General features: G+C 71.3%; 45 protein-coding genes (1 of these 45 only partly in view). 24 read left to right on the forward strand and 21 right to left on the reverse strand.

Annotated features, from left to right (window positions below; all coding sequences use genetic code 11):
• The 15 genes from ACIP4X_RS31970 to ACIP4X_RS32040 all read left to right on the forward strand — a co-directional run.
• On the forward strand, window positions 1-265 hold the 3' portion of the coding sequence (locus ACIP4X_RS31970; protein ID WP_358735074.1) for a carbohydrate ABC transporter permease. 659 nt of this gene lie to the left of the window's left edge; the window shows 265 of its 924 coding nt (coding positions 660-924); its start codon lies beyond the left edge, outside the window; it ends in the stop codon at window positions 263-265.
• A gap of 836 nt (window positions 266-1101) precedes the next feature.
• Complete coding sequence (locus tag ACIP4X_RS31975) at window positions 1102-2301, forward strand: ROK family transcriptional regulator (protein ID WP_358735128.1); 1200 nt, start codon at window positions 1102-1104, stop codon at window positions 2299-2301.
• Window positions 2302-2422: 121 nt separating this feature from the next.
• Window positions 2423-3544 carry a substrate-binding domain-containing protein gene (locus ACIP4X_RS31980; RefSeq protein ID WP_358735076.1) on the forward strand — a complete coding sequence of 374 codons (1122 nt, stop codon included), beginning with the start codon at window positions 2423-2425 and terminating at the stop codon, window positions 3542-3544.
• A gap of 195 nt (window positions 3545-3739) precedes the next feature.
• On the forward strand, window positions 3740-4531 hold the full coding sequence (locus tag ACIP4X_RS31985) for an ATP-binding cassette domain-containing protein (protein ID WP_358735078.1): 792 nt from the start codon (window positions 3740-3742) through the stop codon (window positions 4529-4531).
• Complete coding sequence (locus tag ACIP4X_RS31990) at window positions 4528-5808, forward strand: ABC transporter permease subunit (RefSeq protein ID WP_358735080.1); 1281 nt, start codon at window positions 4528-4530, stop codon at window positions 5806-5808. Before ACIP4X_RS31985 ends, ACIP4X_RS31990 begins: the two co-directional genes overlap by 4 nt.
• A 191-nt stretch (window positions 5809-5999) precedes the next feature.
• On the forward strand, window positions 6000-7937 hold the full coding sequence (dxs, locus tag ACIP4X_RS31995) for a 1-deoxy-D-xylulose-5-phosphate synthase (protein WP_358735082.1): 1938 nt from the start codon (window positions 6000-6002) through the stop codon (window positions 7935-7937).
• A gap of 173 nt (window positions 7938-8110) precedes the next feature.
• Entirely contained in the window at window positions 8111-9607 is a 1497-nt protein-coding gene (locus ACIP4X_RS32000) for an amino acid permease (protein ID WP_358735084.1), read from the forward strand.
• A gap of 183 nt (window positions 9608-9790) precedes the next feature.
• A complete protein-coding gene (locus tag ACIP4X_RS32005; protein WP_391457178.1) occupies window positions 9791-10708 on the forward strand; it encodes a PfkB family carbohydrate kinase in 918 nt (305 codons plus the stop codon).
• Window positions 10705-11742: an ABC transporter permease gene (locus ACIP4X_RS32010; RefSeq protein ID WP_358735087.1), complete on the forward strand. Its 1038-nt coding sequence runs from the start codon at window positions 10705-10707 to the stop codon at window positions 11740-11742. Before ACIP4X_RS32005 ends, ACIP4X_RS32010 begins: the two co-directional genes overlap by 4 nt.
• Window positions 11743-11802: 60 nt before the next feature.
• Window positions 11803-12828 (forward strand): substrate-binding domain-containing protein, encoded by a 1026-nt coding sequence (locus tag ACIP4X_RS32015; protein ID WP_358735089.1) that lies wholly within the window; start codon window positions 11803-11805, stop codon window positions 12826-12828.
• A complete protein-coding gene (locus tag ACIP4X_RS32020) occupies window positions 12828-14396 on the forward strand; it encodes a sugar ABC transporter ATP-binding protein (RefSeq protein WP_358735091.1) in 1569 nt (522 codons plus the stop codon). The genes ACIP4X_RS32015 and ACIP4X_RS32020 overlap by 1 nt, the downstream gene beginning before the upstream one ends.
• Window positions 14397-14441: 45 nt before the next feature.
• Complete coding sequence (gene rbsD, locus ACIP4X_RS32025) at window positions 14442-14897, forward strand: D-ribose pyranase (protein ID WP_358735092.1); 456 nt, start codon at window positions 14442-14444, stop codon at window positions 14895-14897.
• A 90-nt stretch (window positions 14898-14987) separates the two neighbouring features.
• Window positions 14988-15701, forward strand: coding sequence for a deoxyribose-phosphate aldolase (gene deoC / locus ACIP4X_RS32030; protein WP_358735094.1), 714 nt, complete (start codon window positions 14988-14990; stop codon window positions 15699-15701).
• Between the two features lie 110 nt (window positions 15702-15811).
• A complete protein-coding gene (locus tag ACIP4X_RS32035; protein WP_358735096.1) occupies window positions 15812-16570 on the forward strand; it encodes a GntR family transcriptional regulator in 759 nt (252 codons plus the stop codon).
• A gap of 125 nt (window positions 16571-16695) precedes the next feature.
• Window positions 16696-17424, forward strand: a complete 729-nt coding sequence (locus tag ACIP4X_RS32040; RefSeq protein ID WP_401351661.1) for a sulfite exporter TauE/SafE family protein — start codon at window positions 16696-16698, stop codon at window positions 17422-17424.
• Window positions 17425-17454: 30 nt separating this feature from the next.
• On the opposite strand, the gene ACIP4X_RS32045 is transcribed toward ACIP4X_RS32040, so the two are convergent.
• Both ACIP4X_RS32045 and ACIP4X_RS32050 read right to left on the reverse strand, forming a co-directional pair.
• On the reverse strand, window positions 17455-17856 hold the full coding sequence (locus tag ACIP4X_RS32045; protein ID WP_401351664.1) for an NTP pyrophosphohydrolase: 402 nt from the start codon (window positions 17854-17856) through the stop codon (window positions 17455-17457).
• Window positions 17857-18060: 204 nt separating this feature from the next.
• Window positions 18061-19137 carry an LCP family protein gene (locus ACIP4X_RS32050; RefSeq protein ID WP_401351667.1) on the reverse strand — a complete coding sequence of 359 codons (1077 nt, stop codon included), beginning with the start codon at window positions 19135-19137 and terminating at the stop codon, window positions 18061-18063.
• Between the two features lie 416 nt (window positions 19138-19553).
• On the opposite strand from ACIP4X_RS32050, the gene ACIP4X_RS32055 reads away from it, so the two are divergent.
• Window positions 19554-23342, forward strand: a complete 3789-nt coding sequence (locus ACIP4X_RS32055; protein WP_401351670.1) for a CDP-glycerol glycerophosphotransferase family protein — start codon at window positions 19554-19556, stop codon at window positions 23340-23342.
• Window positions 23343-23499: 157 nt separating this feature from the next.
• Here ACIP4X_RS32055 and ACIP4X_RS32060 read toward each other — a convergent pair whose 3' ends face one another.
• Window positions 23500-24411 (reverse strand): endonuclease/exonuclease/phosphatase family protein, encoded by a 912-nt coding sequence (locus tag ACIP4X_RS32060; protein ID WP_358735105.1) that lies wholly within the window; start codon window positions 24409-24411, stop codon window positions 23500-23502.
• Window positions 24412-24463: 52 nt separating this feature from the next.
• Between ACIP4X_RS32060 and ACIP4X_RS32065 the strand changes: the two genes are divergently transcribed.
• Both ACIP4X_RS32065 and ACIP4X_RS32070 read left to right on the forward strand, forming a co-directional pair.
• Window positions 24464-25657: a hypothetical protein gene (locus ACIP4X_RS32065; protein WP_358735107.1), complete on the forward strand. Its 1194-nt coding sequence runs from the start codon at window positions 24464-24466 to the stop codon at window positions 25655-25657.
• A gap of 43 nt (window positions 25658-25700) precedes the next feature.
• Window positions 25701-27227: a hypothetical protein gene (locus ACIP4X_RS32070; protein WP_358735109.1), complete on the forward strand. Its 1527-nt coding sequence runs from the start codon at window positions 25701-25703 to the stop codon at window positions 27225-27227.
• Window positions 27228-27323: 96 nt separating this feature from the next.
• Here the strand turns inward: ACIP4X_RS32070 and ACIP4X_RS32075 are convergent, their stop codons facing one another.
• From ACIP4X_RS32075 to ACIP4X_RS32090, 4 genes are all read right to left on the reverse strand, one after another.
• Window positions 27324-29453 (reverse strand): 3-hydroxyacyl-CoA dehydrogenase NAD-binding domain-containing protein, encoded by a 2130-nt coding sequence (locus tag ACIP4X_RS32075; RefSeq protein ID WP_401351675.1) that lies wholly within the window; start codon window positions 29451-29453, stop codon window positions 27324-27326.
• Window positions 29450-30679: an acetyl-CoA C-acyltransferase gene (locus tag ACIP4X_RS32080; RefSeq protein ID WP_358735112.1), complete on the reverse strand. Its 1230-nt coding sequence runs from the start codon at window positions 30677-30679 to the stop codon at window positions 29450-29452. Before ACIP4X_RS32080 ends, ACIP4X_RS32075 begins: the two co-directional genes overlap by 4 nt.
• Before the next feature lie 117 nt (window positions 30680-30796).
• Window positions 30797-31825, reverse strand: a complete 1029-nt coding sequence (locus tag ACIP4X_RS32085; protein ID WP_401351678.1) for a LacI family DNA-binding transcriptional regulator — start codon at window positions 31823-31825, stop codon at window positions 30797-30799.
• Complete coding sequence (locus tag ACIP4X_RS32090; RefSeq protein ID WP_401351681.1) at window positions 31822-34242, reverse strand: glycoside hydrolase family 2 protein; 2421 nt, start codon at window positions 34240-34242, stop codon at window positions 31822-31824. The genes ACIP4X_RS32085 and ACIP4X_RS32090 overlap by 4 nt, the downstream gene beginning before the upstream one ends.
• A gap of 176 nt (window positions 34243-34418) precedes the next feature.
• On the opposite strand from ACIP4X_RS32090, the gene ACIP4X_RS32095 reads away from it, so the two are divergent.
• Genes ACIP4X_RS32095 through ACIP4X_RS32105 form a run of 3 tightly spaced genes read left to right on the forward strand, consistent with a single transcriptional unit; the run spans window position 34419 to window position 37497 of the window.
• Window positions 34419-35735: an ABC transporter substrate-binding protein gene (locus ACIP4X_RS32095; protein WP_401351684.1), complete on the forward strand. Its 1317-nt coding sequence runs from the start codon at window positions 34419-34421 to the stop codon at window positions 35733-35735.
• A complete protein-coding gene (locus ACIP4X_RS32100; protein WP_401351687.1) occupies window positions 35735-36670 on the forward strand; it encodes a carbohydrate ABC transporter permease in 936 nt (311 codons plus the stop codon). Before ACIP4X_RS32095 ends, ACIP4X_RS32100 begins: the two co-directional genes overlap by 1 nt.
• Window positions 36667-37497 carry a carbohydrate ABC transporter permease gene (locus tag ACIP4X_RS32105; RefSeq protein WP_358735122.1) on the forward strand — a complete coding sequence of 277 codons (831 nt, stop codon included), beginning with the start codon at window positions 36667-36669 and terminating at the stop codon, window positions 37495-37497. The genes ACIP4X_RS32100 and ACIP4X_RS32105 overlap by 4 nt, the downstream gene beginning before the upstream one ends.
• 47 nt (window positions 37498-37544) lie before the next feature.
• Here the strand turns inward: ACIP4X_RS32105 and ACIP4X_RS32110 are convergent, their stop codons facing one another.
• From ACIP4X_RS32110 to ACIP4X_RS32120, 3 genes are all read right to left on the reverse strand, one after another.
• Window positions 37545-38834, reverse strand: a complete 1290-nt coding sequence (locus ACIP4X_RS32110; protein WP_358735123.1) for a ribonuclease D — start codon at window positions 38832-38834, stop codon at window positions 37545-37547.
• A 272-nt stretch (window positions 38835-39106) separates the two neighbouring features.
• Window positions 39107-39769 carry a response regulator transcription factor gene (locus ACIP4X_RS32115; RefSeq protein WP_100572546.1) on the reverse strand — a complete coding sequence of 221 codons (663 nt, stop codon included), beginning with the start codon at window positions 39767-39769 and terminating at the stop codon, window positions 39107-39109.
• 359 nt (window positions 39770-40128) lie between these two features.
• Window positions 40129-40848, reverse strand: a complete 720-nt coding sequence (locus ACIP4X_RS32120) for a DUF3000 domain-containing protein (RefSeq protein ID WP_358737692.1) — start codon at window positions 40846-40848, stop codon at window positions 40129-40131.
• 123 nt (window positions 40849-40971) lie between these two features.
• Between ACIP4X_RS32120 and hemE the strand changes: the two genes are divergently transcribed.
• Window positions 40972-42042: a uroporphyrinogen decarboxylase gene (hemE, locus tag ACIP4X_RS32125; RefSeq protein ID WP_401351693.1), complete on the forward strand. Its 1071-nt coding sequence runs from the start codon at window positions 40972-40974 to the stop codon at window positions 42040-42042.
• Between the two features lie 78 nt (window positions 42043-42120).
• Here the strand turns inward: hemE and ACIP4X_RS32130 are convergent, their stop codons facing one another.
• Both ACIP4X_RS32130 and ACIP4X_RS32135 read right to left on the reverse strand, forming a co-directional pair.
• Window positions 42121-43473, reverse strand: a complete 1353-nt coding sequence (locus ACIP4X_RS32130) for a glutamine synthetase (protein ID WP_358737696.1) — start codon at window positions 43471-43473, stop codon at window positions 42121-42123.
• Between the two features lie 151 nt (window positions 43474-43624).
• The gene (locus tag ACIP4X_RS32135; RefSeq protein ID WP_358737698.1) at window positions 43625-44419 is read right to left on the reverse strand and encodes an FCD domain-containing protein; all 795 of its coding nucleotides are present in this window, start codon (window positions 44417-44419) and stop codon (window positions 43625-43627) included.
• Window positions 44420-44502: 83 nt separating this feature from the next.
• Here ACIP4X_RS32135 and ACIP4X_RS32140 point away from each other — a divergent pair, with 83 nt between their 5' ends.
• Window positions 44503-45384 (forward strand): carbon-nitrogen hydrolase family protein, encoded by an 882-nt coding sequence (locus ACIP4X_RS32140; protein WP_401351697.1) that lies wholly within the window; start codon window positions 44503-44505, stop codon window positions 45382-45384.
• A gap of 95 nt (window positions 45385-45479) precedes the next feature.
• Window positions 45480-46838 (forward strand): APC family permease, encoded by a 1359-nt coding sequence (locus ACIP4X_RS32145; protein WP_401351699.1) that lies wholly within the window; start codon window positions 45480-45482, stop codon window positions 46836-46838.
• A gap of 31 nt (window positions 46839-46869) precedes the next feature.
• Here the strand turns inward: ACIP4X_RS32145 and ACIP4X_RS32150 are convergent, their stop codons facing one another.
• From ACIP4X_RS32150 to ACIP4X_RS32190, 9 genes are all read right to left on the reverse strand, one after another.
• The gene (locus tag ACIP4X_RS32150; protein ID WP_401351702.1) at window positions 46870-47817 is read right to left on the reverse strand and encodes an endo alpha-1,4 polygalactosaminidase; all 948 of its coding nucleotides are present in this window, start codon (window positions 47815-47817) and stop codon (window positions 46870-46872) included.
• Complete coding sequence (locus ACIP4X_RS32155) at window positions 47814-48476, reverse strand: spherulation-specific family 4 protein (RefSeq protein ID WP_401351705.1); 663 nt, start codon at window positions 48474-48476, stop codon at window positions 47814-47816. The genes ACIP4X_RS32150 and ACIP4X_RS32155 overlap by 4 nt, the downstream gene beginning before the upstream one ends.
• Entirely contained in the window at window positions 48473-49396 is a 924-nt protein-coding gene (locus ACIP4X_RS32160) for an NAD-dependent epimerase/dehydratase family protein (RefSeq protein WP_401351708.1), read from the reverse strand. The genes ACIP4X_RS32155 and ACIP4X_RS32160 overlap by 4 nt, the downstream gene beginning before the upstream one ends.
• Window positions 49397-49403: 7 nt before the next feature.
• Window positions 49404-50117: a nucleotidyltransferase family protein gene (locus ACIP4X_RS32165; protein ID WP_358737709.1), complete on the reverse strand. Its 714-nt coding sequence runs from the start codon at window positions 50115-50117 to the stop codon at window positions 49404-49406.
• Between the two features lie 35 nt (window positions 50118-50152).
• Window positions 50153-51154 (reverse strand): GDP-mannose 4,6-dehydratase, encoded by a 1002-nt coding sequence (locus ACIP4X_RS32170; RefSeq protein WP_358737711.1) that lies wholly within the window; start codon window positions 51152-51154, stop codon window positions 50153-50155.
• Window positions 51155-51335: 181 nt separating this feature from the next.
• Window positions 51336-52748, reverse strand: a complete 1413-nt coding sequence (locus tag ACIP4X_RS32175; RefSeq protein WP_391457136.1) for a hypothetical protein — start codon at window positions 52746-52748, stop codon at window positions 51336-51338.
• Window positions 52745-54298: a GT4 family glycosyltransferase PelF gene (pelF, locus tag ACIP4X_RS32180; protein ID WP_391457134.1), complete on the reverse strand. Its 1554-nt coding sequence runs from the start codon at window positions 54296-54298 to the stop codon at window positions 52745-52747. Before pelF ends, ACIP4X_RS32175 begins: the two co-directional genes overlap by 4 nt.
• 82 nt (window positions 54299-54380) lie before the next feature.
• Window positions 54381-56519 (reverse strand): hypothetical protein, encoded by a 2139-nt coding sequence (locus ACIP4X_RS32185; protein ID WP_391457133.1) that lies wholly within the window; start codon window positions 56517-56519, stop codon window positions 54381-54383.
• A 430-nt stretch (window positions 56520-56949) separates the two neighbouring features.
• Entirely contained in the window at window positions 56950-57459 is a 510-nt protein-coding gene (locus tag ACIP4X_RS32190; RefSeq protein ID WP_391457131.1) for a hypothetical protein, read from the reverse strand.
• Window positions 57460-57671 lie beyond the last annotated feature (212 nt).

Genomic DNA, 57671 nt, shown 5'->3' on the forward strand with positions numbered 1-57671 from the left:
GGCCAAGCCCGGACTGATCAGCGTGGGGATCTTCAACTTCCTGGGGCAGTGGAACCAGTACATGCTGCCCACGGTGCTCAACACCGACCCGGACAAGCACGTGCTGACCCAGGGCCTGGTGCAACTCGCCGTGAGCCAGGGCTACAAGGGTGACTGGTCCGGTCTCTTCGCCGGACTGGTGATGGCGATGCTGCCGGTGCTCGCCGCGTACGTCATCTTCCAGCGCCAGGTGGTACAGGGCCTCACGGCGGGCGCCCTGAAGTAACACCCGGCACCGGGCCGCCGTCGCGCGGCCCGGCGCGCCTGCCGGTCCCGGCCGCCGCCCGCCACCCGCTGCGCGGAGCGCGCCCCGTCCTGCCGGGCCCCGCGACCGGCCTCGCGGGGCCGCCCGCCGTCCCACCCCTGGCGCGGCCTCCGCATGCGTACTTGCGGGGCCGGACTCGCTGGCACGGCGTCGCCGCGGCTCCCGCGCGCCGCTGGGAAACTCCCGGTCTCCGCGAGCGGATCTGCCGGGTCGGACCTGCGAGCCCGTCACTCCGCATCGCTGCCGCGTGCGCACGTTGTCGCGAAGCCGCAGTCTCCGCGAGTCACGCTCGGGGGCCCGGCTCGCGGGTTCGCCGTCTCGAGTCGCTGCCGCCTGCGGCGTCTTGTATCTCCCGCGGCCTCCGCGGGCCGCTTTCGGGGCCCTGCCCACCAGCCGGCCTGGCACCGGCCGGCCTCGTGCCGGCTCGCGGCTTTCCGTCCAGCACCGCTGCCGCTCGCGTCGGTGTCCCTACTCCCTGACGTCCATGAGCCGCATTCCGAGCCTGATCGCGAGGGCAGCTCGTGGCTGGCCGTGCCTGGCGCCGGTCGCCCGAGCCCGCCGCCTGCGGCGCCCCGCGTCCGGCGTCCGCCCCGTGAAGACCTCTCCGGGCCGCCCCCACGGAGGGCGTGCGGACGTCGGGCGTGCGCGGGCGCGTGACATGGGTGCGGCTGCTTGTCCAAGGGGGCGGATAACGTTCAACCTCTTGACGGGAGGGGACCCGAACAGCTCAGCTTAGAGTTCACTAGTTGGACATGGACGGGGCCTCGCCGATGCGGCCCCGCGCTCAGGAGGTCGTCGTGGAGACGCCAGGGTCGCAGTCGTCGCTGCACCGAGCCAACCTGGAGCGGGTCGTACGTGCCGTGCGCCTTGCCGGATCACTCACGCAGGCGGAGATCGCGCGGACCACTGGCCTGTCCGCGGCGACGGTCTCCAATATCGTGCGCGAGCTGAAGGACGGCGGAACGGTCCAGGTCACGCCCACTTCCGCGGGCGGGCGCCGGGCCCGCAGCGTCTCCCTGAGCGGGGACGCCGGCATCGTGATCGGCGTCGACTTCGGGCACACCCACCTGCGGGTCGCGATAGGCAACCTCGCCCACCAGGTGCTCGCCGAGGAGTCCGAGCCGCTGGACGTGGACGCCTCCTCGGCGCAGGGCTTCGACCGCGCGGAGGAACTGGTCAACCGCCTGATCGAGGCCACGGGCGTCGACCGTTCCAAGATCGCCGGCGTGGGTGTCGGCGTCCCCGGCCCGATCGACGTGGAGTCCGGCACTCTGGGCTCCACGGCCATCCTGCCGGGCTGGACGGGCGTCAGGCCCGCCGAGGAGCTGCGGGGGCGCCTCGGAGTGCCGGTGCACGTGGACAACGACGCCAACCTCGGCGCGCTGGGCGAGCTGGTCTGGGGCAGCGGCCGGGGCGTGCGCGACCTGGCGTACATCAAGATCGCCAGCGGCGTCGGCGCCGGCCTGGTGATCAGCGGCAGGATCTACCGCGGCCCCGGCGGCACGGCGGGCGAGATCGGGCACATCACGCTCGACGAGTCCGGCCCGGTCTGCCGCTGCGGCAACCGCGGCTGCCTGGAGACCTTCACGGCCGCCGGGTACGTGCTCCCGCTGCTGCGGCCCAGTCACGGCACCGACCTGACCATGGAGGGCGTCGTACGGCTGGCGAGGGAGGGCGACCCGGGCTGCCGCCGGGTGATCGCCGACGTCGGCCGCCACATCGGCAGCGGGGTCGCCAACCTCTGCAACCTGCTCAACCCCAGCCGGGTGGTGCTCGGCGGGGACCTCGCCGAGGCCGGTGAGCTGGTGCTCGGCCCGATCAGGGAGTCGGTCGGGCGGTACGCCATTCCCAGCGCCGCGCGCCAACTCTCCGTGCTCCCCGGCGCACTTGGCGGCCGCGCGGAAGTACTCGGCGCGCTGGCCCTCGCGTTGAGCGAGATGGGCGATTCAACCCTTTTGGACGGCACGCTCCACGCGGCCGCTCCTGCCTTCACTTAGAGAACGGATGGCACCGTTGCCATCTCGTTAAGGATTTACTTCTTGACGTCGCACGCGCGGCCGAGTTGACTTCCAGCCACCTCGGCCGCAACGACGCGGCCTCGTCAGGGAGGTTTGAGAAGTGAACACGCGTATGCGTCGCGCGGCCTTCGCCGTTGCTGCTGGTGCCATGGCCGTCTCGCTCGCCGCCTGTGGCAGCGCCAAGGAGTCCGGTGGCTCCTCGAAGTCGTCGGGCAGCAGCGAGAAGAAGGGCGACGCCATCACGGTCGGCCTGCTGCTGCCGGAGAACCAGACCGCTCGTTACGAGAAGTTCGACAAGCCGATCATCGAGAAGCAGATCGCGGAGCTGACGAACGGCAAGGGCAAGGTCGAGTACCTCAACGCCAAGCAGGACGCCACCCTCCAGGCGCAGCAGATCGATACGATGGTCACCAAGAAGGTCGACGTGCTGATCCTGGACGCGGTCGACTACAAGGCCGTCGCCTCGGGCGTGAAGAAGGCCAAGGAGGCCGGCATCCCGGTCGTCGCCTACGACCGCCTCGCCGAGGGCCCGATCGCCGCCTACACCTCGTTCGACAACGAGGAGGTCGGCAAGACGCAGGGCGAGGCCCTGCTGAAGGCCCTGGGCGACAAGGCCAAGTCCGGCAAGATCGTCATGATGAACGGCGCCGTGACCGACCCGAACGCCGCGCAGTTCAAGAAGGGCGCCCACGACGCCCTCGACGGCAAGGTGAACATCGGCAAGGAGTACGACACCAAGGAGTGGAAGGCGGAGAACGCCAACGCCAACATGGAGGGCGCCATCGCCGCCCTCGGCAAGGACAAGATCGTCGGCGTCTACTCCGCCAACGACGGCATGGCGGGCGGCATCATCACCGCGCTCAAGGGCGCGGGGCTCAAGACGCTTCCCCCGGTCACCGGCCAGGACGCCGAACTCGCTGGCGTGCAGCGCATCATCACCGGCGAGCAGTACATGAGCGTCTTCAAGTCGTACCCGCAGGAGGCCGAGACCGTCGCCAAGATGGCCGTCTCGATCGCCAAGACCGGCAAGGTCGACAGCTCGCTGAACACGAGCACCGTCGACAGCGGTACCGAGAAGGGCATCCCGGCGGTCATCGTCCCCGTCGTCTCGCTGACGAAGGACAACATCAAGGACACGGTCATCGACCAGGGTTACTACACGCTCGGCGAGATCTGCACGGCCAAGTACAAGGCCGCCTGCGACAAGCTCGGCCTGAAGTAACACCGCCGGGCCGCCCGTGCGGCGGCCCGACCGACCTGCACGGGACACCGCGTCCATCGAAAACGCGGACCTGTGTCAGCGCGTCCGGCGCCCTGCCGCCGACAGCCCCGCAGCACAACGGCGGGGCGCCGGACGGAACCCCCCTCACTCTTCTTGTTCAACCTCCCGCCGGGTCAGGCTCAGGCGGCGAAGGAGATGGTTCACGTGTCCGCTACGCCCGTGCTGGCGTTGCGCGGGGTCTCCAAGCGATTCGGTGCTGTCCAGGCGCTCACCGACGTAGAGCTTGAGGTCCACGCCGGAGAGGTCGTCGCCCTCGTCGGCGACAACGGCGCCGGAAAGTCCACCCTTGTCAAGACGATCGCCGGCGTGCACCCCATCGATGACGGTGTCATCGAGTGGGAGGGCAACCCCGTCACGGTCAACCGGCCGCACGACTCCCAGGACCTGGGCATCGCGACGGTCTACCAGGACCTCGCCCTGTGCGACAACATCGATGTCGTCGGCAACCTGTTCCTCGGCCGTGAGATCAAGCGCCGCGGTGTCCTGGACGAGGTCGAGATGGAGCGCCGCTCGCGCGATCTGCTCCAGACCCTGTCCATCCGCATCCCCAGCGTGCGCATCCCGATCGCCTCGCTCTCCGGCGGTCAGCGCCAGGTCGTGGCCATCGCCCGCTCCATGCTCGGCGAGCCCAAGCTGGTCATCCTCGACGAGCCGACGGCCGCCCTCGGCGTCGAGCAGACGGCCCAGGTTCTCGACCTCGTCGAGCGGCTGCGCGAGCGCGGCCTCGCGGTCATCCTCATCAGCCACAACATGGCCGATGTGAAGGCCGTCGCCGACAAGGTCGCCGTCCTCCGGCTCGGCCGCAACAACGGCGTGTTCGAGGTCGGGACCACCTCGCAGGAAGAAATCATCTCCGCCATCACCGGTGCCACGGACAACGCCGTGACCCGTCGTGCGGCCCGCACCAACGCGGAGGCTCAGAAGTGAGCATCGACAAGTCCCAGGCCGCCCCCGTGGACGCGCCCGCCGCCGCGGCCGACGCCGCCCCCGCCGTCGACCCCCGCCTGCTCGTGCGCGAGCAGGGATTCGCCGGCTACATCGGCGAGTTCAAGCGCAAGATGCGCGCCGGCGACCTCGGGGCGATCCCGGTCGTCGTCGGCCTCATCGTCATCTGTGCGATCTTCCAGAGCCTCGACTCGGCCTTCCTCGGCGCGGAGAACCTCAGCAACATCTTCGTCGCCATGGTGGCCACCGGCATGATGTCGGTCGGCATCATCTTCGTGCTGCTGCTCGGCGAGATCGACCTGTCGGTCGGCTCCGTCTCCGGTGTCTCCTCGGCGATCATGGCCGTGATGAGCATCACCCACGGCGTGAACGAGTGGCTCGCCGTGGTCTGCGCCCTCGCGGCCGGCGCGGTCATCGGCGCCCTGCACGGCTTCTTCTTCGCCCGCATCGGTGCGCCCGCGTTCGCGGTGACCCTGGCCGGTCTGCTGTTCTGGAACGGCTTCATGCTCCAGATCCTGGGGTCCAACGGCACGATCAACATCGACGGCGACGGCGTGGTCGGCAAGCTCACCACGTACTACTTCTCGGACGTGGCCGCCGCCTACCTCCTGGCCGTCGTCGCGGTCGCCGGATACTTCCTGTCGGCCTTCTTCGGCAACCGCCGCCGCGAGACCGCGGGCATCCCGTCCCGCCCGCTGAGCGACATAGTGCTGCGCACCGTGCTGCTCGCGGTCGCCGCGTTCGCCGTGGCGTTCATGTTCAACCAGTACAAGGGACTGCCGCTCGCGGTGCTGCTCTTCGCGATCGTCCTGGTCGGCAGCGACTTCGTGCTGCGCCGCACCGCGTACGGCCGCAAGGTCTTCGCGCTCGGCGGCAACGTCGAGGCCTCCCGCCGCGCCGGTATCAACGTCACCGCGGTCCGTGTCTCGGTCTTCGCCGTCGCCGGCCTGTTCGCCTCGGTCGGCGGCCTCTTCTGGGCCTCCAAGATCGCGGCGGCCAACCAGAGCGCCGGCTCCGGCGACCTGCTGATGAACGTCATCGCCGCGGCCGTCATCGGCGGCACCAGCCTCTTCGGCGGCCGGGGCCGCACCTGGAACGCGCTGCTCGGTGTCCTCGTGATCACGTCGATCCAGTACGGCCTCGCCCTGCAGGGCATCGCCACCCCGATCCAGTACATGATCACCGGTGGTGTGCTCCTCGCCACGGTGGTCATCGACTCGATCACCCGCAAGACCCAGAAGTCGGCCGGACGCGCCTGAGCGCCGCCCGCACCAGGACCGTGCCCGGCGCCCAGGGGGTGCCGGGCACGGTCGTGTCATGACCTGCGCGACGGTGGGTACCGCCGTTCGCGTGACATACGACCCCCGGCCCGGACACCGGGCGCTCGGGCGGAACATTAGACTCGACGAGCCCGGCAACAGCTCGATCAGCTCTACGCAAGGAGGCACGGGTGCCGCTGCTGACCCGCATCAGGGGACCGCGCGATCTGGACCGGCTCAGCCTGGAGGAGCTGGACCAGCTGGCGCGGGAGATCCGGACCTTCCTCGTCACCGAGGTCTCCAAGACCGGCGGCCACCTCGGCCCCAACCTCGGTGTGGTGGAGCTGACCATCGCCCTGCACCGCGTCTTCCAGTCGCCGAAGGACAAGGTGCTGTGGGACACCGGCCACCAGTCCTACGTGCACAAGCTGCTCACCGGCCGTCAGGACTTCTCCAAGCTGAAGATGAAGGGCGGCCTGTCCGGCTACCCCTCGCAGGCCGAGTCCGAGCACGACGTCATCGAGAACAGCCACGCCTCGACCGTGCTGGGCTGGGCCGACGGCATCGCCAAGGCCAACCAGCTTCTCGAGCGGGACAGCCACGTCGCCGCGGTCATCGGTGACGGCGCGCTGACCGGCGGCATGGCCTGGGAGGCGCTGAACAACATCGCCGACGCCAAGGACCGCCCGCTCGTCATCGTCGTCAACGACAACGAGCGCTCCTACGCGCCGACCATCGGCGGCCTCGCCAACCACCTGGCGACCCTGCGCACCACCGACGGCTACGAGCGCTTCCTGGCCCGCACCCGCGAGGTCCTCGAGCGCACCCCGGTCGTCGGCCGGCCGCTGTACGAGACCCTGCACGGCGCCAAGAAGGGCCTGAAGGACTTCATCGCCCCGCAGGGCATGTTCGAGGACCTGGGCCTGAAGTACGTGGGTCCCATCGACGGCCACGACATCGAGGCCCTGGAGTCGGCGCTGGCCCGTGCCAAGCGGTTCGGCGGTCCCGTCATCGTGCACTGCCTCACCGAGAAGGGCCGTGGCTACCAGCCCGCCCTCCAGGACGAGGCCGACCGCTTCCACGCCGTGGGCAAGATCCACCCCGACACGGGACTGCCGATCGCCACCTCCGGCGCCGACTGGACCTCCGTCTTCGGCGACGAGATGGTCAGGCTCGGCAAGGAGCGCAAGGACATCGTCGCCATCACCGCGGCCATGCTCCAGCCGGTCGGCCTGGACAAGTTCGCCAAGGCCTTCCCCGACCGGGTCTACGACGTCGGCATCGCCGAGCAGCACGGCGCCGTGTCCGCGGCCGGCCTCGCCCACGCCGGGGTGCACCCCGTCTTCGCCGTCTACGCCACCTTCCTCAACCGCGCCTTCGACCAGGTCCTGATGGACGTGGCCCTGCACAAGTGCGGTGTCACCTTCGTCCTGGACCGCGCCGGTGTCACCGGCACCGACGGCGCCTCCCACAACGGCATGTGGGACATGTCGATCCTTCAGGTCGTCCCAGGTCTGCGGCTGGCCGCCCCGCGCGACGCCGACCAGGTCCGCGCCCAGCTCCGCGAGGCCGTCGAGGTCGACGACGCGCCGACCGTGGTCCGCTTCTCCAAGGGCGCCGTCGGTCCCGCCGTACCCGCGGTGGGCCGCGTCGGCGGCATGGACGTACTGCGCGAGCCCGGCACCGAGACCCCGGACGTCCTGCTCGTCTCCGTCGGCGCCCTCGCCCCGATGTGTCTTGAGGTGGCCTCGCTCCTCGACAAGCAGGGCATCACCACCACGGTCGTCGACCCGCGCTGGGTCAAGCCCGTCGACGAGGCCATGGCCCCGCTCGCCGCACGGCACCGCGTGGTCGTCACCGTCGAGGACAACTCCCGTGTCGGCGGTGTCGGCTCGGCGGTCGCCCAGGCCCTGCGGGACGCGGGCGTGGACGTGCCGCTGCGCGACTTCGGCATTCCGCCGCGCTTCCTCGACCACGCCTCCCGCGCGGAGGTGCTGGTGGAGATCGGGCTGACCGCGCCGGACATCGCCCGTCAGGTCACGGGCCTGGTCTCCAAGCTGGACGGCCGGTTCGAGCGGCCGGAGGCCGAGACGGGGGTCGACGCGGCGGTGCAGACCGCGCGCGACTGACCACCGGGACCTCCCCGACGCGCTACGGGCCGGTCGTGCCCCCTCTTACGGGTGGCGCAACCGGCCCGTCTGCGTGAACCTGCGAATGCCGGGGCATACGCATCCCCAGCTCTCTCGATCATGCCGAGCCGTGTCGAGCCGGGTCGAGGACGTCAAGCAGGGGAGGTCACGCCGTGAGCAGCACGCTCTTTCGGACGAAGAACGTCGAGCAGTCGATCCAGGACACCGAAGAACCCGAGCACGCGCTCAGAAAATCCCTGTCCGCCCTCGATCTGACGGTCTTCGGCGTCGGTGTCATCATCGGCACCGGCATCTTCGTCCTCACCGGCACGGCGGCCAGGAACACCGCCGGGCCCGCCGTCTCCCTGTCCTTCGTGGTCGCCGGTGTGGTCTGCGCGCTCGCCGCGCTGTGCTACGCGGAGTTCGCCTCCACGGTCCCGGTGGCAGGCTCCGCCTACACCTTCTCCTACGCCTCACTCGGCGAGTTCCCCGCCTGGATCATCGGCTGGGACCTGGTGCTGGAACTCGCGCTCGGCACGGCGGTGGTCGCCGTCGGATGGTCCGGCTACATCCACTCGCTGCTCGACAACGCGGGCTGGCACCTGCCCGAATACCTCAGCGGGCGTGACACCGCGTCCGGTTTCGGCTTCGACATCCTCGCCGCCCTCCTGGTCCTCGTCCTCACCGCCATCCTCGTGCTCGGCATGAAGCTCTCCGCGCGGGTCACCTCCATCGTCGTCGCCGTCAAGGTGGCCGTGGTGCTCGTCGTGATCATCGCGGGCGCCTTCTTCATCAAGAGCGGCAACTACGACCCCTTCATCCCGAAGCCCCAGCCGGTGCCCGCGGGCGGCAACCTCAAGGCACCGCTCATCCAGCTGATGTTCGGCTGGGCGCCCTCGAACTTCGGCGTGATGGGCATCTTCACCGCCGCGTCCGTCGTCTTCTTCGCCTTCATCGGCTTCGACGTGGTGGCCACGGCGGCCGAGGAGACCCGCAATCCGCAGCGCGACGTGCCGCGCGGCATCATCGGCTCGCTGATCATCTGCACCGTGCTGTACGTCGCCGTGTCGATCGTCGTCACCGGCATGCAGAAGTACAGCGCGCTGTCCGTCGACGCGCCGCTCGCCGACGCGTTCAAGGCCACCGGGCATCCGTGGTACGCGGGCCTGATCAGCTTCGGCGCGGCCGTCGGCCTGACCACCGTGTGCATGATCCTGCTCCTCGGGCAGGCGCGGGTCTTCTTCGCGATGAGCCGGGACGGGCTGCTGCCCCGGTTCTTCTCGCACACCCACCCGCGGTTCCGCACCCCGTACCGGCCGACCATCCTGCTCGGCGTGATCATCGCCGTCGTCGCCGGGTTCACCAGCCTCAGCGAACTGGCCGAACTCGTGAACATCGGCACCCTGTTCGCATTCATCGTCGTCGCGATCAGCGTGATCATCCTGCGCAACACCCGGCCCGACCTGCCCCGCGCCTTCCGCACCCCCTGGGTCCCGCTGATCCCCGTTCTCTCCGTCTGCGCCTCCCTCTGGCTGATGCTCAACCTCCCCGCCGAGACCTGGCTCCGCTTCGCCATCTGGATGGTCATCGGCTTCGTCGTGTACTTCCTCTACGGCCGCAAGCACAGCAGGCTCGCCGAACGCCAGGCGCAGGAGCGCGGCACCGCGTAGCGGCGGCAGGCCGCTCGCGACGCCGGCGGACGGGCCCGGGTTCCTCGATGAGGAGCCCGGGCCCGTTTTCCTGTGTGCGTGAGAACAACCGGAGTTCATCTTCTCGACAACCGTTGACTATGGACATCCCTGTACCTACGATCTCGCTTGTCCATGGTTGTCCATACACAAAGCGGTGCGCCCATGAAGATCGCGGTTGTCGGAAGTTATGGAGCCGGCCTCACCATGCGGGTCCCCAAGGCCCCCGCGGCGGGTGAGACCGTCTCGGGCGGGGTGTTCGATCCCGGCCCCGGTGGCAAGGGCAGCAACCAGGCCATCGCCGCCGCCCGGCTGGGAGCCGAGGTCTCGCTGCTGACCGCGGTGGGCGACGACGACTTCGGCCGCTCCGCACGTGAGTTGTGGCAGTGCGAAGGGGTCGGTGCCGAGCACGTGCTGACCGCCGGTGCCCCCACGATGGTCGGCTTCATCCTGGTCGAACCCTCCGGGGAGAACCGCATCGCGATCGCGCCGGGCGCCCTGGACGAGCTGGACGCCGCAGCCGTCGCACCCTTCCGCGCCGAGATCGCCTCCGCCGACATCCTGGTCGTGTCCATGGAGATCCCGGAGGAGGCCGTGGTCACCGCGCTCCGCCTGGGCCGCGAGACCGGTACGCGGACCCTGCTGAACCCCGCGCCCGCCCGCCCGCTTCCCGACGCGTGCTGGCCGCTCATCGACGTGATCACGCCGAACCAGACGGAGGCGCCCGTCCTCCTCGGTCTGGACGAGGGCCACGGGCTCAGCGACGAGGAACTGATCCACTCCCTCAGGGAACGCACCGGGGGCGCCGCCGTGCTCACCCGGGGCGGCGAGGGCGCCCTGATCGCCCAGGCCTCCGGCACGACCGCGGTGCCACCGCACGCGGCCCCCACCGTCGTCGACACCACGGGCGCCGGCGACTCCTTCACCGCCGCGCTCGCCGTCGCCCTCGCCGAGGGGCAGCCCCTCGAACGAGCCGCCGAGTTCGCCGCCGCCGCGGGCGCCCACACCGTGACGATCGCGGGCGTCGTCCCCGCCCTGCCCACCCGAGACCAGCTGAACGCCCGGATTGGAAGAACCCCGTGACCTCGACGACCTCGAAACCCCCGACCGCCGCGGCGCCGTCGGCCACCGGACCGGCACGGCAGCTGCCGCTCGCGTTGCGCAGGCTGCTGCACGCACGCGAGGCAGGCGTCTTCGCCGCGCTCGTCCTGCTCTTCCTGCTGGGCACCGTGCTCTCGCCGACCTTCGCCCAGTCCGACAACCTGCTCTCGGTGGGTCAGCAGATCGCGCAGATCGGCATCATGGCCGTCGGGGCGACGTTCGTGATCCTCAACGGCGAGATCGACCTCTCGGTCGGCTCGACCTACGCCCTGTCCGCGATCTCCACCGGAATGCTCATCTCGGACGGCTGGAACTGGCCCGGCGCGATGCTCGTCGGACTGGCCGTCGGCGCCCTGGCCGGACTGCTCAACGGGCTGGCGGTGGTGATGCTCGGGGTGCCGTCCTTCATCGTCACCCTCGGCACGCTCAGCGTCTTCCGCGGTATCGCCCTGCTCATCTCCGACGGGGCCCCGATCTCGCTGAGTTCCTCCCGGCCCGGGGTGGCGGAGTTCAACCTCCTCGGCCAGGGACGGCTCTTCGGCGTGATCCCGATGCAGTTCGTCTTCTTCGCCGCCGTCGCCGCCCTCGGAGTGGTGCTGCTGTCCCGCTCCCGTTTCGGCTTCAACACCTACGCGGTCGGCGGCAACCAGGAGGCCGCCCGCCTGGTCGGCGTCAACGTCAAGCGGGTCAAGCTCACCGCGTTCGTCCTGTCCGGTTTCACCGCAGGTCTCGCCGGTGTACTCGGCCTGTCCTTCCTCTCCTATGTGCAGGGCGTGACCGGCCAGGGCCTGGAGCTCACCGTCATCTCCGCCGTCATCATCGGCGGCGCGGCCCTCTTCGGCGGCTCCGGCACCATGTGGGGCACCGTCATCGGCGTCGCCTTCATCGGCCTGCTCCAGAACATCCTGAACATCAAGGGCATCTCCTCCTTCTGGCAGACCGTGGTCACCGGTCTCGTCATCGTCGCCGCCGTCGCGGCCGACACCTGGCAGCGCAAGCGCAAGACCCGCGCCTGACCGCCGCCCGCTTCCCATCTCACGCAGACGCAGACTCACGGACCCGACAAGGGAGTCACGATGTCCCCGCGCACCCTCCTCAGATCCCTCCTCGCCGCGACGGCCGCGACCGCGGCCCTCACCCTCACCGCGTGCGGTGCCGTCACCGCCGCCGACTCCGGCGGCTCCGGCGACGGCTCCTTCAAGCTCGCCCCGTACATCCAGCAGCGGGTCGACGAGCACAAGCCGATGCGTATCAAGCTGAGCTACCACGACCCGTCCCTCGCCTTCGCGACGCCGATCGGCGCGGGCATGAAGCGGGCCGGCAAGGAGCTCGGGGCCGACGTCTCCCTCATCGGCCCCACCGGCGGCGACGCCGCCAAGCAGGTGTCCGAGATCCAGACGCTCATCCAGCAGAAGGCCGTGGACGGTCTCGCCGTCTCCTCCGCCTCCAGCGACGCGCTCAAGCCGGTCATCAGCCAGGCCTACAAGGCGGGCATCCCGATCATCTCGTTCAACACCGACAACCCCGACTCCCGGCAGATGGGCTTCGTCGGCCAGGACCTCAAGGGCTCCGGCAAGGCCGAGGCCGAACAGCTGCTCAAGAACCTCAAGGGCGGCGGCAAGGGCAAGTCCGTCGTGGTCTTCTCCGTCGACACCGGGGCCGGCTGGTCGCACGACCGTTTCAACGGCTTCAAGGAGGGCCTGGCCGGCAGCGATCTGAAGGTCGTCGGACCGGTGAACGTCGGCAACGAGCCCAACGCCGCCTACAACACCGTCGAGTCCACCATGTCCGGCCAGTCCGGTGTCGTGGCCGTCGCCGGGCTCGACTGCTGCTCGACCACGGCCGCCGCCAAGTGGGTGGCCCAGTCCGGACGCGCCGACTCCATCACCATGGGCGGCTTCGACCTGCTCACCCAGACCGCCGAGTACATCGACCGCGGGGTCCTGGACTTCACCATCAGCCAGAACCCGTCCGAGCAGGGCTACCAGGCGGTCAAGGTGCTGTACGACTTCCTCACCAAGGGCACCGCGATATCCGGTGTGGACACCGGCGCGCAGTTCATCACCCGCAAGAACCTCGACGCCGCGACGGTGGAGGACTGATGACCGCCACCTCCCGCGCCGCCGCCCCGGGCGGCTCGGCGCCTCCCGGCGGCCCGCCCGGCGCCGTCCCGGCCGTCCGGATCCGCGGCCTGTCCCGCAACTTCGGTCCGGTCCGTGCCCTCGGCGACGTCTCCTTCGACGTCCCGGCGGGCGAGGTCACCGCCCTGCTGGGGGAGAACGGGGCCGGCAAGTCGACCCTGCTCAAGATCCTGGCCGGTCTGCAGCCGCCCAGCGAGGGCGGTGTCACCGTCTTCGGCGAGGAGGTCACGTCCTTCGACCCGAGTACGATGCTCGGCCGGCACGGCGTCGCGATCGTCCCCCAGGAGCTGTCGCTGCTGCCCGACCGCAGCGTGGCGGAGAACGTGCTGAGCGGGGTCGAGCCGGGCAACCGCTGGTTCCCCTCCCGGCGCCGCATGCTGGAGCGCACCGGCGAACTCCTCGCCGAACTCGACCTGAGCCTCGACCCGAACGCCTCCGTGCGGACCCTGGACCTGGCCACCCAGCAGCTCATCGTGGTCGCCCGGTCCATCGCCCGGGGCTGCCGCGTACTGATCCTGGACGAACCGACGGCCATGCTCACCCCGGCCGAGGCCGACCGGCTGTTCGCCCTGATGGACAAGCTCAAGGCAGCCGGGACGACCATGCTCTACGTCTCCCACCGCATGCCCGAGGTCTTCCGCCTGGCCGACCACATCCAGGTTCTGCGCGACGGCACCCACGTCGCGTCCTGGCGGAGCGCGGACACCACCCCCGACCAGGCGGTCGCCGCCATGGTCGGCCGTGAACTGGGCCGGCTCACCCGCCGCGCGGCGCGCGACAGCGAGTCCTCCGACGAACCGGCCCTGAAGGTACGCGAGTTGAGCGGGCGGCGGCACAACGGTGTCTCCTTCGACCTGCGTCCCGGCGAGATCCTGGGCGTGGCCGGACTGCCGGACTCCGGCCGGGTGGAGCTGCTGCACAACCTCTTCGGCGGTGACCGCGGCACCGGCGGCACCGTGGAACTGCTGGGCACGCCCTACGACCGGCGCGATCCGATCGCCAGCGTCGAACGCCGGCTCGCGTTCGTGCCCGGAGAGCGCCGCGCCCAGGGGCTGCTGACCACCATGAGCGTCGGCGAGAACATCGGCGCGCTCACCACGAGGGCGTTCAGCCGGTTCGGGATCGTCCGCCGCCGCGCCTTCGACGCGAGCGCCGCCGACCAGGCGCAACGGCTGCGGGTCAAGACCGCCACCATGAACCAGCCCATCACCAGCCTGTCCGGCGGCAACCAGCAGAAGGCCGTACTCGGACGCTGGCTGGCGATCAACCCCGAGGTGCTGATCCTCGACGAGCCCACCCGCGGCGTGGACATCGGGGCGAAGGCCGAGATCTACGAGCAGTTGTTCGCGCTCGCCCAGAAGGGCCTGGCGATCCTCTGCTCCTCCTCCGACCTGCCCGAACTGCTGACCCTGACCGACCGGATCGCCGTGATGAGCGAGGGCCGGCTGGTGAAGATCGTCGACTCCGCGGAGGCGACCGAGGAGTCCGTCATGGCCCTCGCGACCGGAGCGACGCCGGCCGCGGCCTGAGAACCCGCGGTCCGAACCGCGAAGACCCACCGAAAGGAACCCACCGTGAAACGCTCCGGCATCCTCAACGCCGAACTGAGCGGGGCCCTGGCCACGCTCGGCCACACCGACCTGCTGCTGGTCGTGGACGCCGGCTTCCCCGTCCCGCGGGACGCGCACCGCGTCGATCTCGCCCTCGCCGAGAACCTGCCGGACCTGCGGACGGTGCTCGGACTGATCGCCGACGAACTGGTCGTCGAGGGCGTGGTCCGGGCCGAGGACGTCCCCACCCACAACCCACGGCTGGACGCGTGGCTGCGCGAACGCTTCTCCGCCGCCGAGTTCACCACCCGTCCGCACGCGGAGGTCCTCGGCGAGCTGGCCCGGCAGGCCAAGGTCGTCGTACGCACCGGAGCCTTCGAACCCTGGGGCAACATCGGCCTGTTCTGCGGCGTCGACGTCCCCAGGTGGTTCGGCGGCGAGGGCGTCGTCGTCCCGGACCACTACGCGTCCAGGCTCTGAGTCGTCGCCGGCCGTACGCCCCCACCTCGAAAGCACCCGACGGGCGATTCGCCGGGTGCCCCACCGCCCTCCACACAGGGAGATCACTCCGTGTCCACCACGACCGCCATCGCAGCCGAACTCAACCTCACCCCGGCCGAGTTGGCTCCCTACATCCAGCACACCAAGATCGATCCGGATGCGACCCGCGACGACATGGTCGCCCACGCCCAGGAGGCGGTCACCCACGGCTTCAACGCCGCGATGGTTCCCGCGTCCTGGCTGCCCGTCGTCGCGGCCGAACTGCGCGGCACCGGGGTCGGAGTGGCCTCCGCACTGGACTTCCCGACCGTCGGCGTCATGACCAGCGCGGGCAAGGCGGCCGAGGCCGCGGAGATCGCCCGGCTCGGCGCGACCCAGCTCGACATCGGCGTCCAGATCGGCTGGCTCAAGAGCGGCCGCTACGACGACTTCCGCGAGGACATCGCGGGCGTGGTCAGGGCCTCGGGCCTGCCCGTCAAGGTCATGCTGGAACTGCCGCTCCTCACCGACGACGAGAAGGAGGCCGCCGTCGAGCTCGCCATGGAGGCGGGCGTCGCCTTTCTGAAGAACGCCAGCAGCGGACAGATCGAGACTGCGAATCCGACGAGCGTTCGCTACCTTGTTGAGCGGGCGCGGAACGGGGTTCAGGTGAAGGCGTCCGGGTCCATCAAGACCTACCGGCAGGGCCTGGAACTCCTGCGCGCGGGTGCCTCCCTGCTCGGGACCAGCGCCGGTCTGGAGATCGTGACCGACACCGGTGACGAGTCGACCGTCAGCTACTGACCGGCCACTGCCGCCGCACCCCGCCCGCACCTCGCGGCCGGGGTGCGGCTCCCCATTTTCCGGAGCGACGCCCGTCCTCCGGTGAGACCGGAGAAGGAGATGCGACAACTGTGACGGCCGACAAAGGGGGGCTTCCGGGCATCAAGCGTGACGTCCCCACGGCGATCCACGTCCAGATCTCGGAACACATCCGACTGCGTATCGCCAGCGGCGAGTGGCCGGCGCACTACCGCCTCAAGAGTGAGCCCGAACTGGCTCAGGAGTTCGGTGTCAGCCGCGGCACCCTGCGGCGCGCCCTGACCACGCTCATCGAGGAGGGACTGCTGCGGCAGGTGCGCGGGCGCGGCACGTTCGTCACCTCGACGACGATCGAACCGGCCATCGCCCAGAAGCTGAGCACCCTGTCCGAGGACTTCGCGAGCCAGGGCGTGGTCACCACCACGTCGGTGCGGGAGTGCTCGCTGATCGTTCCGCCCCGGCCCGTCGCGGCCCTGCTCGACGTCGCTCCCGGCACTCGCGTGCTGCGTCTGGTGCGGGTGCGCAGCACCGGCGAGGGCCCGGTAGCGCTGCTGTTCAACTTCGTGCGCACGGACGTCGCGCCCGGCATCGAAGAGGTGGACTTCACCGCCTCCAGCCTCTTCGGGGTGCTGGAGGGCACGTACGGACTGAAGATCGCCACGGCCCGCCGGACGTTCAGCGCGGAGGCCGCCACCGCCGATGTCGCCGACGCCCTGTCACTGCCCGAGGGTGCGCCCGTGCAGTACCTCCAGCAGGTCACCTACCTCGCCGACGACCGGCCGGTGGAGTACTCGGACGTCTGGATCCACAGCGGCCGGCTGCGGGTCACCTCGCTGCTGCTGCGCAGATGAGGCCGGTGCGCGGTCGTTCTCCGGGCGCCCCTCGGGGCGCCGGGCGCTCTCCCGCTCGGTAATGTGCGGGGGAGGTACGGGGTCGGACGGGTCACCCCGGCGGCAGCGGGCCGGAAAGGGAGCACGTGACGACCACCCTGATCGCCGAGGTGGCGCTGGTCACCGCGCTGGCGTCGTTCGCGCAGGCGCTGAGCGGCTTCGGGTTCGCGCTGGTGGCGGTGCCGCTGCTGACGCTTATCACCACTCCCCAGAACGCCGTCGTCGTGGTGACCGCGCTGGGCGCGGTCCTCGCGCTCGCGGTCTGGGTCCACCAGAGGGAGCACGTCGGTGTGCGCACCGTGGGCCTGGTGAGTGCCGCCGGACTGGTGGGCATGCCGCTCGGGCTGCTCGCGGTGACGGTGCTGGGCGCCCGCTCACTGTCGGTCCTCATCGCCTGTGTGGTGCTGGTGTTCGCCGTCCTGATCGGCCGGGGGCTGACCTTCCGGCGCGGTACCGGGCCCACCGTCGCGGCGGGTGCCGTCAGCGGGGCGCTGCTGACCGCGACCGGTATGAACGGGCCGCCGCTGGTCGCCGCCTTCCAGGCCATGGGCCTGACGCCCCGGGAGTTCCGGGCCACGCTCCAGGCCACGTTCTGCGTCCAGGACGCCCTGGCCCTCGCCGGCTTCCTCGCCGTCGGCCGGCTGACCGGGGACAGCCTGCTCCTGGCCGGCGCGGGGCTGCCCGGCCTCCTCGTGGGCTGGTGGCTCGGCGACCGCGTCTTCACCCGCACGGACCCCGCCCGCTTCAAGAAGATCGTCCTCGGGGTACTGATCGCCAGCGCCGGCGCGGCGCTGTACCAGGCCACACTGACCTGACCCGTTCTCCGGGCCCTGCCTGACCCGCGGTCAACGCTCCTGACCGGAGGCGTCCCGGCCGCCGGGGCCGTACACCGTGCGCGGGCCCACGGTGGTGGCGCCCGTCGCGGTCACCCTGCGGCGCAGTTCGCGGTCGGCGGTGACGACCACGCGGGACCGGTCCGCCGCGGCGGCGACCAGCCGGACGATGTGGTCGTCGCCGTCGCCGGAGGCCTCCTCGACCCGTACGCCGGGCACGGACGGCACGCCCCGGGCGGCGCCCTCCAGGACCAGGACGATCTCCAGCGGACCCGGCACACCGGGAACGCCTCCCTCGGCGTACCCGGCGAGCCGGTCGCGCAGGCGTTCGGCGGCGGCCCGACGGTCGCGCCACCATCCGTCCGGGACGGAGCCGACGACGTTGGCCCCGTCGACGATCAGCAGGGTCGGCATCGTGGGTCGGTCCTTCCGGTCGGGATCAGACGCGGTACCAGTGTCGGTGACGTCGTACGCCCACGGGCATCCCGCCCGTCCCGACCTCACCCGACTCGTGCTGCCCGACCCGTGCTGCCCGACCCGTTCCGCCCGACCCGCCGGACCTGTCGCGCCCGGCGGTCGCCGGCCCGTGGACGAGCGCGACCCCGCCGGGCGGATCGATCAACCGCCCGTCGCCGGGGACTTCTTGGCGGACTCCGGGATGGTGGAGTCGTCGTGGAGCGCCTTCCACAGTTCGGTCGCCTGGGGCTCCGCGGCCACCACGCGGTTGGGGTCGATCTTGTCGTACATCACCGGCAGCATGATCGTCTCCATGCTGGACGGGTCGACCCCGTTCAGGCTGCGACTGAAGTCCGCCAGCTTGGTGAGGGAGGCGAGGTCGGAGTCGGTGGTGAGCGCCGCGGTGAGCTTGTCGGCGATCTTGTAGGTCTTGGTGGGGCTGCCCAGGAGGTCCTGCTGCTTGATCTCGCTCAGCAGGTCCAGCATGAACTGCTGCTGGAGGCTGATGCGTCCGAGGTCGCTGCCGTCCCCGATGCCGTGCCGGGTGCGGACGAACTGCAGGGACTCGGTGCCGTCCAGACGGTGGGTGCCCGCGGTCAGGTCAAGGCCGCTGGACTTGTCGTGGATGTCCTGGTCCACGGTGACGGTGACCCCGCCTATCGCGTCCACCAGCCCCTTGAACCCGGAGAAGTCGATCTCCATGTAGTGGTCCATGCGGATGCCGGACATCTGCTCCACGGTCTTCACCACACAGGCCGGACCGACCTGTCCGTAGATGGAGTTGAACATCACGCGCTTCGCCGACGCCACCGCCGTGCCGTCGGACTTCGTGCACTCGGGCCGGGTCACCAGGGTGTCGCGCGGAATGCTGATGGCGACGGCCTGGGTGCGGCCCTCGGGTATGTGCATCACCAGCGCGGTGTCGGACCGCGCGCCGGAGACGTTGCCGGTGTGGAGTGCGGCGTTGGCGCCGGCGCGGGAGTCGGAGCCGAGGATCAGGATGTTCTGCCCGGACGTGGGCAGCTTCTCGGGCCGGTCGTCACCGATGGCGTGATCGATGTCGAGGCCCTTGATGTTGTGGTTCAGGCCGCTGAGGAGCCAGTAGACGACGCCCCCCGAGGCCAGCACCAGCACCAGCAGCGTCAGCAGAACGATGCGTCCCCAACGTCGCTTGCTCCGCGGGGGGTGCCCGCCGTCCGGCGCCTCGGGCGCACGAGCGGACTCCATCGTTTTCGACATCGAGTTCGGTTCCTCTCCATTCGGGCTCCGCTCCGGCGGAGTGGCAGGGCCCGGGTGGGGGAGGCCGGCCCACTGCGTGGTCAATGCAGTGGGGAGAACTATAAGCAACTCGACCTGCTGCTCCTGCGGGTGGGCGACCCGCGGTTGGCTCATTACCCCCGCGTGTTGATGTCCCTTGACCTTCCTTAAGATCAACATAAGATGTCGAACTTGTGATCGGCGGGTTGAGGGGGGCTCATGTCCGCGGTCGCGAAAGGCGTGCGATGTTCCACGCGGCCAGGGGGCCGCACGGGCACGCCGAGCAGGGGGTGGGCGTCCACTGTGGAGTGGTGTGCCGTCCGGTGGGCGAAGTGCATTGGTGGGAGTACGAGTTGGCGGATCACCCGCGTCTGAGTGTTGTCGTTCCCTTTCAGGACGTGGAGGTCTATCTCGCGGAGTGCCTGGAGTCGATGGCACGCCAGTCGTTCCGCGACTTCGAGGTGATCCTCGTCGACGACGGCTCCACCGACGGGTCCACCGGAATCGCCGAGGACTTCTGCGCTCGTGACCCGCGCTTCCGGCTCATCCGCCAGGAGTCGCACGGCCCCGGCCACGCCCGCAACACCGGCCTGCGCGCGATGCATCCCGAGGGCGAGTTCCTCGCCTTCGTCGACGGCGACGACGTCATCCCCGAGTACACCTACCAACTGCTGGTGCGCACCCTGGAGGAGTCCGGTTCGGACTTCGTCTCCGGCAACGTGCAGATGATGAACTCCACGAAGAAGTGGCAGTCTCCGCTGCACAAGGGCCCGATGCAGAAGAACCGGCGCGGTACCCACATCACCAGGTTCGAAGGGCTGATCTACGACCGCACTGTCTGGAACAAGGTGTTCCGGCGGTCCTTCTGGGACCAGCACTCCATCGAGTTCCCCGAGGGCGTCCTGTACGAGGACTCCTGGGTCAACATGTTCGCCCACTTCCGGGCCGGCAAGGTCGACGTCGTCACCGACATCGTCTACTTCTGGCGGCGCCGGGAGGGTGGAGCTGCCCCCTCGATCACGCAGCGCCACACCGAGGTGTCCAACCTGCGCGACCGGGTCCTGGCGGTGCAGTCGGTCAGCCGCTTCCTCGCCGGCCAGGGCTCGGACCTGTACGAGGAGAGCAAGCGCAAGTACGACCTCGCCTGTCTGAAGTCCGACCTGATGCTCCACCTGAAGGTGCTGCCGGAGGCCGACGAGGAGTACCGCGAGACCTTCATGCAGTGGGCCAACGAGTTCCTCGACGAGGCCGACCTCACCATCATCGACGAACTGCCCGCGGAAGCCCGCGTCAAGTGGCACCTCGTGCGGGCCGGGCGGTTGGACGAGCTTCTCGAGGTCATCGCCTTCGAGCGGCGCGGCGGCCCGATACCCGTGCACCGGCGTTTCCACCGCTACCTGAACTACCCCTATCTCGGGGACCGGGAGGTGGGCCTGGACAAGAAGGCCTACCGCCTCGACAAAGAGTTCTCCCTGCACGGTTCACTCACCGGCGCCCGCTGGACCGCGGACTCCGATCTGCTGACGCTCACCGGCACCGCGTACATCCGTTTCATCAACGTGCACAAGAAGCACATGTCGGTGAAGGCGCTCGCGCTGCGCAACAAGAAGCAGGGGCGGACGCTCGTCGCCCCGGCGAAGACCATCTATGCCCCGCAGGCCACCGAACAGTCGCAGCAGAATCGATACTGTTATGACTGGGCCGGCTTCGAGGCACGCTTCGACACGAGCCGCCTGAAGCAGAAGGACAAGTGGGTCGAGGGAACCTGGGACATCGCCGCCGGCGTCCTCAGCCGCGGGCTGTTCCGCTACCAGGGCATCGAGAGGGGCGCCGCGAACAGCGCGGCCAACCCGCCGTACCGGTACGTCGACCGCAACACCCGCATTCTGCCGCTGTTCGTGCAGGGCAAACTCAAGCTGCGCGTGGAGGTCGTGCGGTGCCGGATCACCGGGCACCGCCTCGTCGGTGAACAGCTCGAAGTGCGCGGCGTCTACCTCGGCCCCACCGTGCCCGAATGGGGCAAGTTCCGGGTGACCGACATGGGCGGTGTCGGACGTCACGACGCCTGGGTGCGCTTCACTCCGGGCGGTGAGGGCTGGTGCACCTTCACCACCCGGCTTCCGCTGAGCGCCCTCGCCCCGGGTTTCCGGGCCGGTACCCAGGGCGAGGAGGAGATCCCGCAGTCCTGGAACATGGGCAGCAACGGCTGGAAGACCACCTTCCACGTCGAGGGCCGGAAGATGACGATCTACCCGGTCATGGCCGAGGGCACGGCCGACGGGCACTACCGCATGCCCGCCTCGCTGCAGACCCGTGAAGGCGACCGTGAGATCGTCGTGCACCGCAACGGATCGGGCTACCTGGTCCTGTTCGAGCGGGCGACCCTGCCCACGGTGACCGGTTTCGCCTGGCGCGAGGACGGCTCACTCGAGATCAGCGGCCGGTACTCGGCCGCGGACCGGCTCTCGGCGGCCGAGTACGGGGCGGCCCACGTGGTCGTGCGCTCACGTGCGCACGGCGCCGAACGCGAGGTCCCCCTCGTCTGGGACGGTGGCGGCTTCCGCTGCGTGCTGACCCCCGCGGCGATGCGGACCCTGGCCGGCGACATCCCGCTCGCGGCCGGCCGCTGGGACTTCTTCCTGCGTCGTCAGGACCTCTCCGCGGTGGCCCGCGAGGACCGGCTCGACGACCTGATGATGAAGATCGACCAGGACCTCGTGCCCGCGTTCCCGCACGACTACGAGGAGAGCGAGCGCCGCTACGAACTCCAGGCGGAGGCCTACGACCGCCTGAGCCTGCTCGTCCACTCCGCCATGCCCGACGACGCCCGCGGCCCGTACCGGCAGAAGCTGCTGAGGACCAAGGCCTACCCGGCGGCCCGTCGCACACCGGTGCGCCCCGCGGTGCTCTTCGACGCCTTCAAGGGCACCCAGTACTCCGACAGCCCCCGTGCCCTGCACGAGGAACTGATCCGGCGCGGCGTCCGCCTCGACCACCTGTGGGTCGTACGCGACGACCAGGTGCCGCTCCCCTCGAGCGTGCGGGCCGTCCGCATGTGGTCCCCCGAGTGGTACGAGGCCCTGGCCACCAGCCGGTACGTCGTCGCCAACAACCACCTCCCCGACTGGTTCGTCAAGCGCGAGGGACAGGTGGTCGTGCAGACCTGGCACGGGACACCGCTGAAGAAGATCGGCCACGACATCGAGGCCATCCACTTCGCCGACCAGCGCTACCTGGAACGGGTCGAGAAGGAGGTGCGGAACTGGGACATGCTGGTCTCGCCCAACAGCTTCTCCACCCCGATCCTCAAGCGCGCCTTCGGCTTCTCCGGCCGGATGGTCGAGTGCGGCTACCCGCGCAACGACATCCTTCGCCGCCCCGGCACGGAGCAGCGCGAGCAGTGGATCCGCCGGCGCATCGGGCTGCCCAGGGGCAAGCGGGTCGTGCTGTACGCCCCCACCTGGCGCGACGACCAGTTCTACGCCCCGGGCAAGTACAAGCTCGACTTCCGTATCGACCTCGCCGACGCCCGCGCCCGGCTGGGCGCCGACCATGTGCTTCTGGTCCGGCGTCACCCCAACGTGGTGGACCCGGTTCCGGGGGCCGGTGACGGTTTCGTCTTCGACGTCTCCGACTACCCGGACATGGCGGACCTCTCCCTCATCACCGACGTGATGATCACGGACTACTCGTCCCTGATGTTCGACTACGTCAACACGGGCCGCCCGATCCTCTTCTTCACCTACGACCTCGACCACTACCGCGACACCCTGCGCGGCTTCTACTTCGACTTCGAGCGCAGCGCCCCCGGGCCCCTGGTGTCCACCTCGGAGGACCTGGTGACCGCCGTCCGCGACATCGACCGCATCCAGGACGCGTACGACGAGCGCTACCGCCGGTTCCAGCGTGAGTTCTGCGACCTGGACGACGGGCACGCCGCCGCACGGCTCGCCGACCGCATGCTGCTCGCGGGCGGCGACCTCGCACCCGAGGACGCGCACGCTCCGGTGGTCGGCACGGTCGACACCCGCGGCGCGGGCCGCGAGCTCACCCCGCTGCACGAGGACGCTCAGGAGCGGTTCGCCGGCGCGGCGCCGTTGAGGACCACACTGCTTCCGCGGCCGCTGGAGCGGGCGACACGGCCGGATCTGGACGACGACCGGACCCATGAGGGCGTGATCGTGTGACGCCGGCGAAGGGCCGCCGGACACCCGGCGGCTCGCCCGGCCGGCCGGCCGCCTCGAACAGTTGCCGACAGCCATGACCACGCCCGTGAAGCGGCCGGAGACGGTCACCGCACCGGGTGTCTCCGGACGCCTCGACGGCGGTTTCGCCGGCGCTTCCTCATCCGGTGCGCACCTGGAGCAGCAGGGCGAAGTGGTCCGAGGCGCCGGTGTCACGCACGGTGCACCGGACGCGTGGCAGTCCGGTGAACAGGTAGTCCAGCTTGTGCCCGGAGACATGCGTGGCACGGCCGGAACGGGACGACGCGGACGCCTGGTCGCACTCCCGGTGCCTGCCGTAGGGGCCGCTCGACCAGACCCACGAGGAGGGGTTGCGCGGGCCCGGCGGATCCACGTTCAGATCACCGCCGTAGACAGTGCGCCGTGCGGGCACCGAGGCCGCCAGCGCCTTGAGCTGGTCGTCGCGCAACTCCCAGCCCGGATGGGCCCGGTCGCTTCCGCGCGGACTGAGGTGGGCGGTGCACACCCGGAGGTCGTGCCGCGCGACCGTGGCACAGAGGATGCCCCGCCGCAGTCCCACGGTGGGCTGCTGCGCGGCCACCGTGCCGACGGCGGACAGCCGGTACGACGAGAGCAGCGCGAAACCGGCGGCGCCCTGCCCGGGTTCGGCACAGCGGACGTCGCTGGTGCGACCCGAGGCGTCGCGCCAGGTGTAGGGCCGGAACTCCGTGCGCCAGGACCGGCCGAGAGCCGCGCGCACCGTCTCCAGGTCGCCGGCACAGGCCTCCTGCAGCAGGACCAGCCGGGCCCCGGACCGGGTGACGAGCCCTTCCAGCTCAGCCCGCTTCACGGCGCGGCTCCCGGTGCCCCGGCAGTTCCACTGCTCCACACCGCACATGTTCCAGGTCGCCACGGTGAGCGTCCGCTCCGCGGAGGAGAGCCGGGCCGGCCAGGAGGCCCGCACCACGGTCAGCATGGTGGCGAGGCCCAGCAGTACCGCCGCGGCGGCAATCGCCCGGCGCCCCGGCCGTCCGCGACGGCAGGGGGCGAGCCGGGGGCTGGTCCAAGGCATCGGGACATCATGACCGGCCGATCCGTCAAACGCCAAAGAGTGGAACCGCACCATGTCTGAAGCACCCGCGAAGGGCCGCCAGGTGATCCAGGGGATGGACGCCTCCGGCGGCTGTCCCGTCGAGTACCGGTTCTCCCATGCGAGGAGCGGCAACCGGCACCTGATGGTCGTCTTCGCCAACCTCTTCGCTCCGGACGACTACGGCTGGGCCACCGGCATCCTCGACAACCTTCGCTGCAACATCCTCTGGATCCGCGACCGGTTCGACGGCGGCAACACCTACTACCTGTGCAGGGACATGGACTTCGCGGTCGAGAGGTCCGTGATCGGACTCATCTCGAAGGTGATGACGTCCCTCGGACTCACGCCCGGCGACGTCACCCTCTGGGGGAGTTCGAAAGGCGGGAGCGCGGCTCTGCACTTCGGCCTGCGGTACGGATTCCGCAACATCGTCGCCAGCGTCCCGCAGCTGCGGATCGGCACGTTCGTACGCGACGTGTATCCGGACACCGGCCGGCACATGCTGGGCGAGGCGATGCCGGACGACAACGTCGCTCTTCTCGACTCGGTCCTGCCCAGGCTGCTGGAGTCGGGTGCGAACCCGGACGCGCACATCTACCTGGTCTCCTCACCGCAGGACGAGCAGTACGCCGGCCAGGTGGAGCCGTACCTCGGGCTGTTGCGGCGGTACCGCAACTTCAACTTCATCCTCAGCGAGTCGCCGTTCGTCAGCGACCACGGGAAGGTGACCCAGCGCAATGTGGCGCCTCTCCTCGGGATCGCCTATCTGCTCGTCGAGGGAATCGCCCCCCGTATCGACGTCACCGGTCACGGGTACGAGGAGCCCGACGCCGACAGGTCGGAGATCGACGCCTTCCTGAAGTCGACCTCGATGGTGCGGGACTCGTTCGCCCCGCCCGTCGTGACCGTGCCCGCGGCGGATCAGACGCTGCCGCCCACAGGTGTTCACCTCGCGGGGCGCGCACCCGGCGGCGTACGCGTCAGCATCTGGGAGAACGGCACGTACCTGGCGTCCGCTCCGGTCGCCGCGGACGGTGGCTGGGCCTGGGAGCGCGACACACCGTGGAGTTCGGGCCCGCACCTGGTCAGGCTCTTCGCCGTGGACCCGAACGGCCGTCAGTCCGGGCGCGCGGATGTCCGGTTCACCGTCTCCGAGAACGCGGTGGCGCGGTCGGACGCGCACGCCGTGCACGTCCCGGCCGGTGCGGCGTCCACCGGGCACTGAGCCCAGCCGAATTCGCAGCACATCAGAGACTGGATCCACGTACATGTCCAAAGTGCCCGCAAACAGCCGGCAACCGCTCGTCGGCATCGAAGCCTCGGGAACGTTCCCGGTCGAGTACCGGTTCGCCCACGCCAAGAGCGGCAACCGGCACCTGGTCGTCGTCTTCGCCAACTTCTCGGCGCCCGACGACTACGGCTGGTCGAACGGGGTCTTCGACAACGTGCGCGCCAACATCCTCTGGATCCGTGACCGCTTCCACGGGATGAACAGCTACTACCTCTGCAAGGAGATGGACTTCACGCTGGAGGAGTCCGTCGCCGCGCTGATCTTCAACGTCATGAGGTCCCTGTCCCTCACCCCGGACGACGTCACCCTGTGGGGCGGCTCCAAGGGCGGCAGCGCGGCACTGTACTTCGGGCTGCGCCACGGCTTCCGGAACATCGTTTCCATCGTGCCGCAGTTCCTGATCGGGACGTATGTGCGGAAGGTGCACCCCAAGGTGGCCGCCTTCATGCTGGGGGAGGGGATGCCGGAGGAGAACGTGCGGGCCGTGGACGCGCTCCTGCCCGAGCTGGTTCGCTCCGAGACCAACCGGACCGCCAACATCTATCTGCTCTCCTCGCCGCAGGACGAGCAGTACCGCGAACAGGTGGAGCCCTTTCTGGGCCTGTTCCAGCGGTACGAGAACTTCAACTTCATCCACAGCGAGTCGCCGTTCATCACCGACCACACCCAGGTCACCCGGCGCAACGTACCCGCCCTGATGGGCATCCTGAATCTGCTCGCGGACGGCCTGCCCCCGCGCCTCGGCCACGTCCGCAACGGCGCCGAGGAGCCCGACCGCGACCGGTCGGCCATCGCCTCCTACCTCGCCGCCACCTCCGTGGTGCGCGGGGACGATTTCCCGCCGCCCGTGGTCACGGCGCCCGCGCCGCAGGAGGAGGTCCGCCGGGACGCCGTACGGTTCACCGGCCGCGCCCCGGGCGCGGTCCGGGTGGCCGTCTGGGAGCACGGCAAGTACCTGGGGCAGGCCGCGGTCGCCGCCGACGGCGGCTGGTCCTGGGAGCTGGGCAGGGCCTGGAGCAAGGGCCGGCATCCCGTGAAGCTCTACGCGGTCGACCCGGCGGGCTTCCAGACGGCGCGGATCGAGGTGGAGTTCACCGCGGTGGACGGCGCGGCCGAGCCCGTCCCGGCGGGTTCCGCGGCACCGCCTCCGCGTCACGGCCCCGTGCCGCCGACGGCGGAGGACGGCCCGTCGGCACCGGTGGTGTCGGAGCCCACGGCCCACGAGCAGGTGGTGGACCCCCGGGTGGTGTTCGCCGGATCCGCCACGGGCGCCACCGAGGTCGGCTTCCGGGAGAACGGCGTGCCGCTGGGCCGGGCCTCGGTCGCCCCGAACGGCAGCTGGTCGTGGGACTCGGGCCGGCCCTGGAGCGAGGGCATGCACGTCGTCGACGTCTTCACCGTGGACGATTCCGGCGGCGAGTCACCGAGGACTCGGACTCTCTTCAGCGTCATGCCCGCCGCGGCGGGGGCGGCGACGGCCCCGTACCACGGAGGGAATTGCTAGGCGGCGCAGGCCTTCCGGGGCCGGACGGCCGCCGAGCGCGCGAGAGGGCCTCCGCCGTCGGCGGAGGCCCTTTTCAGCTGCCGGTGTTCGGGACGGCTACGCCGGGACGCTCGCCACCCCCGGCTCCAGGAACCGCCTGCCGTTCACCCGCTCCGACACGCCCTCGCGGTCCAGGTACGGGGTGATGCCGCCCAGATGGAAGGGCCAGCCGGCGCCGGTGATCAGGCACAGGTCGATGTCCTGGGCCTCGGCGACGACGCCCTCGTCGAGCATGAGCCCGATCTCCCGCGCGACCGCGTCGAGCACCCGCGCCCGCACCTGCTCCTCCGTCAGGACGCTGTCGCCCTGCTTCAGAAGGGCGGCGACCTCCGGGTCCAGCTCGGGCGCGCCGCTGTCGTACACGTAGAAGCCGCGCTTGCCGGCCTCGACGACCGCCTTGAGGTTCGGGGAGACCGTGAAGCGGTCCGGGAAGGCCCGGTTGAGGGTCTCCGAGACGTGCAGGCCGATCGCCGGGCCGACCAGTTCGAGCAGGACCAGCGGGGACATGGGCAGGCCGAGCGGTTCCACCGCCCGCTCCGCCACGTCGACCGGGGTGCCCTCGTCGATGACGTTCTGGATCTCGCCCATGAAGCGGGTCAGGATGCGGTTCACGACGAACGCCGGGGCGTCCTTGACCAGGACCGCGGTCTTCTTCAGCTTCCTGGCCACCGCGAAGGCGGTCGCCAGCGAGGCGTCGTCCGTCCGCTCGCCGCGGACGATCTCCAGCAGCGGCAGGATCGCGACCGGGTTGAAGAAGTGGAAGCCGACGACCCGCTCGGGGTGCTTCAGCTTGGACGCCATCTCCGTGACGGAGAGGGAGGAGGTGTTGGTGGCGAGGATCGCGTGCGCCGGGGCGACCGCCTCGACCTCGGCGAACACCTTCTGCTTGACGCCCATCTCCTCGAAGACCGCCTCGATGACGAAGTCGGCGTCCGCGAAGCCCTCCGCCTTGTCCAGGACACCGGTCACCAGCGCCTTGAGGCGGTTGGCCTTGTCCTGGTTGACACGGCCCTTGCCGAGCAGCTTGTCGATCTCGGAGTGGACGTAGCCCACGCCCTTGTCGACGCGCTCCTGGTCGATGTCCGTGAGGACGACGGGCACTTCGAGGCGGCGCAGGAAGAGCAGGGCGAGCTGGGAGGCCATCAGGCCCGCGCCGACCACGCCCACCTTGGTCACCGGGCGCGCCAGGTTCTTGTCCGGGGCGCCGGCCGGGCGCTTGGCGCGCTTCTGCACCAGGTTGAACGCGTAGATACCGGCGCGCAGTTCGCCGCTCATGATCAGGTCGGCGAGGGCCTCGTCCTCGGCGTCGAAGCCCTGCTGGAGGTCGCCGTTCTTCGCGGCGGCGATGATGTCCAGGGCGCGGTAGGCGGCGGGGGCCGCGCCGTGCACCTTGGAGTCGGCGATGAACCGGCCGCGTGCGACGGCCTGGTCCCAGGCGTCGCCCCGGTCGATCACCGGGCGCTCGACCTCGATCTCGCCCTTGAGGACCGCCGTCGTCCAGACCAGCGACTGCTCCAGGAAGTCCGCGCCCTCGAACAGCGCGTCGGCGATGCCGAGTTCGTGGACCTGCCGCCCCTTGAGCTGCCTGTTCTGGTTGAGGCTGTTCTCGATGACGACCGTGACGGCCCGGTCGGCGCCGATCAGGTTCGGCAGCAGCGTGCAGCCGCCCCAGCCCGGGACCAGGCCCAGGAACACCTCGGGGAGCGAGAACGCCGGGAGGGCCGCGGAGACCGTGCGGTAGGTGCAGTGCAGGCCGACCTCGACGCCGCCGCCCATCGCCGCGCCGTTGTAGTACGCGAAGGTGGGCACGGCCAGCGTGGACAGCCGCTTGAAGACCTCGTGGCCGCCCCTGCCGATGGCCAGCGCGTGCTCGCGCTCCTTGAGCAGCTCGACGCCCTTGAGGTCGGCGCCGACCGCGAAGATGAACGGCTTGCCGGTGATGCCGACGCCGACGATCTCGCCGTCCGCGGCCTCCTTCTCCACCTGGTCGATCGCCGCGTCCAGGTTCGCCAGCGAGGCCGGACCGAAGGTGGTCGGCTTGGTGTGGTCCAGGCCGTTGTCCAGGGTGATGAGGGCGAAACGGCCCGCTCCCCGGGGCAGGTCGAAGTGGCGTACGTGCGCCTGCGTGACGACCTCGCCCGGGAACAGCTCGGCGGCGTCCTTCAACAGCTCAGCGGTGGTGCTCACTTGTCGCCTCCGGCAGCGCTCTCGAAGTGTGGGTTCTCCCAGATGACCGTCGCGCCCATGCCGAAGCCGACGCACATGGTGGTCAGGCCGTAACGGACCTGCGGGTGCTGCTCGAACTGGCGGGCCAGCTGCGTCATCAGGCGGACGCCGGAGGAGGCGAGCGGGTGGCCGAAGGCGATCGCGCCGCCGTACTGGTTGACGCGCTCGTCGTCGTCCGCGATGCCGTAGTGGTCGAGGAAGGCCAGGACCTGCACGGCGAAGGCCTCGTTGATCTCGAACAGGCCGATGTCGGAGATCGACAGGCCCGCCTTGGCCAGGGCCTTCTCGGTGGCCGGGATCGGGCCGTAGCCCATGACCTCCGGCTCCACGCCCGCGAAGGCGTAGGAGACCAGGCGCATCTTGACCGGCAGGCCGTGCTCGCGGGCGAACTCCTCGCTCGCGACGATCGAGGCGGTGGCGCCGTCGTTCAGACCGGCCGCGTTGCCCGCGGTGACCCGGCCGTGCACGCGGAACGGCGTCTTCAGGCTCGCCAGGTCCTCCAGGGTGGTGCCCGGACGCATCGGCTCGTCCGCCGTGACCAGGCCCCAGCCGGTCTCGCCGCCCTCCGGGGTGGTCCGGCGCACGGAGATCGGGACCAGGTCGGCCTGGATGCTGCCGTCGGCGTAGGCCTTGGCGGCCTTCTCCTGCGAGCGCACCGCGTACTCGTCGGCGCGCAGCTTGGTGATGTGCGGGAAGCGGTCGTGCAGGTTCTCCGCGGTCATGCCCATGAAGAGGGCGGACTCGTCGACCAGCTTCTCGCTCACGAAACGCGGGTTGGGGTCCACGCCCTCGCCCATGGGGTGGCGGCCCATGTGCTCGACACCGCCCGCGATGGCGACGTCGTAGGCGCCGAACGCGACGGAGCCGGCCACCGTGGTCACGGCGGTCAGCGCGCCCGCGCACATCCGGTCGATGGAGTAGCCGGGGACCGAGGCGGGCAGGCCGGCCAGGATGCCCGCGGTGCGGCCGATGGTCAGGCCCTGGTCGCCGATCTGCGTGGTCGCGGCGACGGCGACCTCGTCGACATGGCGCGGGTCGAGACCGGGATTGCGGCGCAGCAGCTCCCGGATCGCCTTGACGACGAGGTCGTCGGCGCGAGTCTCGTGGTAGATGCCCTTCGGGCCCGCCTTGCCGAACGGGGTGCGGACGCCGTCGACGAAGACGACGTCCCTGACGGTACGAGGCACGATGGCTCTCCTCCAGGTGCGGGACGGCACTGCCGCGCAGCGCTGAGCGCGCGCTCAGCGCCCATGCTACTCGTCAGTAATGTGACTGCCCAGTCCCCGCGCCCACAGCGGTGAACGTCACACTTCCGGCGGTGCCGTCGAACCCCGCGGAGTCAGCACCGGAGTCGGCACCGGATGCGGGCCCGGACCCTCGTCCAGGAGGACGCCGAAGAGCGTACGGGCCACGTCCGCGCCGAAGCCGTGCACGTCGTGGCTCATCGCGGACAGCGTCGGATGGGTCAGCCGGCACAGCTGGGAGTCGTCCCAGGCCAGCAGGGACACGTCGGCCGGGACGCGCAGGCCCATCTCCGCCGCCACCGACAGCCCGGCCACCGCCATGATGTCGTTGTCGTAGACGATCGCCGTGGGCCGCTCCGGCGGGGCCGCGGACAGCAGCGACCGTGTCGCCCGCGCCCCCGTCTCGCCGGAGAAGTCGGTCGCCACCTGCCACGCCCCGGCCAGCCCCAGGCTCCGCGCCGCCGTGTCGAACGCCGCCGCGCGGATCGCCGTGTGCCCGAGCGCCGCCGCGCCGCCGACGCGGGCGATCCGCCGGTGCCCGAGCGCCGCCAGATAGCGCACGGCCTCCGTGACCGCGGTGGTGTCGTCGGTCCACACCGAGGTGAGCCCGCCGGTCAGCGACGGGTGGCCCACGGCCACCGCGGGCAGCCCGATCCGCCGCGCCACGGACGGCCGGGGATCGTCGGTACGGAAGTCGACCAGGATCGAACCCGCGATCTGCCGGGCCTTCCACCACGTCTCCAGCAGGCCCGCCTCCTCCTGCGGCGCGCGCACGAGCCGCAGCAGCAGCGAGCAGGAGTGCTCGGCGAGGACGCTCTCCACACCCGAGATGAACTCCATGTAGAAGGGTTCGAGCCCGAGCAGCCGGGCCGGCCGGCAGATGGCGAGCCCGACCACGTCCACGCGCGAACCGGCCAGCGACCGGGCGGCCGGGTTCGGCGCCCAGCCCAGCTCGCGCGCGGCCCGGAAGATGCGCTCGCGGGTCGCCTCCGAAAGACCCGGCTTGTGGTTGAAGGCCAGCGACACCGCCCCCTTGGACACCCCCGCCAGGGCGGCGACGTCCTTGATGGTGACGCGGGGTGCCGTCATCGGGCGGGCTCCACGCAGTACAGGGCGGCCCGGACGGCCTCGGCCGCCTCCCGGCCGTCCGGGATCCGCCAGCCGTCGACCCCGATGGTCACCCGTTCACCGGGGAGCAGCGTGACCAGACCCGTGTCCGCCCGCGCGGACGGGTCGAGACGGTCCGCCTGGAGCAGCAGGTCCCGCACCAGGGTCCGGGCGGTCACGGTGACCGCTCCCGGCGCCACGGACACGTCGAACTCCGGCCGGGGATAGGGGATGTCGCGGTCCGGCACCGGGAAGTACAGGGCCCGCAGGCCTGCGCCGCCCCCGGCTTCGCCCGGGGACCCCGACGCGTCCGCGACGAGGAACTCCTTCGGCCCGTCCGGCACCAGTTCGGGCGGGACGGGGACGTCCGCGACCGTGCGCGCCGCGGCGCGCAGGTCCGTGTGCGTGGCGGCGACCACCTCGCCCGCCACGGACATCCGGCGCAGGGTGAGTTCACCCGCCCACGGCACGGCCGACTGGTTGACCGCGGCCAGCGCGAGCCCGCTGTCCCGCTCCCCGAGCGTCAGCAGCCGGTCCGCGTAGAGCCGCTTCAGCTCGTGGTAGAGCGGCTTCTCCCGCCCGTCGCCGTCGATCGCCGCCCAGGACGTCACCGGCCAGCAGTCGTTGAGCTGCCAGACGACCGTGCCCGCGCACACCGGCCAGTGCGCCCGCCAGTGCTCGATGCCGGCGGCCACCGCGCGGGCCTGGTTGAGCTGGGTGAGGTAGTGCCAGCGGTCGAAGTCGCCCTCGGCCAGGGCGAAGTGCGGGGCGAGACCGCGCTCCAGCTTGCCGTTGCCGTCCTCGGCCTTCTGGTGGTGCAGCATGCCGGGGGAGTCCGGGGCGAGCTCCTCACCGGGCAGGGCGCGCAGCAGAGTCGCGTACGCCGGTGGCGCCTGCCAGCCGAACTCGGCCACGAAACGCGGCACGTTCAGCCGGTAGTCGGCCCAGCCGCGCCGGTTCCACACCTCCCACGAGTGATGGGTGCCGTGCTCCGGGTCGTTGGGGTGGTGCGCCCAGGACCCGGACCAGGGGCTGCCCGCCGTGTACGGGCGAGTCGGGTCCAGCTCGGCCGTCACCCGGGGCAGCAGCCCCAGGTAGTAGCCCTCGCCCCACGAGTCGCCGGCCAGCTCCGGCTCCCAGTCCCAGTCCCTGAAGCCCCACAGGTTCTCGTTGTTGCCGTTCCACAGCACGAGCGAGGGATGCGGCATCAGGCGTACGACGTTCTCGCGCGCCTCGGCCTCCACCTCGCCGCGCAGCGGCTGCTCCTCGGGGTAGGCGGCGCAGGCGAACGGGAAGTCCTGCCAGACCAGCAGGCCGAGTTCGTCGCAGGCGTCGTAGAAGTCCCCGCTCTCGTAGATCCCGCCGCCCCAGACCCGGACCAGGTCCACTCCCGCCGCGGCCGCCTGGCCGAGCCGCTGCCGGTAGCGCTCGCGGGTGACCCGGGAGGGGAACACGTCGTCCGGGATCCAGTTGACACCCCGCGCGAACAGCCGCTCCCCGTTGACCACGAGGGTGAAACCGGTGCCGTGCGCGTCGGCGGAGGTGTCGAGCTCCACGGTCCTGAAGCCGATCCTCAGACGCCTCGCGTCCAGCGCCTCCGCGCCGTTCAGCAGCGTCAACTCCAGTTCGTACAGCGGCTGCCCACCGTATCCGCGGGGCCACCACAGGTCGGCGTCCGGCACCCGGAGCCGTACCACCCCGGCCGTGCCGTCGACGGCCGCCCGCGCCCGCACCCCGCCCACCCGTGCCTCGACGGCGAGTTCGGCCTCCGGGCGGCTCCGCTCCACCTCGATGTGCGCCTCGACCACGCCCGTGCCCTCCTCGACGGTGACGAGGGGGCGCACCCGGGCGATCCGGGCCGTGGACCACGACTCCAGCCGCACCGGGCGCCAGATGCCCGCCGTGACCAGGGTCGGCCCCCAGTCCCAGCCGAAGGAGCAGGCCATCTTGCGGATGTGGGCGTAGGGCTCGGCGTAGGCGCCGGGCCGCTCGCCGACACACGCGCGCACGGCCTCCGCCTCGGTGTACGCGGAGTCGAAGCGCACGGCCAGTCCGCCCTGACGGCCCGTCACATCGAAGCGGTACGAGCGGTGCATGTTGCGCACCCGGCCCAGCGGTTCGCCGTCCAGGGTGATCTCGGCGGCGGTGTCCAGCCCGTCGAAGACCAGGTCGGTCCGCTCGTGCGCCGAGCCGCTGTCCAGCCGCCTCTCGTACGTCCACTCCCGGCGGCCCACCCACGCCACGTCCGCCTCGTTCCGGCCGAGGAAGGGATCCGGGATCAGCCCCGCGGCCAGCAGATCCGTGTGCACGCAGCCCGGCACGGCCGCCGGGAGCGCCGCACCCGTGTCGTCGGGGTGCCGCAGGATCCATCCCTCGGTGAGCGGTGTGGCCCGAAGCATGCGCCCTCCTAAACCGGTCCAACCCAACTGGTCTGTGATGTCTCGGCGTTGGCGAGATTCGGACTTTACCGGTTGAGCAAGCGCTGTCAGAGTGCCGAACCAGCCAACCCGGCCGCCCGGCCGGAGAACCGGCCCATCCGCAGTGCTCGTCCGTCCGCAGAACGGAGCTGACGCACATGAACCGCCGCACTCTCCTCGCCGCCACCGCCGCGACCACGGCCCTGCTGCTCGCCGGGTGCACCGGCACCGGAGGCGTCGCCCAGGGGCAGGACGCCGAGGCGCCCAAGGACCCCGCGAAGGTGAGCGGGACCATCACCGTCCTCACCCAGCGCACCGACCTGGTGCAGGACGGCACCATGAAGAAGTACGCCGCCGCGTTCAACCGGACCTACCCGAAGGTGAAGGTGGAGTTCCAGGCCCTCACCGACTACGAGTCCGAGGTCAAGATCCGGATGAACACCGAGAACTACGGCGACGTCCTGATGATCCCCGACGTGATCAAGAAGAGCGACTACCCGAAGTTCTTCGCCTCGCTCGGCACCCGGGCCGAACGCGCCGAGAAGTACCGGTTCACCGACTTCACCACGGTCGACGGCAAGGTCTACGGGCAGAGCCCGATCGGCGTGATGCCCGGCTTCGTCTACAACAAGAAGGTCTGGGAGCGGGCCGGGATCACCCGATGGCCCACCACGTCCGCCGAGTTCCTGGCCGATCTGAAGGCCGTCAAGGACAGGACAGGCGCCACCCCGTACTACACCAACTTCGCCGCCCAGTGGCCGCTGACCTCCTGGACCTACGTCAACGGCTCCGTGCACTGCGACACCGGCGCGACCACGAAGCTGGCCGAGGGCGACCCGTGGGCGCGGGGCGCCGACCTGCGGGTCGGTGACACGCTGCTGTACGACATCGTGAGCCGGGGCCTGGCCGAGAAGGACCCGACCACCACCAACTGGGAGGCGTCCAAGGCCCGGCTGGCCAAGGGCGAGATCGCCACGCAGTGGCTCGGCACCTGGGCGATCGTCCAGTTCCAGGACGCCGCGAAGAAGGCCGGAGTGGACCCCGGCGACATCGGATTCATGCCCTTCCCGGCCCAGAAGGACGGCACGTTCTGCGGGGTCGTCGGCCCCGACTACAACCAGGCCGTCAACATCCACTCCCGGCACAAGGAGGCCGCCCGCGCCTGGATCGACTGGTTCACCGACCGGTCCGGCTACGACAAGGACAACCTCGCCATCTCCCCGCTGAAGGACGCGCCCCTGCCGGACGTGCTCGCGCCCTACCGGGACGCGGGCGTGAAGCTCATCGAACTGGACGACACCGCCGGCGCCCGGGTGAAACTGATCGACGACGAGTCCGAGGTCGGCATCTACAAGCCCGGCTACCGGCAGAACCTCGTCGACCTCGCGCGCGGCGCCCGCAAGGGCAGCCTGGACGGTTTCCTCGGCGGCCTCGGCGAGAAGTGGGACGCGGCGCGGAAGAACGCGGGGTCCTGATGAAGGCCACCACCGCCGAACCGGCGGCGCTGCCCGTCGCCGCCGCCTTGGCCCCCGCCCCGCGCCGCGCGCGCGTGCGGCGGGGGCTGACCCCGTGGCTCTTCCTGCTCGCCCCGCTCGCGCTGCTGATCACCTTCACCTACGCGCCGGTCGCCAACATGGTCGCGTACAGCTTCACCGACTGGGACGGGGTGAGCCCCGAGCTGCACTACACCGGCGCCCACAACTACGCCGAACTGTTCACCCGCCCCGAGCTGTTCGAGGTGTTCTTCGTCAGCGGCTACTACCTCGCCGCCTCCGCCGTCCAGATCGCCGCCGCCCTGTACTTCGCCACCGTGCTCAGCTTCGACGTGCGGTTCAGGAACTTCTTCAAGGGCGTGCTCTTCTTCCCGTACCTGATCAACGGCGTCGCGATCGGCTTCGTGTTCCTGTACTTCTTCCAGGACGGCGGCACCCTCGACTCCGTCCTGGCCCTGTTCGGGCAGCACACCTCGCACGCCTGGCTGGGCACGCCCGTCTCCGCGAACACCTCGCTCGCCGGGGTCTCCGTCTGGCGCTACCTGGGCCTGAACTTCGTCCTGTTCCTGGGCGCGATCCAGTCCATCCCGGGGGAGCTGTACGAGGCCGCCGAACTGGACGGGGCGAACCGCCTGCAGCAGTTCCGGCACATCATCGCGCCCGGCATCAAGCCGGTGCTCACCCTGACCGTGATCCTGTCCGTCTCCGGGTCGCTGTCGGCCTTCGAGATCCCGTACATCATGACCGGCGGGGCGACCGGCACCGAGACCTTCGTGATCCAGACCGTGAAGCTGGCCTTCCAGTTCAACAAGACGGGGCTCGCCTCGGCGGCGGCGGTCGTGCTGCTGCTGATCGTCCTGGCCGTGACCTGGGCGCAGCGGCGCCTCGTCCCCGACGACAGGGTGGACCTGGTATGACGCGCCGCATCGTCGCCCGGGCCCTGCTCCACGTCTCGCTCGCCGTCGCGTCGGCGGTCGTGCTGCTCCCGCTCGGCGCGGTCCTGCTCACCTCGCTGAAGACCCCGGAGGAGATGGCCGACGACGGCGGGGCGCTCACGCTCCCCAACGACCTGCTGAACCTCAGCAACTACGCCACGGCGTTCCAGGACGGCCGGATGCTCTCCGCGTTCGGCAACACGGCCTTCATCCTGGTCTTCGCCGTCGGCGGCACGGTGCTGATCGGCTCGATGACGGCCTACGCCATCGACCGGTTCACCTTCCGCTTCAAGAAGCTCGTGGTGACGCTGTTCCTGGTCGCCGCGCTGGTACCCGGGGTCACCACCCAGGTGGCGACCTTCCAGATCGTCAACAGTTTCGGCCTCTTCGACACGCGCTGGGCGCCGATCGCCCTCTACATGGGCACGGACATCGTGTCGATCTACATCTTCCTGCAGTTCGTCCGGTCGATCCCCGTGTCGCTGGACGAGGCGGCCCGCCTGGACGGCGCCAACTCCTTCACGATCTACCGGAAGATCATTTTCCCGCTGCTGAGGCCCGCGATCGCGACGGTCGTGATCGTGAAGGGGATCACCGTCTACAACGACTTCTACATCCCCTTCCTGTACATGCCCTCCGACGACCTTGGCGTGATCTCGACGTCCCTGTTCCGCTTCCGGGGCCCCTTCGGTGCCCACTGGGAGACGATCTCGGCGGGAGCGGTGCTCGTGATCCTGCCGACCCTGGTCGTCTTCCTGTTCCTCCAGCGCTTCATCTACAACGGCTTCACGAAGGGGGCGACCAGGTAGGCGACCGGGCGCGGGCACCCGGTCGGCGGAGGCGCGCCGGCCGGGCCCTACACGCCCCGGGCCGCCAGCGCCTTCACCAGGACCGGCGTGACCTGCTCCACCTGCCAGGGCCGCGCACCGTATCCGGCGAGGGCGGCGCCGACCGCGTCGGCGTCGCCGCCCTGCGGCGGCTCCCAGCACAGGCGCCGTACGGTGTCCGGCGAGACGAGGTTCTCCTGCGGCATGTTCAGCCGTTCGGCCAGCTCCGACACCCCGGCCTTGGCGGCGGCCAGCCGGGCCGCCGCCACCGGGTCCTTGTCGGCCCACGCCCGCGGCGGCGGAGGCCCGGTCACCTGCTGTCCCTGCTGCGGGAGCGCCGACTCGGGCAGGGCCTTGGCCCGCTCCACCGCGCTCTGCCACTGTTCGAGCTGCCGCCGGCCGGTCCGGTGCCCGAAGCCGTTCAGCGCGGCGAGCGCGTGTGCGTTGGCCGGCGAGGCGAGCGCGGCCTCCACGATGGCCGCGTCCGAGAGCACCTTGCCCGGCGAGACGTCCCTGCGCTGGGCGATCCGGTCCCGGGTCTCCCACAGCTCCCGGACGACGGCGAGCTGCCGCCTGCGCCGCACCTTGTGCATGCCGGAGGTGCGCCGCCAGGGATCCTTGCGCGGTTCGGCCGGCGGCGCCGAGGCGATGGCGTCGAACTCCTGGAGGGCCCACTCCAGCTTGCCCTGACGGTCCAGTTCCTTCTCCAGGGCGTCGCGCAGGTCGACGAGAAGTTCCACGTCGAGCGCCGCGTACCGCAGCCAGGGCTCCGGGAGCGGGCGGTTCGACCAGTCGACGGCGGAGTGGCCCTTCTCCAGGACGTAGCCCAGTACGCCCTCGACCATCGCGCCGAGTCCGACCCGCGGGAAACCGGCGAGCCGGCCGGCCAGTTCGGTGTCGAACAGGCTGGTCGGCACCATGCCTATCCCGCGCAGGCAGGGCAGGTCCTGGGTGGCCGCGTGCAGCACCCACTCGGACCCGGACAGCGCCCCGCCGAGTCCGGACAGGTCGGGGCAGGCGACGGGGTCGATCAGCGCGGTGCCGGCGCCCTCACGGCGCAGCTGCACCAGGTAGGCGCGCTGGCCGTAGCGGTAGCCGGAGGCCCGTTCGGCGTCGACGGCGACGGGGCCGGAGCCGGCCGCGAACGCGGCGGTCACCTCGGCGAGCGCGTCGGCGTCGGCGATCACGGGCGGGATGCCCTCACGGGGTTCGAGCAGGGGAATCGGCGCCCCGGTACCAGAAGATCCGCCGTCTTCCGGAGGGGCGCCTCCGGTGGTTCGCAGTGAGCTGTCTGCTGCGGTCTCTTGGGCGTCGGTCACATGTCAAGAGTATCCGTGGATGGACGGCGCCCGCCGACGGAACGTTCCGTCGGCGGGCGCCGGGGGGTCGTAAACCGGTCAGGCAGGTGAAACGTCCGGTGCACGACCGGCAAGGGGCACGCGCGGGGCGCGGCCGGGGGGAGGGGACGGTTTCTCGGGCGGACGGATCGGGTGCGGTGCGTGCTGGTGGGGAGAGGGGAGCGGGGCGGGCCGGGAATCGGGGGCGGAGCCGGAAAAGTCGAGAAAGAGGCTGGTCAGGACGGTCGGGGCGGTCAGTGGATGATGCCGGTCCGCAGGGCCACGGCGACCATGCCGGCGCGGTCGCCGGTGCCGAGCTTGCGGGCGATGCGGGCGAGATGGCTCTTGACGGTCAGCGCGGACAGGCCCATCGAGACGCCGATGGCCTTGTTCGACTGGCCCTCCGCGACCAGGCGCAGCACCTCGACCTCGCGGCCGGACAGCTCACGAAAACCACCCGGGTGGCTCGGGGCACCCGGGGGACGGCGGTGCAGTCGGGCGGCCGCGGCGCCGATGGGGGCGGCGCCGGGCCGGGTGGGGAGCCCGACGTTGGTGCGGGTGCCGGTGACGACATAGCCCTTCACACCGCCCGCCAGGGCGTTGCGGACCGCGCCGATGTCGTCGGCGGCGGACAGGGCCAGGCCGTTGGGCCATCCGGCGGCCCGGGTCTCGGACAGCAGGGTGAGCCCCGAGCCGTCGGGCAGGTGGACATCGGCCACGCAGATGTCCCGCGGATTGCCGATACGGGGACGGGCCTCCGCGACGGACGAAGCCTCGATGACGTCACGGACTCCGAGCGCCCACAGATGGCGGGTGACGGTGGAACGGACGCGCGGGTCCGCCACGACGACCATGGCGGTCGGCTTGTTCGGGCGGTAGGCGACCAGGCTTGCGGGCTGCTCGAGGAGAACGGACACCAGGCCTCCTGGGGGGTGGGGGGACGGGGCCGGCTTGTGGGGATGAAGCCGGAAGAACCGTGCTTGCAAGGTCACAGTGGTCTTCGGCACCAAACCCGGTGTCCTTTAGAGAATGATCACGATCTGGTGACTGCCCGAGCGTTTATTTCGAACACATTGGCGATAATCCGAAGGTCGAATCGCTTCGCTTGCGGCCGTTCAAGAGCGATACCTGCCTGAAAGTGGCCGTATCGACAAAGAAACGGAAAGAAGTCGGTTAAGCCACCCGGACAGGTGTACGCGCACGGGTGCGGGGTCGCCGTCAGTGAGGGCGCGGGACCGCCGTCAGCGGCCCGTTGCCGTCGGCGGCCCGATGGTGGTCAGCGCGGCTGCGGGCCGCGCCGCTGCGGCAGCGTCACCACCGACGCGTCCCCGGGACCGGCCGGCGGCAGTCCGGCGACCTGGGCGAGCAGATCGCACCAGGACGCCAGATGCGCCGCGGTGTCCGGCACCCCGCCCAGCCCCTCCCGGGGCGTCCAGGAGGCGCGGATCTCGATCTGCGAGGCGGCCGGGCGCGACGAGAGGCCGCCGAAGTAGTGCGAACTCGCCCGCGTGACGGTCCCGCTCGGCTCGCCGTACATCAGCCCGCGCGCCTGGAGCGCCCCGGTCAGCCACGACCAGCACACGTCCGGCAGCAGCGGGTCGGAGGCCATCTCCGCCTCCAGCTCCGCGCGCACCAGCGTCACCAGCCGGAACGTGCCCCGCCAGGCGTCGTGCCCGGCCGGATCGTGCAGCAGCACGAGCCGCCCGTCGGCCAGGTCCTGCTCCCCGTCGACGACCGTGGCCTCCAGCGCGTACGTGAACGGGGCGAGCCGCTGCGGCGGCGGGACCTGCTCGATCTCCAGCTGCGGCCGCAGCCGCGCCGCCCTCAGCGCGTCGACCGCCGCCCGGAACGGCAACGGGGTCGGAGCCTTCCTGCCCGCATCACCGTCCCCCTTTCCCGGATTTCCGGGATTTCCGTTGTCTCCCGGATTTCCCGGATCCTTCGGATCGTCCATTCCGCCAGTGCCGTCCGACAGTCGTCCCTGAGCCGCAGCCATGCCGGGAACATTAAGGGGAACCGGGCCTTTGTGCAGGGCAAGACACCCCGCCGCACTCCGCGGCGCCTCCGGGACCGCACACCGGGGCCTTCGTGTCATCGGGGGCATGCGAGACTTGCGGACGTGAGTGCCAACGAGACGCCCGCAAGCCGGCAGCCGCAGACAGCCACCCACGACTCCGCCTTCCTGAAGGCATGCAGGCGTGAACCCGTGCCGCACACCCCGGTGTGGTTCATGCGGCAGGCCGGGCGCTCCCTGCCGGAGTACCGCAAGGTGCGCGAGGGCATCCCGATGCTCGAGTCCTGCATGCGTCCGGAGCTGGTCGCCGAGATCACGCTCCAGCCGGTCCGCCGGCACAACGTGGACGCGGCGATCTACTTCAGCGACATCGTCGTCCCCCTCAAGGCCATCGGCGTCGACCTGGACATCAAGCCCGGCATCGGCCCGGTCGTCGAGCGTCCGGTGCGCACCCGCGAGGACCTCGCGCGACTGCGCGACCTGACCCCCGAGGACGTCTCCTACGTCACCGAGGCGATCGGCCTGCTCACCCGCGAACTGGGGTCCACCCCGCTCATCGGCTTCGCCGGCGCCCCCTTCACCCTCGCGAGCTACCTCGTGGAGGGCGGCCCCTCCCGGACGTACGAGAACGCCAAGGCGATGATGTACGGCGACCCCGAGCTGTGGGCCGACCTGCTCGACCGCCTCGCCGCCATCACGACCGCCTTCCTGAAGGTGCAGATCGAGGCGGGCGCCGGCGCCGTGCAGCTCTTCGACTCCTGGGCCGGCGCCCTCTCGCCCGTCGACTACCGCCGCTCGGTCCTGCCGGCCTCCGCCAAGGTCTTCGACGCGGTCGCCGGATACGGCGTCCCGCGCATCCACTTCGGCGTCGGCACCGGCGAGCTGCTCGGCCTGATGGGCGAGGCGGGCGCGGACGTCGTCGGCGTCGACTGGCGGGTCCCGCTCGACGAGGCCGCCCGCCGTATCGGCCCCGGCAAGGCGCTCCAGGGCAACCTCGACCCGACGACGGTGTTCGCCCCCCGGCAGGCCATGGAGGCCAAGGCCCGGGAGGTGCTGGACTCGGCCGCCGGCCTGGAGGGCCACATCTTCAACCTCGGCCACGGCGTCATGCCCTCGACCGACCCCGACGCACTCACCCACCTCGTCGAGTACGTCCACACGCAGACCGCCCGCTGAGCCGCGGTCCTTCCCCGGTGCCGATGAGCACCGGGGAAGGACCGGGGCCGGCCCCTCCGGTGCTCCGCCCGCCGGCCGTCAGTACCGCAGGCGCGTGGCCGCCACGATGCTCTGCGGCGTCGCCCCCTCGAACCGGGCGGCCTCCGCACGGCGTACGGCGACGACCGCGCCGAACAGCGCATCTCCCAGCGCCTCGCGCAGCACCGCGGACCGCTCGAAGTGCCCCAGCGCCTCGGTGAGCGAGCCGGGCAGCCGTGTCTGCCCTCCCACCAGCGCGGGATCGTCCACCACCGGCGGCGGCAGGGCCGCCCCGGCGTCGATTCCGGCGAGTCCGGCGGCGACGACCGCGCCCACCACCAGATACGGGTTGGCCGCCGCGTCGAAGCTCTTGATCTCCGCGTTCGCCGCCCAGCCGGCGTCCGGCGCTCCGGCGACGAAGCGGATCGCGGCCTCCCGGTTCTCCGGCCCCCAGCACTGGAACGCCCCGGCCCAGCGCGAGGGCTCAAGCCGCAGATAGCTGGCGGCGGAGGGCGCGCCGAGCGCGAGCAGCGCGGGCAGCTCGGCGAGGACGCCCGCGAGGAACGCCTCGCAGACCTCCGTCATGCCCTGCGGTCCGTCCCCGTCCCGGCACAGGTTCCGGCCCTCCTGCCAGAGGCTCAGATGCAGATGGCGTCCGTTGCCGACCGTGCCCGGCTCGACGACCGGGGCGAACGAGGCCGTCAGGTCGTGCCGCGCGGAGACCGCCCTGATCGTCTCCCGCACGAGCACCGCCAGATCGGCCGCTCCCACCGGGTCCGCCGGTGCCACGGACACCTCGAACTGGCCGGGCGCGTACTCCGGGTGGAGCTGCTGCACGGCGACCCCCTGCGCGACGAGGGCGTCCAGCACGTCGCGCAGGTAGTCGGACAGTTCGACGAACCGCGCCATGCCGAACGCGGGCCCCGCGGCCGGGCCCGACGGCGACGGGGAGAAGTCCGCGTCCCGGCCGACCACCCACTCGGTCTCGAAGCCCATGCGCAGGGCGAGTCCGCGCTCGGCGGCCCGCTCGGTCATCCGCCGGGCGAACAGCCGCTGGCAGCCGGCGTACGCGCTGCCCCGCTGGTCGTGGCGGTCGGCCGGCGCCCAGGCCCAGCCGGGCTGCGCGGCCAGCGGGGTCAGCCGGTCGAGGTCGGGCAGCAGCCGCAGATCGCCCTCGGGGGTGCCGGAGTGCGCGCCGGCGGTGACGGAGTCGTCGGCCAGGAACAGGTCGAAGACCGGCGGCATGGCGACACCCCACCGCACGGCGTCGGGCAGCGCCGTGACCGGCACCGTCTTGACGCGGGTGATGCCCGCGGTGTCCACCATGGTGAGGGCGACCCCGCTCACTCCCTGCGCCGTCAGCCGGTCGGCCTCCTTCGCCGCCCGGCCCCGCTCCTCTCGCGCGGTGGACATGGCCTCCTCCTTCACCGCGTGCGGCCGTGACCGGCTCCGCGTTCGTGCTCTCGAGTGTGATCGCCCGACGGCCGGCGTGCGCGTGCGGGAGCCGGCCGCGGCGGCCGGGGCGGGGGAACGCGCCCGGCGCGGCCCTGGACCGCCCGGCCGGTCAGCGCCGGTCGAGGAGGTCCATGAACATCGTCTTGTGGAGGTCCTCGACATGCCGGCGCGCCACCTCGGCCGCCTCCACCGCGTCCCCGCGCAGGATCGCCTTCACCAGGGCGCGGTGCTCGTCGTTGGAGTGGCGCAGGAAGTCCAGCGGGTAGGGCAGGTAGTAGCGGTACAGCTCCCGGAGCACGGCGCCGTAGGGCTCGGCGACGGACTCCAGCCCGGTCGCGGCGGCCACCGCCATGTGGAACCGCTCGTCGCAGCCGTGGAACTCCGCCCAGCTCGGGGCCCGGTCCATCTCCTCGACCAGCAGGTCCAGCTCCCGCGCGGACTCCGCGCCGAGACCGCGGACCGCGGCCAGATGGGCCACCCCGCACTCCAGGACGAGCCGGTGGTCGATCAGCTGGTGCACGTCCGCCGACGCCGCCCGGTACGTCTCGATGGCCCCGACCGTGGAGTGGGCGGGCCGCTCGGCCACCAGTGTTCCTCCGGTGCGCCCGCGCCTGCGTTCGAGCACGCCCTCCTTGCACAGCGCCACCAGGGCCCGGCGGACCGTGATCTCGGAGACACCGAGGGCCTCGGCGATCCGGTCGCTGCCGGGCAGCCGCTCACCGGGCGCCAGCAGGCCGAGATCGACGGCGAGCGCGATCCGGGCCCGCACGGCGTCCAGGGCGGACAGCCGCCGGATGGCGGTGAGCGGCGGAGCGTTCAGACCGTGCGTGGCCTGCTCCGCGCGCGCCGCGCGGGAGTTCACGGGGGAGCCGGGCATGGCGACACGGTACTCAAAAGTGCTCATCTTGAACACTCTTGTTTAACTGCTCATCGTGCTCTATTTTTTTTGGCCATCAGGCCACCTGCTGTCCGAAAGTGGTGACTCCCGTGTCCCGGCCCCTCCCCATCGCCCTCGCGCAGGCCCCTCCGCGCTCCTCCCGCCTGCCGTTGTCCGGCTTCGCCGACGAGGTCCAGGACCTCGTCGCGCGCTTCCCCGGAACCCGTCTGGCGGTGTACCCCGAGCTGCATCTGTGCGGTGTGGAGGGCTCCGCCGAGGAGCGGGAGGCTCAGCTCCAGGAGTCCGCGGAGCCGCTGGACGGCCCCCGGACCAGGATGCTCGCCGAACTCGCCGGTGACCTGGGCATCTGGCTGCTGCCCGGCAGCGTGTGCGAGCGCGGCGCGGGCGGCGAGCTGTTCAACACCGCGCTGGCCTTCTCGCCCGAGGGCCGGCTCGTCGCCTCCTACCGCAAGGTCTTCCCCTGGCGTCCCTACGAGCCGTACGACCCCGGCGACCGCTTCGTCGTGGCCGACCTGGCCGAGGCGGGCCGGATCGGCTTCGCGATCTGCTACGACGCGTGGTTCCCCGAGGTCTCCCGGCACCTGGCCTGGATGGGCGCCGAAGTGATCGTCAACCCGGTCATGACGACGACCGCCGACCGCGCCCAGGAACTGGTCCTGGCCCGGGCCAACGCCATGGTCAACCAGGTCTACGTGATCAGCGTCAACACCGCGGGCCCGGTCGGCACCGGCCGCAGCCTCGTGGTGGACCCGGAGGGCCGGGTACGGGTCGAGGCCCCCGACGCCCTGCCCACTGTCCTCACCGACGTGCTCGACCTCGACGACGTCACCCGGGTCAGAGCCCACGGCACGGCGGGTCTCAACCGCGTCTGGGACCAGTTCCGCGACGGTGACGCCCCGATCGAACTGCCGCTCTACCAGGGCCGGATCGACCCCCGCCGCTGGAATCCGGACCGCCGCCCCGGCGACTGACCGCCCCGCGTGTCCGCCCCCTCCCCGTCCCCCACGCCCGACCGCACCTCCCCGAACGCCCGCCCGGCCCCCACCCGCCCTCCTGGAGCCACGCCATGGAACAACCCACCCCGACGCTGAACCGGACCCTGACCCTCAGATCAGTCGTCGCCTTCGGCCTCGCCTACATGACTCCCCTGATCGTGCTCGGCACGTACGGGGTCATCGCGCAGACCACCCACGGCACCGTCCCGACCGCCTATCTGCTGGCCATGGTCGCGATGATCTTCACCGCGCACAGCTACGGCAAGATGGCCGCGGCGCATCCGGTGGCGGGCTCGGCCTACACCTACGTGCGGCGGGCCATCGACTCGAGGGCGGGCTTCCTCGTCGGGTGGGCGACGCTCCTCGACTACTTCTTCCTGCCGATGGTCATCTGGCTGATCGGCGGCGCCTATCTGCACGCCCAGTTCCCCGGCGTGCCCTTCTGGGTCTGGATCGTCGGCTTCATCGCGATCACCACCGCGCTGAACGTGCGCGGCATCCGCACCGCGGAGAGGACCAACGACCTGCTGATGACCTTCCAGGTGCTGGTCATCGGCTTCTTCGCCGTCTTCTCGCTGCTCCACGTCTTCCGCCACTCGGGCGCCGGAGGCCTGTTCAGCGCCGCGCCGTTCTTCAACGACAACAGCACCCTGGTCAGCGTCTCCGCCGGAGCGGCCATCGCCGCGTACTCGTTCCTCGGCTTCGACGCCGTCACCACCCTCACCGAGGAGACCGTCGAGCCGCGCCGCACCATCCCCCGCGCGATCCTCCTCATCGCCCTGATCGGCGGCGGCATCTTCGTCTTCCTCGCCTACACGACCCAGCTCGTCCACCCCGGGAGCACCTTCTCCGACCCGGACTCGGCCGCCTTCGAGATCGCCAAGGCGATCGCCGGGAGCCTGTTCTCCTCGATCTTCCTGGCCGGTCTGGTGGTCGCCCAGTTCGCCTCGGGCATCGCCGCCCAGGCCAGCGCCTCCCGTCTGCTGTTCGCGATGGGCCGGGACGGCGTGCTGCCCCGCCGCTTCTTCGGGTTCGTCCACCCCCGGTTCCGCACCCCCGCCGTCAACATCGTCCTGACGGGCGTGATCGGGCTCATCGCGCTGCGGCTCAACGTGGCGACCTCCACCTCCTTCATCAACTTCGGCGCCTTCACCGCCTTCACCTCGGTGAACCTCAGCGTCATCGCCACGTTCGCGCGCGAGCGGCGCGCGGGCCGCAGGCTCAACCCGCTCACCTACGTCGCCTTCCCGGTGATCGGCGCGGCGGTCGACATCTGGCTGCTGACCCGCCTCGACGGCAAGGCCATCACCCTGGGCCTGATCTGGCTGGCCGTGGGCGTGCTCTACCTCGCCTACCTCACCCGCCTGTTCCGGACCCCGCCGCCGGAGATCGACTTCGCCGAGGAGACCAAGACCCCCGAACCGGTCTGACCCGGAGGCCGCGAGCCCTCGGCGAACCGGCTCAGCAGGGCTCGCGCCACACCCCCAGCTCCAGCTTCTTCCGCATCGACGACAGGCCCAGCCTGCGCGAGAGCGGACAGAAGCCGTCGGCGGGCACCGCGTACTCCACGTGGAAGACGGCCTTGCCGGCCTTCACGAAGGGAGTGAGCCGCTCACATTCCCGGAACTGCGCGCACTCCTCGTTGACGGCGAAGTCGAAGTCGCCCACGAGTTGCGGAATCTGCGGGAGGTCGTTCTTGAGACCCACCGACAGGCCGCGCTCGTGGGCGACTTCGGCGATCATGCGGTTGTAGCGGAGCTGGTCGCGCGCGGTGAGCGGGAAGCCGGTCCGGTTGGAGTAGCCCTCCACCAGGTCGGGTTCCACCGCGTCGAAGCCCTTGTCCCGGCACATGTCGAACCGCCGCTCCATGATCGGGCGCAGGACGGAGAGGCGGCGGATGTCGAGCCAGCGCTCGCCGTCCCACCCGTTCGTCGCGCCGAGCACCGAACGCGGGAAGGCGTCCTTGTCGGACCGGAAGTCCTCCCAGGCGCCGACGTTGACGTAGCAGATCACCTTGCGCCCGTCCCGGTGCAGACGGGCCACGTCCGCCGCGGAGTTCTCGAAGCCGTCGATGTCGTAGACGGGCACGTCGACCGAGGGGTCGGCCCTGCCGTCGAGCTGCCACTGCCAGGCCAGTCCGGGACGCGGGCGCCACAGGGCCTTTCGAGGCGTGCCGGGGGTCGCCCCGGCCGTCGTGGGAGGGCGCGTTCGTTCCGGCTTCGTGGCGGCTGCCGTGGGGGAGCGCGTCGCCTCCGGGGTCGGCGGGTGGCCAGGGCCGCCCGGTGCCGTCCTGGTCGGGCCGGGCCGTGGGGCCCCGCCCTCGTCCCGGTCGGTGCCCGAGCACCCCGTCAGCAGGGAGGCGGCCAGCGCGGTCAGCGCCGCCGCGCACGTCAGTGTCCTGATCCTCATCGCTCCGTCCCGGTCAGCGCCGGGGTCAACCCGGCCCAGGGGTTCGGCTGTTCTCCCGTCACCGGCCCGCACACCGCCGCACCGCGCGCGCACGCGGTCCGCACCGCGAGCGGCACCAGCGCCTCGGGCACCCCGTAGACGAGGTGGCAGAACCGCTCGGAGGGCTGCCGGGCCGTCCAGGCGGGGCGGCTGAAGGCCGACACGTACGTCGACCAGTGACCCTCGAAGGTGACCGTCAGATCGGCGATGCGGGCATAGCCGGGCGCCGGATGGACGCCCGGGTTCAGCACCACCGTCCCGGCGCCGAGCCGACGGGCCGACCGGACCAGCTTCCGGCAGGCCGGCAGCCCGTCCGGCGCCGCCGTCACGCGGTCCAGGAAGCAGCCGTCGGCCGCGTACCACTCGCGGTGCCTGCGCACCTCGTCGGCGACCTCGGCCGCGTCGCGCGTTCCGTAGTCGGTGTCCACGTAGCCGAGCAGCCGGGCACCGGCCGCCCGCAGCGCCTCGGCCACCGCCGTGAACGCCGGGTCGGGACCCGCACCCGGCCCGCTGGCCGGATTCAGCACGACCCCGTACGTGCGGGACGCCGACCTGATCAGCCGGTGCCAGGCACCCGGATCCTCGGCCGGGTGCACGTACAGCGGAACCAGCAGGCTCACGGGGCGACCTCGGCTCCCGGCGCGCGGGACGCCGGCCCGGCCGCCGCCCACAGCGCGGCCAGCGACTCGTCGAGGGTGTGCGACGGCCGCCAGCCCAGGGCGACGGCGGCCGCGCCGATGTCGGAGCACTGCCAGGACACCCGCGCCGAACGCGCGGAGCCGCCCCCGTCCTCCTCGACACGGCCCCGGAACCCGGCCCGCCCGGCCAGCTCCCGCACCAGAGTGCGGACACGGACGGCCTCGCCGCCGCCGATGTTGAGCACCGGAGGCAGCGGACCGCCGGCCGTGACCGCCAGCTCCACGGCGCGGGCCACATCGCGTACGTCCACGAAGTCGCGGTGGGCGGACAGGTCGCCGAGCCGCAGCACCGCGTCCGGATCCGGACCGGCCGCGCGCAGCAGCGCCGTGATCCGGCCGGGCAGTCCGGTGACCGGCGCCCCCGGACCCACCGGGTTGCCGACGCGCAGCACCACCGCGTCCAGACCGGACGCGGTCACCGCGACCGTGCCCGCGAGCTTGGTGGCGCCGTACGGGCCGAGCGGGCAGGTGGGTGCCGACTCGGCCGCCCTCGTCCCCGGCCGGCCCGGACCGTACTCGGCGGCCGAGCCGAGGTGCACCAGGCGGGCGGCCGGGGCCGCCTCGCGCAGCGCCGCGCACAGGACGGCCGGGCCGCGGGCGTTGACCTCCGCGAGCGCGACGGCGTCCCCGCCGGTCACGCCCGCGCAGTTGACCACGGCGTCCGGCGCCTCGCGCGCCAGGAGTCCGGCCAGCCGCTCGGGCGGGTCACCGCCGAGGTCGACCCCGACGTCGGCGTCCGCGGAGCGGCCCGCCGTCCGCACCCGCGCGCCCGGCAGTGCGCGCAGCCGGGCGGTGACGTGCTGTCCCAGATAGCCGGTGGAGCCCAGGACGAGAATGCGCATGCGCGGTTCAGGCTCCCTTGAGCAGCAGTGACTTGCGGGTGGTGAACTCGGCGTTGGCCTGGTCGTAGTCGTCGGGGCGGCCGATGTCCAGCCAGTATCCGTCGAACTCGTAGGCGTACGGCGGACGCCGGTCCGCGAGCAGGTCAAGGACCAGTTCGTCGAAGCCCAGCGGCAGTCCGGGCGTGTAGCCGTCGAGCGTCGAGCGGGACAGCCCGTAGACGCCCATCGAGACCCGGTAGTCCAGGCTTGGCTTCTCGGTGAAGGCGACGACCCTGCTCGCGTCGGTGGTCAGCACCCCGAAGTCGATGTGCACCTTGCGGGTGTACGTGGCGATGGTCAGTGGCGCGCCCGAGGCCCGGTGCCTGTGCAGCACGTCCGCGTAGTCGAGGTCGGTCAGGACGTCGCCGTTCATCACCAGGAACGTCTCCGGCAGCCGGTCGCGCATCGTCAGCAGGGGGCCCATGGTCCCCAGCGGGCTCTCCTCGGTGGAGTAGTCGACCTTCATCCCCCACTGCGAGCCGTCGCCGACATAGGCGCGGATGATCTCGCCCAGGTGGCCGATGGCGATGGTGCACGTGGTGAAACCGGCCGCGGAGAGCTGGCGCAGCACGATCTCGAGGATGGCGTGCTGGTCGCCGATGGGCACGAGCGGCTTGGGCAGCGCCGTGGTGTAGGGCCGCAGCCGGACACCCTTGCCTCCTGCCAGGATGACTGCGTGCATGGGGCCTCTCTCCTTCGTGGACGGGCCGTACGAGGTCAGATGTTGTAGATGCCGGTCTTGTAGCGGGCCAGGTTGGCCGGGTCGCGGAAGAACTCCACGGTGTGCGCGAGCCCCTGCTCCAGGGTGTGCGCGGGCCGCCAGCCGGTCGCCTCGGCGAGCCGCGTCGCGTCCGCTACCAGCCGCATCACCTCGGAGGCGGCGGGGCGCAGGCGGTCGGGGTCCGCGCGCACGTCGAGATCGGTGTCCATGACCTTGCCGATCAGCGCGACCAGGTCACCGACCGAGATCTCCCCGCCCGTACCGGCGTTGAAGGTGCGCCCCACGACCCGTTCGGCCTCGGCCGTGCCCACCGCGAGGAACGCCCGCGCGGTGTCCTCGACATAGGTGAAGTCGCGGGTGGGACGCAGGTCGCCGAGGGTGATGGTGTGCTGTCCCGCCGCCACCTGGCCGATGACGGTGGGGATCACCGCGCGCATCGACTGCCGCGGTCCGAAGGTGTTGAACGGCCGCAGCGTCACCACGGGGGTGGCGAAGCTCGCGTAGTAGCTGTCGGCGAGCCGGTCCGCACCCGCCTTCGAAGCGGCGTACGGCGACTGGGTGTTGATGGGGTGGTCCTCGGTGATCGGCACGGTCCGCGCGGTGCCGTACGTCTCGCTGGTGGAGGTGTGCACCAGCCGGGGTGTGCCCAGCGCGCGCACCGCCTCCAGCACGTTGAGCGTGCCGGTGACGTTGGTGTCCACGTAGCTGTGCGGCGCCTGGTAGGAGTACGGGATCGCGATCAGGGCCGCCAAGTGGTAGGCGCAGTCGGCCCCTTCGAGCAGGCCGCGGACCGAGCCGGGGTCCCGCACGTCGCCGAGCACGATCTCCACGTGGTCCAGCACGTCGGCGGGCAGGGTCTCCAGCCACCCGTAGGACGAGAAGGAGTTGTACTGGGCCATCGCCCTGACCCGGTGGCCGGAGGCGACGAGCGCCTCGGTGAGGTGCGAGCCGATGAAGCCCTCGGCTCCGGTGACGGCGGCGAGCGGTGCGGAGGTCAAGTCTGTTGTCCCTTCGGGGCGTTCGGCGGGCTGCTGCGGAGAGCTGAGGCGCTGCGGGAGTCGTGGTGGGACGTGGTCGCGGTGGGGCGTGGTCGGGGTGGGGCGGGAGTCGCGGTGGGGCGGAGGAGAGCCCGTGGCACGGGAACCGCGTCGGCTGGAGGCTTCCGCGGCCCCGGCGCGGTCACAGGTGCGGGGCCGGCCGGCCGAGCAGCCGCAGCACGTACCCCGACAGGCACAGCGCGGCCGCCCCGCAGCACAGCGCGAGCACCGCGGGACCGGGTGGCAGCCGCAGCAGGGTGACCGCGCCCGCGCAGCCCGCGGCGAGCAGGCAGACGACCGCGGGCGGCCAGGCCACGCCGAACGCCTGGAGCAGCAACGCCGTCCACAACGTGGCGGCGAGCAGCAGCAGTTCGGCCGGGCCGGCCCCGGTGAGCAGGGCCGCGGGCAGCAGCGGCAGGAGGTAGGCGGACAGGCAGAGCCCGAGTACGCCGGCCGAGCGCAGCAGGAACCCGGCGGGTGTCGCCGTACGGCGCAGTGCGGCCAGCGACCAGCCGCGGTAGCGGTACAGCAGCAACTCGGCGGGCCCCATGCTCACGGTCAGCACGATCACCGCGTACGGATGCCGGTGGCCCTCCAGCAGCACCAGCACCGCCGCCGCGATGCCGAACAGGGCGTAGGGGAGGGACGCGGTGAGCGGCGGCCGTGGGCTGTCGGCGGCGGGCGGGGCCACGAGGACGACCCGCAGGGCCCGGGCCGTGGCGGCGAGCGTGGCCAGCAGCGCGAGCAGCGGCAGACCGGCGCGCGCCGGCGGGCCAGGATCCCACCACGGCAGCAGCACGGCACCGGCGACGAGCGGGGTGAGCGCGGCCAGCAGCCACCGCTCCCGGGCGAGGACCAGCAGGACGCCCGCCGCGGCCAGGTACGCGGACTGCGCGGCCACCACCCAGACCACCGGACCCCCGCCGGAGAGCGGCACCGCAGCGGCCGTGGCCAGCACAGCCCCCAGCGGGGCTCCCGCCAGCAGGGTGCGGCCGGCCTCCCGGGGGCCCGCGGCCATCCGCAGGTACGCGCGGTGCCCCACCGCCTGCCCCCAGGCCCAGGAGACGATCAACGCCACGACGAGCGCGGAAGCGTGCTCCTGGGCGTGCCACAGCGGCGCGGCCAGCAGATACGCCAACCCCGGCAGGGCGAACAGGGCGCCGCGTAAAAGACAGCGCACATGGTCCGGACGCCATGGGTCCGGGACCGCGGCGGGCTCGGGGAAACTCCGGGGCACCCGCTCGTAGAGCGCCGAGGCCAGCGAGAACAGGTTCGGATGCCCGTACTGGTTCCTGATGACGTCGCCCGACAGTCCCTCGGCCTCCAGCAGCGCGGCCACCTCGTAGGGGTGCACCGCGGGTCCGATGCGGTCGGCCAGCTCGGCGGCGAGCCGGCTGACCTCGTTCTCGTCCGGTCCGTGCCGGGGCAGCCGCAGGGCGAGCGTGCTGTCGTTCGCCCAGCGTGGGCGCGGGCGCCGCGCCCGCGCCCCGGCGAGCCGGAGCGCGAGCGTGTCCTGCTCGGACCCACCGGGTTCGAGCGCCATGGGCCCGCTCATATCGCGACGCCTTCCGTGACCGGAGCGGCCGGAGCGGCCGGAGCCCCCGTGGCCCCCGTGGCGTCGGCGTCCGCCGTGGGTCGCGGGCCGGGTCGAGCGCCCGCCCGGTCCCGTGCCGCCAGGTCCAGGTAGATGGAACGGAACGTCTCGATGGTGCGGCGCAGGGTGAACTGTTCGATCACCCGGAGCCGGGCCGCCCCTCCCATCGCCGCGCGGCGCCCGGGGTCGCGCAGCAGCCGCAGCGCGGCGGCGGCCATGGCGGCCGGGTCGCGCGGCGGGACCACGACACCGGTGTCGCCGACGGCCTCCCGTACCCCGCCGACGTCGGTGGACACGGTCGCCCGCCCGCACGACATGGCCTCGATCAGCGTGAACGGGAAGCCCTCGCTGATGCTGGAGAGCATCACCACGTTGCCGGCGGCGTAGGCGTCCTTGATGTCCTCCACCCGCCCCTCGAACCGGACGGCGTCCGCCTGCCCGAGTGCGGCGGCCAGGGCCTCGCAGCGGTCCCGGTACCCCTCCCCGCCGCGCGGTGTCCCGCCGAACAACCGCAGCCGGGCATCGGGCAGTTCGGACCGGACCAGGGCGAAGGCGCGGATGAGGGTCTCCAGGTCCTTGATCGGGTCCACCCGGCCCGCCCAGCTGAGGGTGGGCACCCCGGGCTCCGGTCCGGCCGGCGGGAACGCGGCCGGGTCCACGCCGTTGTAGACGGTGCGGATCGACTCAGGGGAGGCGCCGCCCTCCTCCTCCCACAGCCGGTTGTAGCGGTTGCCCGGGGTGATCAGCGCGGCCCTGCGGTAGCTCTCCTGGGTCAGCAGCCGGAAGAAGCCCAGGACGACCGCCTTCACCGGCCAGCGGTACGGCGCGGTGCGGTAGCCGAGGTAGCGCTCACGCAGGTATACCCCGTGCTCGGTCAACAGCATTGGCACGCCGTGCTGTTCGAGCGCGGCCAGCCCCGGCAGTACGGCGACTCCGCCGCTGACCGCGTGCGCCACCCCGCTCGTGGGCGGCGGCGCGGCCAGCGGACGCAGCGCGTGTTCGAGCAGGCCGGTGGCGGTGAGCGCGTCGTGCAGGGTCGGCCGGGCCTCGCGCACCGCCAGTCCCGGCCGGTTCCACACCGAGGTCAGTACGGAGATGGCCTGGTCGCCGCGGAGAAAGGCGCTCAGGGTGCCGTCGGCGGCGGCCCGCGCCATCGTGTGGAGCGCGGGCGCGAACCCGTCCTCGGCGCACGGGTCGAGCAGCGCGGTCAGGAACCGCTCGTAGGCACTGGTGAGCCGGTTGCGCGCGCGCCCTCGCGGCAGCCGGCCCTCTGGCGGGGTGCCCCACATGGGGATGGACGTCATACGGGAGACGTGCGCGGGCAGGTCCCACACGAGCGGCTCCCGGCCGGTGCCGGTGACGGCGAGGACGTCGAACTCCAGGTCGGGCATGCCGCGGACGAGCTGGTCGCACCAGACACTGACGCCGCCGTGACTGTGCGGATACGTTCCTTCGGTGAGCAGGGTGACGCGCGTCGGATCAGTGGGGCGCGCGCCGCGGTGAACGTGCATAGGAGTGCTCCACGGCCGAGGTGTGGGTGGTCGTGCCGGTCCCGGCCGCCGGGTGGCGGCCGGGACCTGTGGGCTGCGCGCTTCAGCCTGCCGTGTTCTGCGCCGGCGGCTCGCTCACACCCGCGGGCACGCGGGTGCGGGGTGCGGGAACGGTGACCGGTCCGTGCTTCGCCGCCTTCGCGGCGGTGTGCGGCGCGGCGGCGGACGACGGCAGCCCGAGGGTGAGCGGCCGCCCCGTGGAGGCCGTCCAGCCGGACAGCGCGCCGGCGTACGCGGAGCCGAAGGCGCGGCCGGCCAGGGTGGTGCCGGCCGGCATGGTGGCGGTGACCGTCACGCCGTTCGGTGCCGACACCGTGACCGTGCCGCCGACGCGGTACGCCGTCACCTGTCCGTTGCGCAGGGCCGTCTGCCAGGCCGCGCGGCGCTGCAGCTCCGCGCCGATGTCCTTCATCCGCAGGTTCACCACGGGGGTGTCGTTCGCGAACAGCGCGTGGTAGCCGTCCAGTACGCCGTCCAGGACCGGGTAGGCGAGGCGGTCCTCGGCGAGGTTGGACTGGTGGATGAAGTGCGGCTTGGGGTCGCCCGCGAGCACGTGCCCGAGTGCGATGCGCGTCTCCAGCGGCACGATGTGGTCGGCGTAGCCGGTGGCGGGGTCCAGCGGGGTCGGCAGGCAGGTGGTGGTGGCCGGGTTGTCCTCGCAGATGCCGCTGCCGCCCTGGGCGCGACTGGTGTAGATCCAGTTGTACTCGTCGACCTGCTCGGCCGCCCGCCCGGCGTTGTAGAAGATGTTCATCGGGTAGCGGGAGACGGTGGTGGCGGCGCCCACCTTGCGCAGCACCGGGTCACGGGAGTTGTCCGAGGCGAGCCAGGAGACGCCGTTGTCGGCGAGCGCGGGCCCCAGGTTGGGGTTGTCGTCCGGCTGTTGCGGCAGCACCTTCAGACCGGAGTGCTCACCGGTGACCAACTCGTCGTTCTGCAGGGGCAGTCCGACGCTCTGCCCCCACACCCGGTTGGTGGCGATCTCGTCGGAGATGGCCTGGCGGCTGACCCATTTGACACTGCCGTTCGCGTTGGTCGCGCACCGCCAGGGCACCACGGTGACGTTCTGCTCGCAACCGAGGAAGGCGTGGGTGTAGGTGTGGTTGACCCAGCGGAACTTGCCGCGCTCGGCGATCAGCCGATCGGCCAGCGCGTCGGCCCCGTTGTGCTCCGCGCGCTGCTCGACGCTGCCGACGCCGTTGTAGACGAGGTCGAGGGTGAAGCCGTGGTCGCGCTGCCACGCGGTGGCGTGGTCGACGTCGGCCGGGGTCATGCGGATCGGGTCGGGCGTGCCCGCGCCGTTGGGGCAGTCGACATCGCCCGGCGTGCAGTCGAGCACGGTGTCCCAGCGGTCGTCGGCGGCGAACACGTCGTCGACGTGCACGGCGAAGTAGTTGCGGGAGGCGCCCAGATGCACCCCGCCGGTCATCCACTCGACGATGCCTCGGGCCAGCAGCCGGAACTGCTGCTGGTACTGGTTGTAGACGAAGGTGACGACCAACTCCCGCCGCCCGTCGTGCCGGTACTCGCCGACCAGCGAGCCGCGCGTCGACTCCCCGGGGATCGGCGCCTCGACGTACGGCGTGAAGTCCGCGCCGGGGGCCGGCTGCGAGAGATAGGCGTAACTCTCCGACACGGTGGGGGAGATGTCCTCGAAGGGCACGGCGCCGTTCAGGTAGCGGAAGGGGCCTGCCTTGCCGGCGGCCGTCACCTCCGCCCGGACGCCGTCGAGACTGCCGGAGTAGCCGACACCGGCGACCGGATACTGCAACCCCGCCTCGGGGCGGGCGTAGGTGTAGGCGTCGACCTGCGGAACGTCGTAGGTCCGCTCGTAGTCCGTGAGCGCCGCCATCTCGGGCGAGTTCGCCGGGAACGGGTTGTCGTTGGGCAGCACGACGGCCTGGTACTTGGCCCGCGGCCGGCCGTCCACCGTGTCCGCGAGGAACCCGGCGTTGATCACGGGTCTGCCGGACTGGTTCAGATCGATCTTCGTGTAGGGCGTCCCCGCGGTGTCCAGTTCGGCGGCGATCGCGTCGGTGGCCGGGCCGCCGTCGCTCACGATCAGCGTCCGCAGATCGACACGGGGCGGGCTGCTGTCGGCGTGCGCGGCCCCCGCGGGTAATCCGAGCGCGGCGACGAGCGCGCCTAAGGTGAGCGTGGTGGTGCGCATGGTCCGCTTCATGCGGAAGTCCTCCCCCCGGGCAGGGGTGAGCACAGCTCCCATGGAGCGGACGCACCCCCACGGTCGACGCCTGCCGTCCCCTCGAAGGCCGGTCGTCGACGCATCCGTCACGTCATATGGTGACTTCTTTGTGTGACTTTTGTGGTCGAATTGCGAGGCGTGACGGAAAAACGCAGGTGTCCACCTGAACGCACTCCGGTCGCGGACCGGTCCGCCGGGGCGCGCGATGACGCGCCGAGGCCGCGGTGCGCCGCACGGTCCGGCGGCTGACGTCCCAGGTCGGGGCCCGACACGGAGCACCGGCGGACCGGTCGGGTCCGCCGGTGGCCGTACGGTCGGCGACGCCCGCGCGGCCCGGCCGCTCATGCGGCCGAATCCAGTCACCGCGGGGGCGTCGTCCAGTCGTTTTGTTCGTTCCGTCGTCCTGCCGTCAGGAACAGACCACACGGGTCTCCGGCGTGTAGACGGGGCCGCCGGTGGCGTTCGTGCTGTCGCTGAACTCGGCGTAGTAGTACGAGTAGAAGCCGATGTTGCCGTTGCAGCCCGAGTCGGGAGCGATCTGCAGGGTCAGGGTGACGGTCCGGCTCTGACCGGGCGGAATGGTGGCGCCATAGTTGGCGCCGAGATTCGAGGGACCGGTACCGGAACAGGGGGTGCTGCCGGCCGCCGTCGCCAGCGTGCAGCCGGTGAAGCTGTACTTGAGGTCGGGGCGCTGGGTGGTCAGCCAGGTCGGGTCGATCGTCTGGTAGACGAACCAGACGTCGTACGTCCTGTTGTTCGTCATCGTCATGGACAGCTGGACGGTGCCGCCGGGCGTGGTGGTGGCGGTGTCGGTGGAGAACGTCAGCGAGGCAGGCTCGGCCTCCGCGCTCGCACTGGGAGCCAGCCCGAAGACGGCGAGAACGAACCCGAGGACGGCGGCGAGACCGAGACGTCTCATCAGAGGTGATCGCATGGCCCGGGAGGCTAGGCAGACGACAGGCGCCCCGTCTGCCCCCGGCGAACCGCCCGACATCCCGGCTGGCCGAAGGTACGGGGCCCGTGAAGACGCCATGGAGATGGCGTGCCGTCACCGACCCGAGGCGCGAACACGCACCGTATCGGCGCTGTAACGGACCGGCGCGACGGGCCGGTGCGAGCCCGGAATGCCGG

It is taken from the genome of Streptomyces sp. NPDC088817 (assembly GCF_044750345.1).
Taxonomy (GTDB): Bacteria; Actinomycetota; Actinomycetes; order Streptomycetales; family Streptomycetaceae; genus Streptomyces.

Coding starts and splice junctions, on each gene's coding strand:
- ACIP4X_RS31985 (WP_358735078.1), top strand. CDS start 3,740: ATGGTTCACGTGTCCGCTACGCCCGTGCTGGCGTTGCGCGGGGTCTCC.
- ACIP4X_RS32005 (WP_391457178.1), top strand. CDS start 9,791: ATGAAGATCGCGGTTGTCGGAAGTTATGGAGCCGGCCTCACCATGCGG.
- ACIP4X_RS32015 (WP_358735089.1), top strand. CDS start 11,803: ATGTCCCCGCGCACCCTCCTCAGATCCCTCCTCGCCGCGACGGCCGCG.
- ACIP4X_RS32020 (WP_358735091.1), top strand. CDS start 12,828: ATGACCGCCACCTCCCGCGCCGCCGCCCCGGGCGGCTCGGCGCCTCCC.
- ACIP4X_RS32045 (WP_401351664.1), bottom strand. CDS start 17,856: ATGCCGACCCTGCTGATCGTCGACGGGGCCAACGTCGTCGGCTCCGTC.
- ACIP4X_RS32050 (WP_401351667.1), bottom strand. CDS start 19,137: ATGTCGAAAACGATGGAGTCCGCTCGTGCGCCCGAGGCGCCGGACGGC.
- ACIP4X_RS32060 (WP_358735105.1), bottom strand. CDS start 24,411: ATGCCTTGGACCAGCCCCCGGCTCGCCCCCTGCCGTCGCGGACGGCCG.
- ACIP4X_RS32065 (WP_358735107.1), top strand. CDS start 24,464: ATGTCTGAAGCACCCGCGAAGGGCCGCCAGGTGATCCAGGGGATGGAC.
- ACIP4X_RS32070 (WP_358735109.1), top strand. CDS start 25,701: ATGTCCAAAGTGCCCGCAAACAGCCGGCAACCGCTCGTCGGCATCGAA.
- ACIP4X_RS32085 (WP_401351678.1), bottom strand. CDS start 31,825: ATGACGGCACCCCGCGTCACCATCAAGGACGTCGCCGCCCTGGCGGGG.
- ACIP4X_RS32090 (WP_401351681.1), bottom strand. CDS start 34,242: ATGCTTCGGGCCACACCGCTCACCGAGGGATGGATCCTGCGGCACCCC.
- ACIP4X_RS32095 (WP_401351684.1), top strand. CDS start 34,419: ATGAACCGCCGCACTCTCCTCGCCGCCACCGCCGCGACCACGGCCCTG.
- ACIP4X_RS32100 (WP_401351687.1), top strand. CDS start 35,735: ATGAAGGCCACCACCGCCGAACCGGCGGCGCTGCCCGTCGCCGCCGCC.
- ACIP4X_RS32105 (WP_358735122.1), top strand. CDS start 36,667: ATGACGCGCCGCATCGTCGCCCGGGCCCTGCTCCACGTCTCGCTCGCC.
- ACIP4X_RS32120 (WP_358737692.1), bottom strand. CDS start 40,848: ATGGCTGCGGCTCAGGGACGACTGTCGGACGGCACTGGCGGAATGGAC.
- ACIP4X_RS32130 (WP_358737696.1), bottom strand. CDS start 43,473: ATGTCCACCGCGCGAGAGGAGCGGGGCCGGGCGGCGAAGGAGGCCGAC.
- ACIP4X_RS32135 (WP_358737698.1), bottom strand. CDS start 44,419: ATGAGCACTTTTGAGTACCGTGTCGCCATGCCCGGCTCCCCCGTGAAC.
- ACIP4X_RS32145 (WP_401351699.1), top strand. CDS start 45,480: ATGGAACAACCCACCCCGACGCTGAACCGGACCCTGACCCTCAGATCA.
- ACIP4X_RS32150 (WP_401351702.1), bottom strand. CDS start 47,817: ATGAGGATCAGGACACTGACGTGCGCGGCGGCGCTGACCGCGCTGGCC.
- ACIP4X_RS32160 (WP_401351708.1), bottom strand. CDS start 49,396: ATGCGCATTCTCGTCCTGGGCTCCACCGGCTATCTGGGACAGCACGTC.
- ACIP4X_RS32165 (WP_358737709.1), bottom strand. CDS start 50,117: ATGCACGCAGTCATCCTGGCAGGAGGCAAGGGTGTCCGGCTGCGGCCC.
- ACIP4X_RS32175 (WP_391457136.1), bottom strand. CDS start 52,748: ATGAGCGGGCCCATGGCGCTCGAACCCGGTGGGTCCGAGCAGGACACG.
- pelF (WP_391457134.1), bottom strand. CDS start 54,298: ATGCACGTTCACCGCGGCGCGCGCCCCACTGATCCGACGCGCGTCACC.
- ACIP4X_RS32185 (WP_391457133.1), bottom strand. CDS start 56,519: ATGAAGCGGACCATGCGCACCACCACGCTCACCTTAGGCGCGCTCGTC.
- ACIP4X_RS32190 (WP_391457131.1), bottom strand. CDS start 57,459: ATGAGACGTCTCGGTCTCGCCGCCGTCCTCGGGTTCGTTCTCGCCGTC.